Below are 57,671 nucleotides of genomic sequence, written 5' to 3'. Positions count from 1 at the left end.
ATTGTGGACGGATCCCGATTATGAGGAACGTCTGCTTGCCGAATCGTTGATTCCCGCCATTACCGGTTATGATGCGACGATGACACGCATCGAGTTGAAACGCTACATGCGCATGTTTCATAGACGCGAGCTGTTGCGTTTTCTCGACGATGAGCTGTCAAGCCCGCGCATGCTGGACGAATACCGTCCGAACAAGTCCGGCGGGTACACGCGCCTGTATGGACCTGATCTGACGTTCCACGTGTTCTCCAGCAACGTTCCCGGCATTCCTGTGTGGAGCATGACCATGAGTCTGCTGACGAAAAGCGCGATTATCGGCAAATCCTCGTTCGATGAGCCGCTGATGCCCGTACTTTTCGCGCACTCTTTGGCGCAAATCGATCCGGATCTTGCTGACGCTTTGGCCGTGGTGCCATGGCGTGGCGGCACTGTGGAACTTGAAGACATGACGATCGGCGAAGCGAATGCCGTAATCGCCTACGGCTCTTCGCACACCACTGAAGCCATCCGTCCACGCGTCGGTACCGGCAAACCGTTTCTCAGCTATGGTGCTCGCATCGGCTTCTCACTGATTGGCCGCGAAGCGTTGCGCGCGGACACGCATGTGCAGACCGTGCACCGCATGGCCGTGGACGTGGCCACCTACGACCAACAAAGCTGTTTGGCGCCGCAAACCATCTTCGTGGAACGGGGCGGCGCCATCTCCCCCGCGCAAACCGCCGAACTGCTTGCCCGCGAACTCGACTCGCAGCAGCGCAAATATCCACGATCAACCCCTTCCGACACGGAATCCCTCGCCATCCGCAGGGCACGCTCTCAAACCGAGATGCAAGCGCTGTTTATGACGTCCATGACTCCAGACAGCGCCGCACAGGCCGACCCACAGGCGCCGTTCGTCATCGAATCGCCGCAAGGCACCGACTGGACCGTGCTCTGCTACCCCAACACCAGTAGTCTTCCCTCGTTGGCGACACCGCTCAACCGCACCATCAACATCGTCGCCGTGGACCAACTCGAACACGCGCTGCCCACACTGAAACCCTACCGCGAGTGGCTGCAAACCTGCGCGATCGCCACAAGCTCATCCAGACTGTTCGCACTCGCGCAACAAGTGGGCGAATACGGCATCGACCGCATCTGCCCCGTCGGAGAAATGAACCGCGCGAAATCCGGATGGCACCACGACGGTGGATTCAACATCCTCGACCTCGTCAGAGCCGTCGACATCGAACGCAACACCGACCGTTACGCCGACACCTTCGACATCGACTACGAATAATCCCAAAGGACCTTACGTGAACCAGCAATCCGAACACCGGCCACTCACCGGCAAAACCGCCATCATCACCGGCGCAAGCCGAGGCATCGGCGCCGCAATCACACTCAGACTCGCACAACTCGGCGCCAACGTGACCATCGACTACCTAAGCAACGACGAACGCGCCCAACACACCAAGCAACACATCGAAAACGACGCGGACGCACAAGGACGCGTCATCACATGCAAAGCCGACGTGACCGACGAAACCCAAGTCAACGAACTCGCACAAACCACAGCCAACACCTTCGGCGGCATCGACATCCTCATCAACAACGCGCTCAGCCACTACTCGTTCGACCCACGCAACCGCAACACCTTCAGTAACACCGGCTGGAACGACTACGCAATCCAACTCGAAGGATGTCTCAAAGGCACCTACAACACCTGCACAGCCACATTGCCATACATGCGACGCCAATCATGGGGACGTATCGTCAACATCTCCAGCAATCTCGTCGACAGCCCCATCGTCCCCTACCACGACTACATAGCCGCCAAAGGCGCACTCATCGGACTCACACGCTCGCTGGCGCAGGAAGCCGGCGCGTGGGGTATCACGGTGAATGCCATCGCCGCAGGTCTGACCGTAGGCACGGATTCAAGCCGCGCCACTACTGAAGATATTCGCGAACATATCATCGAACAGACGCCTTTGGGACGGCTCGCCACCACCGGCGACATCGCAGGGGGCGTAGCGATGCTGGTGGGCGAGGATGCACGTTTCATCACCGGACAGACATTGCATGTCGATGGCGGACTCACGATGAGCTGATTACGAACATCCGGTGACAGCCTCGTTCTAGGCTCTATGCCATCGAGCCTAGAATGCAACAACCTGCATCCGAGGCCCGTTTCAATCTGCACACTGTATCCGCCCATACCAAGATGGGTCATCTAAAACCAATTCGTCAGAGGATTATCGGCATTACAACGAGCAGGCATCAAAGAAACGCTCGATGATGGTGTCGTTGAGCAAGCGTCCGGTTCGGGTTGGAATCACACGTCCGTCGCGGATCATGATAAGACCTTCGTCTTCCATGGGTTGAACGCGAGTCATATCAACCGTGTTTCCGAGAAGGCTCAAATCAAGGCCCTCACGTATGCGCAGACCAAGCATGATGATTTCTTCGAGGTTCTCCTCGTTGGAGATTCGTTCGCGTCCCGACCATGGCATATCGCCGGCGTTGATAGCCTGGCCCCACATGCGCGGATGTGCGATATCCCAGCTGCGTAAGCCTGAAGTTTTGACTGTTTCGGTTTTTTCCTCCGGCGTAGACTGTTCGACATCCAGCACATTGCCATAGTGGCTGTGCGCGCCCGGTCCGAGTCCGGCCCAGTCGATATTGCGCCAGTAGCCGAGATTATGCTGCGATTCATAACCAGGCCGTGCCCAATTGCTGATTTCATACCATTCAAGACCGGCCGCGCTCAACAGATCGTCGGCGATCTCATATTTGATTGCCTCATCGTCATCATCGGGCGTAGGCAATGTTCCTGCCGCGATCTGACGTCCCATTTTCGTGTTCGGTGCAACGGTCAACGCATATGCTGAAATATGGTTGACGCCTAAATCGATCGCCGTGCGTACGGAAGCACGCCAATCATCAAGACTCTCCCCCGGCGCACCGTAAATCAAATCCACGCTGGAACGCATGCCGACAGCATTTGCCACGGCGATTCCTGCCGCCACATTGGCCGGAGTGTGCGTACGATCCAATATTTTCAGCACGCTTGGCACGGCCGACTGCATGCCGAAAGAGATGCGGTTGAATCCGCCGTCCGCCAGTTCTTTCACATAATCGGCGTTCACCGTGTCCGGATTCGCTTCGGTGGTGATTTCCGCGTTCTCGGCAATGCCCCACGTATCGCGCACGGCATTCAGCATGGCCACCAGATCCGAGGCTTTCAGAATCGTGGGCGTGCCACCGCCGAAGAAGACGGTGGCCGCTTCCGGTTCGTCAATGCCGTGCGCGATCTGCCAATCGCGAACGATCGACATCTCGCGAATCACCATGTTGGCGTAGTTGCCGCGCGATGCGCCCGCCCCCATGTCGACGGCGGTATACGTGTTGAAATCACAATAACCGCAGCGGCGCATGCAGAATGGCACATGAACATAAATTTCATACGTCAAAGCACACGCACCTCCGCGCCGCTGCCGTCGCGGCAAGCCGCTCCCCTCGCCTACGGGAAGCCCACCGGGCTTCCCGCTTCACGGCTCGGCAACGCATGCAGAATGGCACATGAATGTAGACTTCGAACATCAGCCTTCGGTCTTCTGAGCCGCACGAATCTTGTCTTTGGTGTCACGGTCATTGCCGGTCTCTCCGGTCGACAATGCGGCGATGAACGCCTCCTGCGGCACCTCGACATGGCCGAGCATCTTCATGCGCTTCTTGCCGGCCTTCTGCTTTTCGAGCAGCTTGCGCTTACGGGAAATGTCGCCGCCATAACACTTGGCAAGCACGTCCTTGCGCAAGGCGCGAATGTTCTCGCGTGCGATGATGCGGGAACCGATGGCGGCCTGAATCGGGATTTCGAACTGCTGGCGAGGAATGAGCTCACGCAGCTTCTTCGTCATCATCACACCGTAGGAATACGCCTTATCCTTATGCACGATGGCGCTGAACGCATCGACCTTCTCACCCTGGATGAGAATGTCAACCTTCACCAGATCGGCGGACTGTTCGCCGTCCTCATGGTAGTCAAGCGACGCGTAACCCTTGGTGCGGCTCTTCAACTGGTCGAAGAAGTCGAACACGATTTCGGCCAACGGAATGCGATAATGCATTTCCACACGGTCGGCGGAAATGTACTCCATGGTGCCCATTTGGCCACGATGGTCCTGGCACAAGTCCATGACGGCGCCGATGAATTCCTTCGGAGTGATGATGTCGGCGGCAACCATCGGTTCGACGATCTGCTTGATCTTGCCGTCGGGGAATTCACTCGGATTAGTCACACGATACACGGAATTGTCTTCCGCAGTGACCTCGTACGGCACGTTCGGCGCGGTGGAGATCAGATCAAGATTGAATTCGCGGCTCAGTCGTTCGGTCACGATCTCCATATGCAGCAGGCCAAGGAAGCCGCAGCGGAAGCCAAAGCCTAGCGCCACAGACGTTTCCGGCTCATAAATCAGGGCCGCATCGTTGAGCTTGAGCTTATCGAGCGCCTCACGGAGTTCCGGATACTGCGCGTTGTCGATGGGGAACAGACCCGCGTAGACCATGGGCTGTGGGTCACGGTAGCCTTCGAGCGGATCGGCTGCGGGCTTGAGCGCAGACGTGATGGTGTCGCCCACTTTGGACTGGCTGACATCCTTCGCGCCGGTGATCACATAGCCGACTTCGCCCGCGCCAAGCGCCTTCGTAGGCATCATGTCTGGACTGATCACGCCGATTTCAATCGGATCATGGGTCATGCCGATACCCATCATGTGCAGTTTCTCACGGGAACGCAGCTCGCCATCGACCATACGAATGTAGGTGACGATACCGCGGTAAGAGTCGTAGACGGAATCGAAGATCAACGCACGTGCGGGCGCATCCGGATCTCCAGTCGGCGCCGGAACGTCGGCAACGATACGGTCAAGCAGTTCGGACACGCCTTCACCGGTTTTACCGGACACACGCAGCACTTCGGAAGGATCGCAGCCAATCAGGCCTGCGATTTCTTCGGCATGCTTGTCTGGTTCCGCGCTGGGAAGATCTATTTTGTTCAGTACAGGAATGATGGCCAGATCGTGGTCAATGGCCATGTACAGGTTCGACAGGGTCTGCGCTTCGATGCCCTGCGTCGCGTCAACAAGCAGCACGGCACCCTCACATGCGGCGAGTGCGCGGGAAACCTCGTAGGTGAAATCGACGTGACCTGGAGTGTCGATCATGCCGAGAGTGTATTCGGTGCCGTCGAACGTCCACGGCACGCGCACGGCCTGCGATTTGATGGTGATGCCACGCTCCTGCTCAATATCCATGCGGTCCAGAAAACGATCACGCATCTCACGTTCGGGCACGATGCCGCTGAGCTGCAGAATACGGTCTGCCACCGTAGACTTGCCGTGATCGATATGCGCGATGATGCAGAAATTGCGAATCAACGACTGATCGGTGAAACCGGGCTGGTTATGCTGCTGGCTCACGCCATCCTCCTCTTGAAATACTCGACGCAAACGATTCTAACTGCTAGTATCGGCATGGTGAGTCGCGACACTCCTGAGCCCGTTGGCGATTTATCCGCGCGCCATGTTATCATCATCGTTTGTATGTCCTTATAGAAAACGTCGTTTGGAGAAATAGTGGCAAACATCAAGTCGCAGAAGAAGCGCGTTCTCACCAACGAGAAGGCCCACAAGCGCAACGTGGCCGTGAAGTCCAGCCTGAAGACTGCCGTTCGCGCCACCCGCGAAGCTATCGCCGCCGGCGATAAGTCCGCAGCAGAAGCCGCCTACAAGGTCGCAGCTCAGAAGCTCGACAAGGCTGCTGGCGCTGGCGTAATCCACAAGAACCAGGCTGCTAACCGCAAGTCCGGTCTTGCCGTGGCCATTAACGCTCTCTGAGTTTTAGAAGCTCAAAGCTAACAAAAAACCCGCAGGTTCTTTCCTGCGGGTTTTTTGTTACGCAAATATCTTTTACGTTTAATTACTATCTCACTGCCGCTACTTGCGCTTATCACACTTGCGTTTTTCGGAATCCTTATCAGAATGAATGACCGGCCGTTTCAAATATATCGCTTCACTTGGCAGATATGTATTATGACGCACCAGCGCTCCCGGAAGCTGAATGTCGAAAATCACCGATACCAATCGCATGCCGACCATCAACGCGACAATCAGCAGATCAAGCACCACTTCGGCTGGAAAACTGACGATTCCAGCGTCCACGCCTTTGCAGACAAGCACCGTCAGTACGCATCCCACGGCGGATGGAACCGCATACCAATGTTTGTCACGAATCACCATCGGCACTTCGTTGATGAGCATGTCTCGAATCAGCCCACCGCCAAGCGCGGTGAACATGCCCAGAAAAACCGCGGTCATGCCTGAAGTGTGGTACATCATGGCTTTGCTGGTACCGTTGACTGCATACAATCCCAATGCCAGAGCATCCAATGAAAGCATGGACCATTTGAGCTTATTGATTTCGGGATGGCACACCGCTACAGCCACAGAAGCGAGCAACGCGACGATCACCAAACCCTTGTCTGACACGCCGACTGGTGGCGAAATACCCAACAGCAAGTCACGGATGATGCCTCCCCCCAGTGCGGTAAGCCATGTGGTGACAAGAATCGCGAAAATGTCGTAGCCTTTGCGCACGGCGGCAAGTCCGCCGCACATGCCGCAGCAGAACGTCGCCAAATATTCAATCCCCCAAAAGAAGGCATTACTCTCCAACGCCACCGGCATGCTTCCCTTCCCTCGCTTTCGGATTTCGCGACTTCCCATCGTACACAAACAAAGCGTGAGGACGGAACATGTGTTGCCCGACCGTAGGCTTGGCCGAACGGCCTTGAGTGTGTCGAGCAACATATGTTCCGCCCTCACGCAGGGTCAGAACCCATGAAAGTCAGTCGAGAAAAATCAGCAGACCTTCCACATCCAGTTGTGCGGATCTTCGATCTCGCCAAGCTGGATGCCCAGCAGCTGGTTGCGCAGGTTCACGGTGAATTCGCCGGAGTTGCCGTCGGCAACGGTCACATCGAACTTCTCGGACTTGAAACGACCGATTGGGGTGATGATGGCTGCGGTACCGCAAGCGAACACCTCGGTGACTTCGCCGGACTTGATGTCTTCGAGCAGCTGGTCCAGGGCGATCATGGTTTCGACCACGTCGTGGCCGTTGTCCTGAATGAGCTGAATCAGGGAGCGACGGGTCACGCCCGGCAGAATGTTGCCGGTCAGAGACGGGGTCTCCACGTGGCCGTCCTTGTGCACGACCATCATGTTCATGCCGCCAAGCTCCTCAAGGTAGGTCTTGGTGGCGGCGTCGACGAAGCAGACCTGCTCGCAGCCGTGGTCGATGCCGGTGTATTCGCCCAGCAGAGATGCAGCATAGTTGCCACCGCACTTGGCGAAGCCAGTACCGCCAGGACCGGTGCGGAACCACTTGTCTTCAACCCAGATGCTGACCGGCTTCACGCCGCCCGGGAAGTACGGGCCGGACGGGGATGCGATCACGCAGTAGTCCACTTCCTGCGGAGCACGCACGCCGAGGAACGGCTCGGAAGCGAACATGAACGGACGCATGTACAGGGTGTACTCGCGGCGGGTCGGAACCCAGTTCACGTCACGCTTGACAAGAGCGGCCACGGAACCAATGAAATCGTCGATCGGCAGTTCCGGCAGGTACAGACGCTTGGCGGAGTTCTGGAAACGCTCGGCGTTCGCATCCGGGCGGAACAGCCAAGTGGAGCCGTCGGCGTGACGGTAGGCCTTCAGGCCTTCGAAGCATTCCTGAGCGTAGTGCAGAACGGATGCGCCCGGGTCCATCTTCAGCGGCGCATACGGCTCGATGCGACGGTCTCCCCAGCCTTCGCCCTTGGTCCAAGTCATGTGGGCCATATTGTCGGAGAAGACCTGACCGAATGCCGGCTTGTCGATGAGTTCGGCACGCTTGGCGTCGGAGGCCGGGTTTTCGTTCGGGAGCACGGTGAACTTCTCGGTGAGCTTGTCGAGCTCTGCCGGATCGTGATGATTCTGTTCAGTCATTCTTTACTTCTTCTTGTTGCAGCCGCCCGAAAGCGGCCCGCGGTTGTTGGTATTCCAGCGCTTGTGGCACCGGTTCTGGTTAGTAACTCTCCCACATCATAATCTCTTTCGATTACAAGCGTTCGCGATATGAGATAGGAAGAAACATCCTGCGAAAAAGTTGCTGCCCTCACGACCGTCGGCACCCGCCACAGCTTCGTTCGGCTAAAAGAGCTCCCAGGGTTGGACACTGTCAGGAGGCCTAGGGAACTGCCGTTAACTGCCATGGTACATCAACTTCCTTTACTCCGGAAACAGCACAGTGGCACAACCTGCCATATATAAGTGAGATATCACATGACACGTCCCGAAATTTGCCATATATAAGCGAGATACAGCCCGCTCGCTCCTCTCCCAGCTATTCCAGCATAGACACCCTCAGATCCGTCCTCGAAGTATGAGAGAGATACGACGTAAAGTGCACCAGCCAGTTTAAGAAAAATCTGACGCTGGACAAGAAGCAGAATAAGAATCTCGAAAAACTATTTGAGGCAATCGAGATTCCGGCAAGCGGCGGCACGTTGCCTGTTTCAACGGCGTTCTCCCGGATTGCGGATCTGCATGGCCACGCCGTCTTCTATGCTTGAGAAGCCGTGCTTCTGGTAGAAGGTGGCGTTCTTGCTTTCTTCCGGCATAACTTCAATATAAAGGTAGTCGCAGTATTTCTCTTTGACCATGCCCACCAGATGGCCTGCGATGCCATGACCCTGATACTCCGGATCGACCAGCACGTAATGCATGTAAGCCACCATCTCAGTGTCATCAAGCACGCGCACCAAGCCCACCAAGCGGTCGCCATCCCATGCGCTGAACACGGTGGACGATTCCATCAGAGCCTTGTGCAAATGTTCCGGATATTTGCCTGACACCCATCCGACGGATCGGAACAGTTGCCGCGTCCGCTCTTTGGTGAACTTCTTTTTATCGGTATACGTGATTCCCATAGTCCCGAGCGTGGTTGCATGCTACGCGCAAACTTAAGCCGGTCTCTGCATTCAGACGTGATTTTGGAATCACGTTTACGTTGGCTCAGGCCAGCCAGTAACCGCACGCAACGGCCATGACGGGCACGACGATCGAAGCCAGAGTATAGCCGATGAAACAAGCGATTTTCCCATTGCGTAGGAGCGTAACCGTCTCGTTCATCATGGTTGAGAACGTTGAGAAACCGCCGAGAAATCCTGTTGCGAGCAGTAGGCGGCAGTCGGGGCTTATGGTGTTCGCCGCGAACAATCCCGCCACCAAGCCGGCAAGCAGACCGGCCACAACATTGATGGCAAACGTCGAAAGCGGGAACGTTTTGCGCCACATTGCCTTGATATACGAATCGCAGATATAGCGCGCGGCCGCGCCGACGCCACCGCATGCGCATACGCCGATCGCAAGCATTGCGCTCATCGGATCGCCTCCTTGTCAGCATATTCGTCTTTGTTTCGTTCCGCCAGCCACGAACCGCATAAGGCACCAGCGTAGGCGAGCGCAAAACCGACAATGAACGTTGCGCAACAATATGTGAGGACGCTGGGAATCGCGTGATCGTCAATCATCATGAATTCTTCCAATGCGAGCGTGGACATGGTGGAAAGGCCTCCGCACATGCCCATGCCGAATCCACGATTCACGTATTCTTTTGCACGGCCTTTCAACAGACTGGAAGATCCCAGCCATGCGGAAAGCGCCGCATATACGAAGCAGGCCACCATATTGGCCGCGAACGTACCGACATGGAAGCTGCCCACATCCGCAATGGACGAGCTCGCATACCGCAGTCCCGTGCCGATGCATCCGCCAAGGAATACCACCGCCACCACATCAAGCCGAATAATATGCTTATTCAAATGTTCCTCTCCTCCGCAGCGTCTCACTTCGTCTCTCGTGCATTGTTTCCATGCATCGTCAGTCATGCGAGTCATCACTCGATTGGATTGCTGATGCATGTCACGTATTTACTGGAATCCTGCGTCAGATCATTATCGAACGGGTTCATTGAACGCATGGGCGAGTATAGTCCGCATCCACCCGTCGTGCCAATATTGCGTAAGAAATGCAGGATTTGCCGTCAGTTTCGTATGTCTTCCAGCTCACAGAACGGGTGTTGCCGGGGTGCAAAAAGCCCATGTGCGTCTGAACACATGGGCTTTTCATCATCTCTTACGGTTTTTCAAAACCGTAAGATGGAAGTTTGCTTCCTTAAGCTAGCTGAACTCACTCAGCGTCGTCAGCCGGAGCGGCTTCGACCGGAGCAGCCTCACCGGCAGCATCTTCCGGCACCTCGACGGTGACGACGGACTCTTCCGGATCCTCGACGTCGAGCACAACGCCTTCCGGCAGCACGACATCCTTGGCGAAGATCTTGGAACCGTCGGTCAGACCGTCAACGTTAACCACGATCTTCTCCGGCAGGTTGGCGACATCGGCGCGAACCTTGAGCTCCTGGATGTCGACGAATGCGACGGCAGCGCCCTTCGGGGTACCCTCGACGAACACCGGCACCTCGACGTCGATCTTCTCGCCGGCCTTGACCTCGTAGAAGTCAACGTGCTCGACGATGCGCTTCACCGGGTTGCGCTGAACGTCCTTGACGACAGCCATCTTGGTCTCGTCACCGAACTTGATGGTGAACAGAGCGTTGGTGTGACGCAGGGACAGGGTGGTTTCCTTCATCGGCAGCTGCACGAAGACCGGCTCTTCGCCGCCTGCGTACACGGTGGCCGGAATAAGGTTGGCGACGCGCAGGCGGCGGGCAGCGCCCTTGCCGAACTCGGTACGGGCAGCGCCTTCGAGGGTAATGGTGGTAGCCATGAGCTATTTCTCCTTGTTTTATTCGTTCACTCTGTCTCGGCGCATCAACGAGCCGTGAATCAACCCACAAGGAGCCTACAATCACACGCCGAGTCGATTACGGAGGCCATACGCTTCCCTCGCCAAGACAACAGTTAATTAGTATATGATGAGGGCGGACATCATCGAAAAACGCCACACATCAAAAATGCAAAAATCTGTCAAAGCCCACGAAAACGCCGTACGCACGTACAATCGATAGTAGTTGTGAACAATTCGTCAATCGCAAGGAATCGAGACAGCAATGAAGCATGACAATGGCACAATCGTTCGCGACATTCGCATCGCCACGGGAGCCGTGACGGCTGCCTGTATCGCATCGTTGGCTGCGACCGCGAAATACCTGTTCCATTTCTGCATCGATACGCAATGGAAACGTTCCGTTTTCCATCAATCGCTGATTGCGCCGGAACGTACCGAGAAACTTCAGCAGGGTGAGGCAAAGGAAGCAGGAGAATGGTTCTCGCAAGCCAAACAGCCTGTGACGATTACCAGCGATGATGGACTTCGACTGCATGGATGGCTGTTCGACCCGGATTGCGCTGCGCCAAAACCACACCTGTACGCAATCTGTATGCATGGTTATACCGGCGTACCGGAGGAAACCGCGAAATGGGCGCATCGTTACGCCCGCATGGGCTTCACCGTGTTGGTTCCGTCGCAGCGTGCCCAAGACTTGAGCGAAGGACGGTACGTCGGCATGGGCTGGCTCGAACGCAATGATCTACTGAATTGGATTGACCTTATCGTGTCGAGCGACCCCGACGCCCGCATCCTGCTGTATGGCGGTTCGATGGGCGCGGCAACGGTGATGATGACGACGGGAGACCCGCGCCTGCCGCACAATGTGGTGTCCGCGATTGTCGATAGCGGCTACACGTCTGCACGTATGGTGTTCATCGACAACCTTCGGCATTCGTCGCATCTGCCGAAACCGCTTGCCGCGGTATGCGTGGATGCCACGGGATTGTTCTGCAAACATTATGCAGGGTACGATTTTTCGGAAGCCACCTGTCTGCAGTCGCTCAGACATACCGTCATTCCGATGCTGTTCATTCATGGCGAACAGGACGACATTGTGAACTCACGTTTCCTCAAGATCAATTACGAAGCGTGCTCAAGCATCGATCGAGAAAAGCTCATGATTCCCGACGCACGCCATATGGAAGCATCCGTCGTGGATCCTGAACTGTATTGGAACACCGTCAACGCCTTCATCAAACGCGCATTCGAATTGTGAACCATGAAAACTGTGTCAAGACTCACATGAGATTTTCCTCATGTTTATTCCCAAGGTGAACATACGCAATGTTCATTTGTTGGAAAATCCAATAAAATCAACGGCTTACCCACTCCTACCACCTCCCAACACGCTCAAGGCCACGGAATACTCCACCATTATCTTGTTGTTTGTTCGTCGCAGAGCGAACAAACAACAGAGAGGAACGAATATTACATGGCCAATCAACAACATGGGGGAAACCGTTGGGTGTGCGCTGTTATTCCGGCGTTGCTCATTCACATCTCAATCGGCACCGTATACTGCTGGAGCGTGTTCAAACAGCTAATCGCCGATCAGATGCATGTGGCGCCGAGCATTGTGGAATGGGGCTTCTCGCTTGCCATCTTCTTCCTTGGCATGTCGGCAGCCTTCCTTGGACCCTTCGTCGAAAAGGACATCAAGAAATCGGCTCTGATATCGACGGTCTGCTTCGTCTGTGGGTTCGCCGGCACCGGAGCCAGTATCGCGGCGGGATGGCTCCCCGGCGTGTTCATCTTCTATGGCGTGATCATGGGCATCGGGTTGGGCGTCGGCTATCTGACGCCGGTGAAGAACCTGATGCTGTGGTTCGCCGACAACAAGGGGCTCGCCACCGGCATCGCCGTCGCGGGATTCGGTCTGGCCAAGGCCATCGCAAGCCCGGTCATGCAGTGGCTGGTCTCCACGATTGGCCTGGCGCCCATGTTCTATGTTCTTGCCGTCGTATACGCGGTAATGATGCTGATCGGCTTCGCACTAATCAAGCGTCCAGCCGGATACGTGTATTCCGAACAGGCCCGCATCCGCCGTCGCGATATCATGAGGAAGCCGGTATTCTGGGCGATTTGGCTGGCTTTCTATCTCAATATCACCTGCGGTCTGGCATTGATCTCCCAAGAGAAGGACATCCTGCATGATGCGCTGTCCATCCTTCCAAAGTACGCGTCACTGAACGCGACACAGCTGGCCACAGCCATCGCAGGAAGCATCAGCGTCATCCTGGCCGTCGATGCCGTATTTAACGCTGCCGGACGTATCGGGTTCTCCGCACTGTCCGACCACTGCAAACGCCGTGAAACCGCATATCTGGTAATTTTCATCATGTCCATCGCGGTGTGCGCGTTGCAGATCTTCACGCATTCGATTGCCAACGGCACCCTATGGCTGATTGTGACGATGCTGTTCCTTATCAACGCCGGCTATGGCGGCGGCTTCTCTACGCTGCCGGTGCTGCTTGAGCAGCACTTCGGTATGAAGTCAGTGTCCACCGTGCACGGACTGGCTTTGAGCGCGTGGGCGTTCGCCGGATTGTCCGGCAACCAGCTGGCGTCCTTCGTCGTCTCCCATACGACGGACGCAGCCCACCGATACAGCGCGCTGATTCCGATCATCACCGTACTGTACGCCGTCGCTCTCGTGTCCATCATCGCCGTGACGCTCGCCACGAAAGGCAAGAGCGCCAACGCCTTATCAACACGCTGACACGGCGGACAAGCCTATCAACGCCTTACGCGGATGTTCTGGGCATTCGCCCGCAACCCGCTCCACGCCGAGGAACAGACTCCGGTCCTGTTCCTCGGCGAACTTCTTTCCATTGGTATATACGATGTACATGATTTCTTCCTTTCCCAATCCATTTCTCCGTATTCCACCGCATCACCTTCTGATTCACGCACACTGACGACAGCCATGAAAACAATGACATCCCCTCCGTTACGGTCGAATATATGGATCAAATACCACATGCCGCAATACCATGACGGATAAGGCTCCCCTGCCCACGTGTTTTCCCGTCACACAGGTACTGTAGCAGGTATGGAACAATCATCTAGAGCTTTCCCACCGTCCCACATCGAAGTGCGCGGTGCCTGCGTGCATAATCTCAAGAACGTCAATGTCGACATTCCATTGAACAAATTAGTCGGTATCGCCGGCATCTCCGGGTCCGGAAAGAGCTCTCTCGCTTTAGGTGTGCTATACGCTGAAGGATCCCGACGCTATCTGGAGGCTTTGTCGACGTATACTAGGCGACGTCTCACCCAAGCGAGTCGAGCGCAGGTAGTCGATATACGTCATGTGCCCGCAGCTCTCGCCCTCCATCAAAGACCTTCAGTGCCCGGCGTGCGATCCACGTTCGGCACGATGACGGAGTTGCTCAACAGTCTACGTCTGCTGTTCTCCCGTTGCGCCTCGCATGTCTGCGAGCATTGTGGCGTACGCAACCGTCCCACAATGAACGTGGCGGCCGAGTTGCCTATACGATGCGCATCCTGCAACCAACTCATGCACCCACCATCCGCCGAACAGCTGTCGTTCAATTCCGCCGGCGCATGCCCGACCTGCTCCGGAACAGGCATCGTGCGAATCGTCGACCGTGCTTCCCTAGTGCCAGACGAGACCAAAAGCATCGACGACGGCGCAGTATTACCATGGGGATCGTTGATGTGGGATCTGATGAAGCAGGTGTGCGGCGCGATGGGAGTGCGCACGAACATTCCGTTCAACCAGCTGACCGACGCCGAGCGGGACATCGTATTCAACGGCCCGGCCGTCAAGAAGCATATTCTATACAAACCGAAGAAAGGCAATGATTTCGCCGAACTTGACTTCACGTACTTCAACGCCGTATATACCGTGGAGAATGCGCTCGCCAAAGCCAAGGATGAGAAGGGTATCAAACGCGTGTCGAGATTCCTCAGCGAGAAACCCTGTCCGGATTGTTCCGGTACGAGGCTTTCACAGCAGGCTCGTCAACCGCAGATTCTCGGTATTGATCTGGCACAAGCCACGGCGATGACACTTGACGAAACGATACGTTGGGTGCGTTCAGTACCTAAGTCATTGCCGCAGGAGATGCGTGCGATGGCCACAGCCATCTGCGAATCGTTCGAGGATACGGCCGAGCGGCTCGTGGAACTCGGATTATGCTATTTGTCGCTTGACCGCGCAGGTGCGACACTGTCCACCGGCGAGCGCCAACGTGTGCAGTTGGCCCGTTCGGTGCGTAACCGCACTACAGGCGTGCTGTATGTGCTGGATGAACCGTCTATCGGATTGCATCCGGCGAATGTGGATGGACTGTTGGGCGTGATGCGCGATTTGGTGGCTGACGGCAATTCGGTGGTTGTGGTCGATCATGATACCCGTGTGCTTGCCGCGATGGATCATTTGGTGGAGATGGGTCCAACGGCCGGTGTCGAAGGTGGTCATGTGATCGCTCAGGGTGCGGTGGCGGATGTTATGACGGCACCTGGTTCTCAGATAGCGCCTTTTCTGCGTGATGGTGGCAAAATACATGAGCGGGCGCGGCCGCAGATTGACTTAGATGCGATGTTCGCCAAGGGTCGGATTCATTTGGAGACGAATACCGTGCATACGGTGCATCCGTTATTGGTGGACATTCCGCGAGGACGTCTCACTGTGGTGTCTGGCGTGTCGGGTTCCGGTAAGACGACGATGGTATTGGAGACACTGGTCCCTGCGTTGCGCTCGGCCGCTGATGGTACCGTTTCCCCGAGCTCGATTCGTCTGATTGACGCGGATGGCATTTCGAAAGTGGAACTGATCGATGCCACGCCCATTGGAGCAAACATCCGCTCGACCGTGGCGACGTATTGCGGTGTTCACGATGATCTGCGTCGTGCGTTTGCGAAGACTTCCGATGCCCATAAGAAGAATCTCAAACCTGGCGCATTCTCATACAACACGGGCAAGTTGCGCTGCTCCACTTGCGATGGAACCGGTACCATTTCGTTGGACGTGCAGTTCCTGCCCGATGTTGACGTCACGTGTCCCGATTGCCATGGGACACGGTATGCACAGACCGCCGATGACATTCGATTGGTTTGCGCGGACAGCGTCGCCCGTTCACTGCCGGAATTGATGTTGCTAAGCGTCGACGAGATGATGCCTCTATTGGATTTCCTACGCCCCGTTCGATCGAAACTGGCCACACTGCATGAGCTTGGCCTGGGGTATCTGACACTTGGCGAGCCGACTCCTGCGTTATCAGGCGGCGAAGCGCAACGGCTGAAGCTGGCCAGCGAAATGGGACGCGGACAGTCCGGTTCGGTATTCGTGTTCGACGAGCCGACGATCGGGCTACACCCGTTGGATGTGCTGGTATTACTACGCGTGTTCGACTCGTTGGTGGCTTCTGGGGCGACAGTTGTAGTAATCGAACATGATCTTGATGTAATCGCGAACGCGGATTATCTCATCGACATGGGTCCGGGCGGAGGCATGTCCGGCGGTCGCATCGTATGCGAGGGAACACCGGAAACGGTCCGTGCCTGTCCTGACAGCGTCACGGGCAGATATCTGTGTGGATGATCCGACGCGAACTCGCCCGTGACGGTTTCCCATAGCTGCTTTCCTCGGGGTTGTCTGGGATACAGTCAGAAATCCCAGTCATCGTCGTCGGTCTCGACTGATTTACCCATTACGTACGAGCTTCCCGAACCGGAGAAGAAGTCATGGTTCTCATCGGCGTTCGGACTTAACGCGGCAAGGATCGACGGGTTCACGTCGCAGATCTCTTGTGGAAAAAGCGCTGGATATCCGAGATTCATCAACGCCTTGTTGCCGTTGTATCGCAGGAACTTTTCGACATCTTGCGTCAATCCGACAGGCTCGTAGAGGCTGCGCGTGTACTCCACCTCGTTGTCATACAACTCGTTGAGCAGGTCGTAGGTGTAGTCGCGCAGTTCGCCGCGTTTGTCCTCGCTGACCCGCTCAAGCCCTTTTTGATATTTGTATCCGATGTAATAACCATGCACGGCTTCGTCGCGGATAATAAGGCGGATCACGTCGGCGGTGTTGGTGAGTTTGGCATGCGCGGAGAAATACATCGGTAGATAGAAGCCTGAGTAGAACAGGAACGATTCCAGCAGCGTGGAGGCCACTTTGCGCTTGAGTGGACTATCCCCCTCGTAATAGTCGAGCACGATGCGCGCTTTCCTCTGCAGATACTCGTTCTCCTCGCTCCAAGAGAACGCCTCGTCAATCTGTCGGGTGGAACACAAGGTGGAAAAAATCGAAGAATAGCTCTTGGCGTGCACTGATTCCATGAACGCGATGTTCGTATAGACGGCTTCCTCATGCGGGGTAAGCGCATCGGGTATGAGGCTGACCGCGCCAACGGTTCCCTGGATAGTGTCAAGCAAGGTGAGACCGGTGAACACGCGCATGGTCAACGTATGTTCGGCCTCGCTCATTGCGCGCCAAACGGGCAGATCATTGGAGACGGGTACTTTCTCCGGCAACCAAAAATTGCCGGTCAGCCTGTCCCATACCTCAAGGTCCTTGTCATCCTCAAGTTTGTTCCAGTTGATGGCACTCACACGGTCAATGAGCTTAATTCTCTGCCGAGGTACGGATATCGGCGCCATGATGGTCATCCTTTCTAATCGTCGTCTTATCGTTGCGGCCGTATAACCGCCTGTATTCGTCCGGAGCCGTCAGGCGAAGTATCGCGCGGTAAACCAAACGAGACATGTCTTTTCCTTTTCCCTTCAAACCACGGGTCTCACAACATGCAACTGACGCAGCCTTGCACTTCGGTGCCAGACAACGCCTGCTGACGAATGCGGATGTAATATAGCGTTTTGATGCCTTTGCGCCATGCATAAATTTGCGCCTTGTTCAAATCTCGGGTAGTCGCCGTATCGGGGAAGAACAAGGTCAGCGACAGGCCCTGATCGACATGCCGCGTCGCCTCGGCATACGTATCAACAATGGCCTTCCATCCGATTTCGTACGCATCCGCGAAATACTGGAGATTGTCGTTGGTCATATACGGAGCTGGATAGTAGATCCGTCCAATCTTGCCTTCCTTGCGAATCTCAATCTTCGAGGCGATAGGATGGATGGAGCTCGTGGAATGATTGATGTACGAAATTGACCCAGTGGGCGGCACAGCCTGCAGATATTGGTTGAAGATACCGTCACGTATGATGTCATCACGCAGACGACGCCAATCATCCTCGTCGGGGATATGGATGCCCCGCCGTGCGAACAGCGACGCGATTTTTCCGGTCTTCGGCGCCAGCGATCGCTCGCCGTTCGTGTATTTGTCGAAATAGTTGCCTGCGCCTGCAGGTTTCGCATAGGCGGACCGCTCGAAGCCTACAAACCGTGTTCCGCGTTCGACTGCGAGCTCATGCGAGGCACGGTAGGCATGGTATGCAACGGTCATGAAGTAAATGTCGGTGAAGTCGAGGGCTTCCGGTGAACCGTACATGATCGATTCTCTGGCAAGGAATCCATGGAGGTTCATCTGTCCCAGGCCGATGGCATGACCTTCGTCGTTGGCGCGTCGGATGGATGGCACACACGCGATGTCCGTATGTTCCGACACCGAGGTCAGTGCGCGAATCGCACGTTCCACAGTTCGTCCCAAATCACCGTCCATCGCTTTGGCGATGTTGAGCGATCCAAGATTGCAGGACACGTCACGTCCCACGTGATCGTAGGACAGATCCTCATGATAAGTGCTTGGCTCCTGCACTTGGAGGATCTCCGAGCACAGGTTGCTCATGGCGATTCGTCCGTCGATCGGATTGGCTCGGTTCACAGTATCTTCGAACACCATGTACGGGTATCCGGATTCGAATTGCAATTCGGCCAAAGTCATGAAGAACTCTCGCGCGTCGATGTAGGTTTTCCCGATGCGTTCATCGTTCACCATATTCCGGTAGTTTTCGCTGATGGAAACATCGGCAAAGGGCCTGCCCATGACGCGTTCGACGTCATATGGGCTGAACAGGGCCATAGGTTCGTGTCTCTTCGCCAGCTCGAATGTGATGTCGGGGATCACTACTCCAAGAGCCAAAGATTTGATACGGATCTTCTCATCCGCGTTCTCGCGTTTGGTATCGAGGAAATGCATGATGTCCGGATGATGAGCGTTGAGGTACACCGCACCGGCGCCCTGTCTAGCGCCCAACTGGTTGGCATAGCTGAAAGAGTCCTCCAGCAGTTTCATCACAGGCACAACGCCGCTGGACTGGTGTTTGATGCGCTTGATGGGCGCGCCGGCCTCGCGCAGATTGCTAAGCAACAGCGCGACGCCTCCACCTCGCTTGCTCAATTGCAATGCGGCGTTGATGCCACGCGATATGGACTCCATGTTGTCTTCGATACGTATGAGGAAACAGCTGACCGCCTCTCCGCGCTGCGCTTTACCGAGGTTGAGGAAAGTGGGCGTCGCCGGTTGGAAACGCCCTGATATAAGTTCTTCGAAATACGATTCAGCAGCCGCATGGTCGCCGGCGGCAAGCGCGAGCGCAACGGCGGCTGCGCGTTGTGGGAAGTTCTCCAGGTATTGTTTGCCGTCGAAAGTTTTCAATGCGTATGAGCGGTGGAATTTGAAGGCTCCGAGGAATGTATCAAATTCGAAGCCGCACTCATCCACATTGCGGTAGAACCTGTCAAGGAATTCGGTGTCATATTGGGCAAATACGGATTCGTCGTAGTAGCCGTCTGCGATGAGCCGACTGAGTCTGTCTTGCGTGGAGTCGAAGTGGACGGTGTTCGGCAGCACGTGCTTTTCGACGTACTCGCGTACGGCTTGAAGGTCTTTATCGAATTGGATGCGTCCCTGCTTGTCGTAGAGATTCAGCATCGCGTTGAGCGAGTGCCAGTCATGGGCGCGATCGTAGGAGGCTGTAACGTCGGTTGCTGCGTGTGGTGTCGTTGAATCTTCTGGCATGGTTATCGTTGTTCCTGTTGTGTGTATTCGTCGAAAAAACTGCGCAGTCCTTCGCGCACGATCGTGGTGTCTTCCGGAGTGCCCATCAGTTCGAACCGGTAGAGTAATGGTACGTGGCATTTAGCCGCGATGATGTCGCCTGCGATGCCGTAGGCTTCGCCGAAGTTGGTGTTACCCGATGCGATGACTCCGATGATGCCTCTGCGGTTGCGTTCATCATTGAGGAATCGTTTGACTTGTACGGGCACTGCTTTGCCGATTGTTCCTCCGCCGTATGTAGGTGTCAGCAAGACGTAGGGCTCATCCACATGCAGCTCCGGCTCGTTCGACCGCAGCGGGATGCGCATTGCATGGATGCCGAATTCATCCAATCGGCATCCTTCAACGAAGCGTGTCGTATTGCCCGATGCCGACGAGAAATACACCAGCGCGCTCACCGGCAGCGAGCCTCCAGCTCGTGGATTTTGTCGGGACGATACCCGGACCAGGATTCGTCGTCTGCGATGATGACTGGCATCTGCCGCCATCCTTCGTTCCGCAATCTGTCGGAAATACGTGCGTTGGCTGTAATGTCGACAGTCGTATACGGAAGACCTCGTTTGTCCAATTGGCGTTTTGTCGCCGTGCATTGCGGGCAGTTTGCTTTGGTGTATAACGTAATGTTCATGTTCCACGTCCTTTCACGACCGTACGTCGTTGGTACGTGGCACACATTATCCGAACAAAAATAAAAATCAAGACCACAACATACAGTGTCTCGTCACATTTTCAAACACTATATACGGCGTGTTTCCAGCATTGGCAACAGTTTTGAAGTTCCAGGGCAGGACGTGGGCCGGATTTGTGGGATTTTTCACATCGGATGCAATCGTTCTTCACTAAAAGCCCCATGCCGTAAAAGGCATATAGGAACCAGAGTCTTATTTCCCTTCGGGAACCCAGCCGTCACTCACTCAAGTTGACCTTGGACGACCAATCATGCACTAACCGCAGAAAAGACAGACGTCCCGCACCCCGGCAACACAGATTCAGGTTTCTTTGCAGAAATCTACAGAGATTCTTTCGGTACACTTTTCGACCGAGCTGGGAGGCATCCGACATACCATACCGACCAACGGTATGTATAATATTGGTGTATTCGACTCCACCATTGAAGGAGAGGCATATGGCGCGTAATGCACACCCTGAGGTGACGCGACAGCGAATCCTTGACGCCGCGAAAAAGCTGTTCGCGCAAAAGGGGTATGAGCGCACCACGATTCAAGATATTCTCGACGAGCTCGAAGACCTCAGCAAAGGCGCTATCTATCATCATTTCAAAAACAAAGAAGCGATGCTGTATGCGCTGGTAGATTCCGACAACGAACGACTTCTTCCCCAAGCAAATCAAGAGGATGACTCACGAAACGGATTGCAAAAACTACGCAATTCGCTCATGATGCAGATTACCGACGCCGAACATATGACCCTCATGCGCGATGCATTTCCCCTGCTGAACGACCCGAAAATCCTCGCCGAAAATCTTCGCATCTGGCGAACCGACAGCACCAAAATCGCATACGACTTCATCCAGGAGGGGTTAAAGGACGGTTCAATTACAACCGAATACCCTCAAGAAGCCGCGGAACTTTTTTCACTGCTATTCAATTACTGGCTAGCTCCAAACTTCTACCCCATCACTACCCTTAGTGAATTCAAGCATCGCATCCACTGTCTTGGATTGATTATGGACTCGCTCGGAGTTCCGCTTATCGATCACGACAGTGATATGGAAGATCGGCTTGCGGAAGGCTTCTTCCTACTCGCCAGCAATCCGCAATAAAAGCTCGGCAATGTCAATCTATCTTTATTTGCACTTTTTTACATACCGTCAGTCGGTATCGAAAGGAATGGTCATGAAAAACTCGTCAGAAACGATGCCCCAATCCAGCTTGCGCTCCGCAAACTTCATCTTGCTTGTACTCGGTCAAGGCATTTCCTTGTTCGGCAATACCATGCTCCGATTTGCCATGTCCATGTGGGTACTGGACGAAACCGCATCATCTACGACCTTCGCCACCGTGCTGGCCATATCCGTCATTCCGACCATACTTATCAGCCCATTCGGAGGTGTTATGGCCGACCGAGTAAGCAAACGTGCCATGATGGTGGCGCTCGATATCATCTCAGGAATCGTCACGTTGCTCGCGACTGCGTTTTTCGCACTATCCGGATTCAACATTCTCGCCATCGCCATCATGCAGGTAGTATTGGCAGTACTCGATGCCATGGAAACTCCCGTCGTACAATCCGCACTGCCACAAATCATCGGAAGAGAGTCCTCCACTGACCTTCGCCGAGGCACGGCCATCATCAATCAAGTGCAGCAGCTCAGCCAATTACTCCCGAGTTTCCTAGGCGGCGTGATGTACGGGCTGGTTGGCATTCGACCGATGATGCTCATTACCGCAGCATGTCTTATGTCGGCAGCCATGGTTGAATGCTTCATCAGACTCGCGAAGCCCCTATCGAATCAAGATGATGCCGGCATCTGCCTGCTCGGCGTCATTATTGGCGATATGCATTCGGCGACCGCTTTCCTGCTTCGCAAGGAGCCGACCGTAGCACGATTAGCCGGTGTTTGCACATGGATTAATCTGATACTGACTGGATTCAGTTCAGTAAGCTTTCCTTACATTATTCGAACTACGTTAGGCTACGATGCGGCGACATATGGTCTATGCGATGGCATTATCGGCATTGCCGGCATAGCGGGAACATTCATTGCTGGATGTTTCGCCAACCGTTTGAAATCACAAAACGCCCCTTCGTTGTTGTTCGTGGAAAGTCTTATGCTGCTTCCGCCGGCCATCGCTTTCCTGCTTCCATGTTCAACGCAAACCAAGCTCATCATGCTGGTGCTCTGCACTGCGGTAGTCATCATCGCCGTTGATTTCTTGAACCTCATTCTCGTGCCATCTATTCAGATGAGGACGCCAACCGCGTTTACCGGCAAGGTCATGGCCATTATTTCATCGTTGACGATATGCACTCAGCCACTCGGGCAAATGCTTTACGGATGGCTGCACGCACATTGCACGGTTTGGCTTATTCTGCTGATTTCAGCACTGGCATCACTACCCTTGGCATGGCTGGCTCGCCCACTGTTTGCGCACCTTGACGATACGATTTCCAAGTAAGGCAGGGTGACGAACGAGCAGCGGTCATTTGGCTGCTTGGTTCAGCGGTCCGCGGCGTTTCATCCATGTATCGAAGCCGAGGCAAATCAGCACTAAATTGTGCCAAGAGCCACATCTGCCGGACCAAGCTGAAAATACCCCATGAACAGATAGACGAATGCGATATTGAAACACTGATTCCCAAGCTGGCCGGAGCCACTTGGCTGAATCACTATCTTGAGAGCCTGCCGAATCTGGAAGCTTATAAACAGATGTGCAGACAAGTTATCAGCATGCGACGTTCAACAGCTGGCATCTGTTATACAGGAATGTTCGATCGGGGTTCTTTGGTACGACATAGCATGCACCGAGATTGAAGAGACAGAGCTCATCAGAACGTTCCTCCATTCAATCTCGGCGCAACCATGATACATACGCTTTGGCGTTCGCGATCTAAGAGGCCGATCAGTCGCCGACTGCAACCGGCCTCTCCTCGTTTCCTCCCGTCTCATCCACGCTTCCCATGTATGGATCCATCAGATCGATATATTCCTTCGCGTCATGAGCGAGAAGCGCACGCGTGGCACGTAGGGATTCGGTATCTCTCGGAAAGCGGTACAGCGCAACCATTGTCGACAGATCCCTAAGCCCGTTACAGGTGTCCATTAATTGTTTCTTCTCCTTCCGTGGTGCGAAAAGCGCACCATCCCTGTTTTCCGGTTCCGGGAAGCAGATATACCCTCCCAATGTCATCACCAACCCCATCCCTTTAACGGATTCAGTCGTTCGTCTCAGACTTTCCACTCCCTGCTGGAACATCTTGTCATCACGGGTCCGGAACCCTTCAGTAAGGGGCCGCGAGCCCACTGTCCCCAACAGCGACAGGGCAAGATCATGCAGGTACAGCGGATCCTCCCAAATGTTCGCCACCTGATATGCGCCCTTCTGGTAAACGCGTTCCAGGATTTGCGAAGCTGATTCAGTCTGCTTGTTCCACAAAGCACGATACGCTTCCACGATTTTCCCCGCATCGTACAGATATCGCGCATCCATACACGCGGGATATTCAAGCAACATGGATTCGGCAAGGTCGGCATTGCAAGCATAGTCCAGATCAGCTTGAATTCTAAGATCGCGCAGATGGTCGCACAGATTGCGATAGGAGAAGTCTTCATCGCATCCGGAATCCACCACTTTCGGATCGTCCCTCAGCATGCACATGCCGATACCGCCATATCCAAGCACCATCAACGCAACATCGGCCGCACGCGGCTCTTCCTCACCCCAACGCAACAGACTGTACGCGGCCAGCCAGTATACTTCCTGCAAATATTCAGCCATGCAGGCCAGTCTCTTCTTTTTGCTAGTAACGTATTTTCCACCTTTTTTCTTGTTTCTCCGAAACACATCTTTGGTGCAGGTCAATCCAATCTGGAATGGCATTCTGCTGCTGGGCCTTTGCAAAGCCACCGCCATCGAAGCGTCATTGATCATTTCATAGAGCCAAACGCTCATACCGTACTTACGCACGATGTTACGGCATCCATCAAGAAAATTCGCATTATGCTCAACCAGATCATAATCGAACGAAATCATGGCCCACGCCAGATTCGCCACCCATGATGTGCTGCAGAATAATTCCTTCCCCAGCTCACAGACTTTTTCGTCAAAAAGCGAAAGAGGCCCGATCTCACCGTATTCATCGTGGATTTTCCCCAATTCCGCAAGATATTTGCCAGAACTGTATCCATCGAAACGCTTGATAAGTTCTTCGATCGTTGCCAAAAATCCCTGTTCATCCATATGGAACGGGCCAGTGATTATTTCCGCCATGTGCAACTCCTTTGTTGTAGGGTGCACCTACTGTCTCATATTCAAATCATCTTGTGCCACCGAACCTTGAAAATCTGTGGATATGTGGAAAACTCCACCCATATCCACAGGCGAATAACGACTGTGGATAACTCACAATTCGCATGCAACAGATCTGATCTTACGAAAACCGCCATATGCAAAAAGGTCCCTTCCATCACTGGAAGAGACCTTTCAGGAAAGCATCAATGCAACGTTTCAACTGTTAGTTGATGAGCTCCTTGACTGCCGCGATAACGGCCTGCAGGCTGGACTTGGCGTCGCCGAAGAGCATCTGCGTGTTGTCTTCGAAGTACAGTTCGTTCTGAATGCCGGCGTAACCGGTACCGCGACCGCGCTTCATGACCACCACGTTCTGGGACTTGTCGACGTCGAGGATCGGCATGCCGGAGACCGGGGTGCCCGGCTTGCGTGCAGCCGGATTGGTCACGTCGTTGGCGCCGACCACAAGAGCCACGTTGGCCTGCGGGAATTGCGGGTTGATGTCGTCCAGGTCGACGAGCTCCTCGTACGGCACGTTGGCTTCGGCAAGCAGCACGTTCATGTGGCCAGGCATACGACCTGCCACCGGGTGGATAGCATAGGAGACTTCGACGCCATGGTCCTTAAGAAGCACACCAAGATCGGCGAGCTCGCGCTGAGCCTGGGCCTGAGCCAAGCCGAAGCCCGGTACAAAGATGACCTTCTCGGCATACACGAGCTGCACGGCCAAATCGTCTGCGGAAGTTTCTTTCATGGTGCCTTCCGGACCTTCACCGGCGCCAGCGGCGGCATTGGCACCACCGAAGCCGCCTGCGAGCACGGACAGCAGCGGACGGTTCATAGCCTTGGACATGGCGATGGACAGGGTCACACCAGCGGCGCCGACCAGTGCGCCGGCCACGATCAGAGCGATGTTGTTGATGGCCAAGCCAGACATGGCCACTGCAGTGCCAGTGCAGGCGTTGAGTACGGAAATGACCACAGGCATATCGGCGCCGCCGATCGGGATGACGAACACGAGGCCGTAGCACAGGGCGAACACGGTGGTGAGCACGGACCACAGCAGACGCTGGCCCGGCTGCACGCACAGCATGATAAAGGATGCGACGGTCAGCACGGCGAACAGAATGTTCCAGAAGCCCTTGCCCGGCAGGCTCAGCTTCTTGACCCACTTGATGCCCTGCAGCTTGCCGGCTGCGATCAGAGAGCCTGAGAATGTGACGGAACCGATCATGATACCCAAACCGGCGGTGATCAGCACCACGATGGACGGAGTGCCTTCGGAGGTCAGAATATCGTTCAAAGCCACAAGCGCTGCGGCGCCACCGCCCACGGTGTTGAACACGGAAACCAACTGCGGCATGTCGGTCATCTTGACCTTCTTGGCGGAAACCACGCCGGCGACGGCACCTATAATGATGCCGGCGATCAGCAGCACAACAGCCACGCCATGCTGGAAACCATTGGAGATCTCACCGGCGAACAGCACGATGAACGCCATGACCACGGCGAGAATCATGCCGATGGCGGAGACCATATTGCCCTTGCGTGCGGTCTTCGGAGAGTTCATCAGATGCAGGCCGATAACGAACATCACGGCGGCCAGCAGATAGACAAACCATTCGACGACACCGAGCGGAGTGCTCAGCATTTCAGCCATGGTACCCATTTACTTGGCCTCCTCTTCCTTTTTCTTGCCCTTGTCGGACTTGAACATTTCCAGCATGCGGTCGGTGACGACGTAACCACCGACCACGTTCATCGTGCCCAGCACTGCGGCCAGGAAGATGAACACCCAAGCGAGCGGGCTGGTGGCATGCGCGGCGACGATGACGACGCCTGCGATGACGATGCCGTGGATCGAGTTCGCGCCCGACATCAACGGAGTGTGCAAGGTGGCCGGCACCTTGCCGATAACCTCAACGCCGATGAGCAGCGCGAGGACGAACAGAGTGATCGCAACAACGATATCCATTGCTCACTCCCCTTCCTTCTTGGCTTCCTCGCCGCGGCCGGCCACGACCATGGCGCTGTCAAGCTCTTCGTTCAGATCGATGGCCAGCTTGCCGTCACGCACGAAATGCGCGAGCACGTCAGCCACATTGCGGCTCAGCAAGTTGGATGCGGTGGTGGAAACGCCGCTTGCCAGGTACGGAGCGCCAATGATGGTCACACCGTTCTCGGTGACCTGAGTGCCGACAGTGGAACCTTCGACGTTGCCGCCGAGGTCGCTTGCCGCGCAGTCGACGATCACGGCACCGCGGTGCAGACCTGCCACGCCGGCCTTGGTCAGCAGAACCGGCGGTTTGCGGCCAGGAACCTTGGCGGTGGTGATGACGATGTCGAAACCGGCGGCCTTCTGGTCGACGGCAGCCTGTTGCTGGGCCTGTTCTTCGGCACTCAGCGCGCGGGCATAACCGCCCTCACCCTGACCTTTGGAGAAATCAAGACCCAAATCCAGGAACTTGGCGCCCAAGGATTCGACTTCACCCTTGGAAGCCGGGCGCACGTCGTATGCGGTGACAACCGCACCGAGACGCTTGGCGGTACCGATGGCCTGCAGGCCGGCGATGCCGGCGCCAAGAATGAGTACCTTGGCCGGGCGGATCGTGCCGGCGGCAGTGGTCATCATCGGCAGGAACGAACCATAAGCGTCGGCTGCCACAATGGCGGCCTTGTAGCCCATCACGGAGTTCTGGGAGGTCATCTCATCCATGGACTGAGCGGAACTCAACTGACGTGGCAGCTTTTCCATGGCAACACCGACCAAGCCGGCCTTCTCAATCGTAGCGACATAATCGGCATCGGTGAACGAGCCAAGCATACCGATAATCCAAGTGCCCTGCTTGACACGAGCGAGCAGCGCATCGCTCGGACGATCGACAAAACCAAGCGCGTCAGCACGCGCAATCACTTCATCAGCGGAGACGACCTGCGCCCCGGCCTTAATATAATCCTCATCAACATAATGCGACGCGACTCCCGCACCGGATTCAATCAGGCAGTTAACACCCGATTTACGCAACCTCGTTACGATGTCCGGTGTCAGAGCAACGCGAGACTCGTGTTCGGAAGTCTCATTGAGAACCCCGAAGACCACGGTGGCTTCAGCTTTGTCAGCCATAGGTGCCCTTTCTTCCTCGTTAAAGAAATCAAAATGAACAGATACAGCGCACCAGTGTAACGTAGGTCACACCTTTGCATGAAGAAAAGTTCACCTATTGAATGACATTCCATGACGATTTCTTCATGCAGCGCTTTATTAGCGCATACGCTTTTCCTACGCTACCGTAAGGTGACGTGTCGCGTTCAAGGGTCTATCATTCCTACAGATATTGGATTTAGATGTGTAGGAGAGTCACGTGTCCGTCATCACCTCTTTGAACAAGCGAGCTGCAAACCTTGCGCAGAAGGCACTGCGTCTGGGCGGTGACTTCGTTCACCCCGTCAGCGACGATTCCGGTAACACTCCGGACTACAACAATCCGAACAACATCATCTCCCCCGACGGCCATATCGATCTTCCGCACACCGTCGAGTGGGGCGAGGGATTCCCATCCACCACGTTCCTTGACCCGGAAACCGGTTTGCTGACCACCAAAACCGAGGGCCAGCCGCCGCTGGACGAGGGTACCACCATTTACGACATCTACGCCAATCGTGCAGAACGTATGGGTGACGAGCCGCTCTATACCTATAAATCAGATAGCGAATGGGTAACCAAAACCGGCAATGAGGTGCTTGCTGACATTCGCCAGATTGCCAAGGGCCTGATGCATTACGGTCTGAAGAGGGGCGATGCCGTGGCGTTCATGTGCCGCACCTCTTACGAGTGGGATGTGTTCGACGCTGCCGTTATGGCGTGCGGCGGCGTGCTCGCCACGATCTATGACACAGATTCCGCGGAGCAGATTCGCAACATCGTCAATAATTCCGATTCACGTCTGCTGGTGGTCGAAACCACCGATATGCGCGCCAAGGCCGACGGCGCTGAAAAGGAATGCCCGACGCTGGAGCATATCATCTGCTTCGAAAACGGCGGTCTTGACGAGATCATGGCCTATGGTTCCGGCGTAAGCGACGAGGAGCTCGATGCGCGCATTGATTCCATCAAGAAAACCGACCTATGCTCCATCGTATACACTTCTGGTTCCACCGCCGCACCGAAGGGCGTAGAGATGACTCATGAGCATTACTGCACCACCGCGTTGAATCTTCCGGTATACATGCCGCAGCTGCTGCACGAGAAGAAGAACAGCGTGCTGTTGTTCCTTCCTCAGGCACACTCCTTCGCACGTGCCATCAACTACATCTGCGTGGCCAGCGAGATGCATATTTACATCGCGCAGGGTATCAAGACGCTAATCGCCGATCTGCAGGTCGCCAAACCGTCCGTTATGATCGTTGTTCCGCGTGTACTCGAGAAGGTATACAACGCAGCTTCGCAAAAGGCCGGACATGGCGCCAAGGGAGTGGCTTTCGCTGCGGCGGTTGTTGCAGCTCAGAATTATATGAAAGAAGTCAGCGCGAAGGGCAAGGCCAGCGCTTTGGCCAAGGCTCGCCGCATGGCGTTCGATCCGATGGTCTACGCTTCGCTGCGTGAGGTACTCGGCGGACGTGCCCAGTGGATTGTGGCGGGCGGCGCTCCTCTTGATCCGGAACTGATGGCGTTCTTCCGCGGCGCCGGTGTGCCCGTATATGAGGGCTATGGTTTGACCGAAACCACCGCTCCATGCGCATTCAACCCGCTTGGTGTGCCATATCATCAGGGTTCCGTTGGTGTCGCCTTCCCTGGTTTCGAGCTTCGTATTGCCGAGGATGAGGAGATTCAGGTCAAGGGTACGGCGGTGTTCCCGAAGTATCACAAGAACGAAGAGGCTTCTGAGGATTCATTCACCGAGGATGGTTGGTATCGTACCGGCGATTTGGGACGTATCGATGATGATGGCTTCCTGTACATTATCGGACGTAAGAAGGATCTCATCATCACTGCAGGCGGCAAGAACGTTTCCCCTGGTCCGATTGAAGAAGCCATCAAGCGTTGCGAGTTCATTTCCCAGGCGCTGGTTCTCGGCGACAAGCGTCCGTTCATTTCCGCTTTAGTCACGCTCGACGAGGAATCCCTGCGTCCATGGCTGGAAAGCAAGGGTCTGGACCGTAACATGTCGATGGAAGACGCCGCCAATAACGCGGCCGTCCGCGCCGAAGTGCAGAAGTGGGTCGATCAGGCCAACGAAGGTGTTTCTCGTGCGGAATCCGTGCGCAAGTTCATTATTCTGCCGGAGGAATTCACTCAGGAGAATGGTTTGATGACCGCTTCCATGAAGGTGATTCGTCCGAAGGTCATCCAGCGTTACGCCACTTTGCTGAACACGCAGATGTATACCAAGAGGAAGTGACTCTTCGAAAATAGAGAATGAGGTCCGGTTCCCGCAGGAACCGGACCTCATTCTATTTAACCCGTTGCGAAACGAATCCTAAACAAATCAAAAACCTAGCTTTTCAAGCTGCTTGACTGCGAACGACCTTAAATGGCTTAGAAGCCTAACTTCTCAAGCTGTTTCGGATCCGACTGCCATCCTTTGGCGACCTTGACATGCAAGTCGAGTTTTGCTTTCTGACCGACGATGCGGTTGACCGGCGTGCGCAGCTTCTTTTTGACGCGCACGAGATGTTCCGCCCCCCTGCCGATGATAATCGGCTTCTGGGAATCACGCTCCACATAAATCGACACAATGACGTGGGCTTTGCCATCGTAAGCCGCTCCGCTATCGTTGTCTTCCGGATATTCAATGGAGTCCACGACCACGGCCAACGAGTGCGGCAGCTCGTCATCCAATTCTTCCAGGAATGCGCCACGAACCAGTTCCGCTATGGTCTCTTCCGGACGTTCTTCGGTGATCTGTTCAGCCGGATACATTTGCGGACCTTCCGGCATGTTTTCGATAAGCACGTTCTTGACTTCGGCAAGATTGTCATGCTTGAGTGCGCTGACCGGCACGATGTCGGTGAAATCGGCGAACTCGTTGATTTCGATAAGCTTGTTGATCAGTCCTTCGCGGCTTAATTCGTCGATCTTGGTGACGATGGCAATCAGCGGCACTTTCCATTTGAACGTGCCATCATCGCGCTTCGCTGCGAAATCAGAGCGCAGACGACTCAAAATGCGCCTGTCGCCAGGACCGATCTCCTGGTCACCGGGCAGCAAGAAGGCGATGGCGTCCACGTCGGCAAGAGACTCATCCACAACATCATTCAGACGCTGCCCCAGCAATGTGCGCGGACGATGGATACCAGGCGTATCGACCAAAACGATCTGCGCATCATCTGTGGTCAGAATGCCGCGAATGGCCTTACGCGTGGTTTCCGGGCGAGATGATGCGATGGCGATCTGCGTGCCGATCAACGCGTTGATCAACGTCGACTTGCCTACGTTCGGGCGTCCTACCACGGCAACGAAACCGGAACGATATGGAACGGGCGTAGTGGAATCGGAATGGTCGGAAGTCGTCTCAGTCGTTGCTGCGTCAGTCATGCTTGTCTTTGGAATCCTTATCATTGTCGGATGCCTCTTCGGCATCATCCGCATGTTCTTCGTTATGTGTTTCAGTTTCGTCCACGCCCTCGACGTGGGCCGGTTCCACCACAATGGTCGACACTTTCTTGCGTCGTCCCGCGGAATCGACTGCGGTCATACGCAATCCTCGGGTGACTGCGGAAGAGCCGACGATCGGCACGCGTCCCAACAATTTGGTCAACAATCCGTAAACAGTGTCGACGTCATCCTCGTCAATATCGATTTCGAAAATCTCTTCCAGATCGGCGATCGGCGTGCGGGCTGGCATGCTCCATTTTTTGTCGCCGATCTGTTCCGGATCGGCATGTTGCGTGCGATCATGTTCGTCTTCCAACTCGCCCACGATTTGTTCTATGGCGTCTTCAATGGTGACCATGCCTGCGATGCCGCCGTATTCGTCCACGACGATGGCGACATGCTGGCGTGTGCGTTGCATTTGATGGAACAGGTCGTCAACTGGTTTGGATTCGGGCACCAGCATCGGATCGCGGACTATCGATTCGACTTCGCGCGTCATCGCCGCATGGTTGAAAGCCGTCGCGCGTACGGCGTCCTTCAGATAGGCCACGCCGACCAGATCGTCCACATCGTCACCAATGACCGGCACACGCGAGAATCCGGAACGGGAGCAAAGCTTCAACATGTTTTCCAATGTCTCGCCTCGCTCGATGCAGATCATGTCGGTGCGCGGCACCATGACCTCACGGGTCAGTGTTTCGGAAAGCGTGAGCACGTTGCGCAGCATTTCAGAAACTTCAGGGTCGAAATCGTTGGCTTCGACCAAACGGTCGATGGTCGCGCGCCCCTGCTCGATCTGGATTTTTTCGAGTTCCTCGTCGTCGGAAAGATCGTTGCCACGGCGCTTCGCGCCCTTTTGTCCGCCGATTTTTGCGAATGGGGTCAACAACACCGCAACGGAGACAGTATCCGCATGCTGCAGCATGATGTCGACGGGCTTGGACGCTCCGGCACTACGCGGACGCACCAGCAGCGAAATCACCGCAACGACGATGGCAAAAACAAATCCGGCAAGCAATTCGGCCCATAGTGGGGCGTCCAGCATGCCTGCGATCACAGTTACAAGCACACCGTCAAGCACATTGCAACAAATACGGAAGAACGCACATGATCCTGCGGTGGCATACCGGTCGGCCACCAACCGCTGGACCTTATGGATGCGCTTGATCTTCCTGTCGCGAATGAACTGCGAAAGCTCCGCATCCGTCTGAATCTCAAGAATCAGGTTGTTCAGGCTCGCCCGGGTCACACGTCCCACAGCGCCTTCGGTGGCAGCCATCGAAAGAGACAGCCAGACCAGCAGCAACGCTACCACGGCAAGTACCGCGACCACCGCAATCATTGTCCCCTGCATCATAATTCAGCCCCCATCATGCCGGACGATATGCTACCGGCAACGTCATCACTATTTGGCGACCTGACGCCCGGTACCATGCTCCCGATCCCATTCGGCAAGCGCATCCGGCGCTCCTGACGGAAGAATTGCCTGCGCTCCCGATCCTTGGCGGAGAGCAAAGAAGGTGAGCAGCAGTTGACGCTGCAGGCCGAACATCTGGCGCTCCTGTTCCGGTGTCGCGTGATCGTATCCAAGCAGGTGGAGAATGCCGTGGATCGTCAGAAGCATCATTTCCTCCATGGTACTGTGTCCAGCCGCAAGTGCCTGCTGGGCGGCCACCCATGGGCAGATCACGATATCCCCAAGCACGCCTTCCATCACGGTTCTGCCGTCTCCTGGGCGCAGTTCGTCCATGGGGAAGCTCATTACGTCAGTCGGTCCTTCAAGGTTCATCCAGCGCATGTGCAATTGGGCGATCGGATCGGGATCGACAAACATGATGGTCAGGTCGGATTGCGTGCTGACGCGCATCTGGTCCATCACCCATATGCCGAGATCGGAGAACACCTTGCCGTCGATCTGCCAGACGGTTTCGTTGGTTACTTCGACGCTCATTCAGCGTTCCTTTCGATTTGTTCGTCCGTTTGCTTGGATGTGGTTTTGCTTACAACGCGCCGGCTATGGTCGCCGGCGATGGCCGCGTGTCGATCATAGGCTGCGACGATTTTGCCGACCAGCGCATGTCGTACCACGTCTGCCGGCTTGAGATGGGCGAACGCTATATCGTCGATACCGTCAAGTATGCGTTCGATGGTGGCAAGGCCGGATTTCGGTACTGTCAGATCAACCTGCGTCACGTCACCCGTGATGATCATTTTCGTATTGAAACCCAGTCGTGTCAAGAACATCTTCATCTGCTGTTCGGTGGTATTCTGCGCTTCGTCGAGGATCACGAACGCATCGTTGAGCGTGCGTCCACGCATGTACGCAAGCGGCGCGACTTCAATGGTACCGTCGTCCATGTAACGTTTGAGCTGGTCCGCTCCAAGCATGTCGGAAAGCGCGTCGTACAACGGACGAAGATATGGATCGACTTTTTCGTTCAGTGTGCCCGGCAGGAAACCGAGGTTCTCTCCGGCTTCCACCGCAGGCCTGGTCAGGATGATGCGCCGCACCTGCCGATCCTGAAAGGCGCGAACCGCCTTGGCTACTGCAAGATACGTCTTACCTGTACCGGCAGGACCGATGGCGAACGTGATGGTGTGCGACTCAATGGCATTGATATAGGCGACCTGGCCAGCGGTTTTCGCGCGAACCGGCTTACCAAGCGCAAAGGTGATCACTCCTGGCACGTGCGGCTTGCGGCGGTCTGCGGCATGCTCACGTTGTGAGGCACGTCCCTGCTGCCTATCAGCCAAACGTAGTTCCTCCACTACACGCCCATGCCCCGGGCGCGTGGCGCGAACGGGGGTTTTCAACACATTTTGGTCGAGCATACGCCGCACCGTGTCGGCGTCCATCGGAGCCGTATATGCGGCTTGAATGATGTTTTCAATCACATGTTCGGCCTGCGCAGCTTGGGATTCAGATTTGTTGGAACGTGACATGATCGCAATACGGTCGCCTCTGACGATGATGGTCAGGTCGGGGAACGCTCGTTCCACTTCCCGGAGAACCTCGTCGACCGGTCCAAGCACGGTTACCGGATCAAGCTGTTGGGGAATAGCAATGGTACGTGTAGTGGTGGCCACAAAACCTCTTCTAACGTTGATATATGGGGAAAAGAAAGCTACTCGTCGAGCTTTTCACCGGTCAGCACGTGGGCATGCACATGGAATACGGTCTGCCCCGCATCAAGTCCAGTGTTGAAGATCAGCCGGAAAGCGCCATGGAATTCCTTATCTGCGATGTTCTGCGCGACTTGAGCCATGTGGGCAAGCTGCTGCGGATCGGCCGCCGCAAGCTCGGCTACGTTCGCATAATGCTCACGAGGCACCACAAGCACATGGACTTTGGCCTTCGGATTGATGTCCTTGAACGCGTAGGTAGTATCGTCCTCATACACCTTTTCGCTTGGAATCTCTCCTGCGATGATCTTGCAGAACAGGCAATCCTTGTCGCTCATAATGCTCCTTTAATGCTGGGAAACCGTCATGACCATGCTATTGCGCAACCGGGATAATTCACGGCAAATCGCCGGCATATGGCATCAAACGAAACGTCCCAACGCCCGTGCGAGCAACGACAATGCGACCGGACCGGCCGTAGACGCCCGCAGAATGTTACTTCCGAGCACGCATGCTTCGGCTCCGGCGTTGGCGAAAGACTCGATTTCCGCGTCGCCGATACCTCCTTCCGGCCCGACCACCACGTACACGGTACGCTGGCGACCGTCTTGCAGACATTTGTCGGAAAGCGCCGCGATCGATTCCTCCAACTGGTCCCAGGTTTTGGTGGCATCCTGGTGCAGCACGATTACCATATCGCCGCGCACGCAGGCACGTTTGCATATGGCGACCAGCTGCTTGCTGGTCACGCACTCCCCCAATTCAGGCGTCCAGGAACGTCGCGATTGTTCGGTGGCTGCCTCAAGCACTTGCCTCCACTTCTTGTCGGTACGCCCCACCTTCCATTTGGCGATGGAACGATCGGCCTGCCATGGAATTACCTCGTCCACGCCGATCTGCGTTGCCGTGTCGATGGCCTGTTCATCATGCCCTGTTTTGGCCAGCGCCTGAATCAAAGCGAGTTTGGTGATGGGTTGCTGCTCCTTGCTGAAGCTCGACACTTGCGCGATTCCCCGCTGCGCGTCGCACAGCACCGCATGAATGCGCAATCCCTTACCATCGGAAAGCTGCAACTCATCACCGTCTTTCAGACGCATGGCCTGAATGGCGTGGCGACGCACCGATTGAGGCAACGTCAATTTCCATCCGGCGTTCAGCTCATCGCTGTTCACAGGCACATCATCATGTTCCGTATCAAGCAGAAAAAGGGCATCAGTCATAGCTCCAGAGACTACCAGCACCTCGGATACTAATGGCGAAATTCCGTGCGACACGCCGAGACTTGCATCACGCCGAGCATCTGCTATAGTTTTCATTCGTTGCCGGTGAGCAACGCACCTGTCCGGGTGGCGGAATGGTAGACGCGCTAGCTTGAGGTGCTAGTGCCTATTTATACAGGCGTGCGGGTTCAAGTCCCGCTCCGGACACCAGCAAAACCCCTTGGAAACAAGGGGTTTTCTTGTATCTGAAAGGCTATTCGGCGAAAGATCGGTCACATGCAGTTCATCCATCTTGATTCCATTGACGACGAGCGCGTGGCGGCATACACAAATCTTACGGAAATCCAGCTTCGCAACAAACTTGAACCCAGCAAAGGCCTGTTCATCGCGGAATCGCCAAAAGTCATTGACAGGGCGCTTGCCGCCAACCGAGAGCCGATATCGCTGCTGGTCGAAGAACCGTGGATTGAAGGCATGGCTGAAACCTTCACGCTCATCGACAACCGATGGGGCACCGACATTCCCGTGTACGTGGCCTCCCCCGAGCAGCTCAAGCAGCTGACCGGCTATCGGCTGCACCGAGGCGCGTTGGCTGCGATGAAACGTTGGTCTTTGCCCAGTGTCGAGGAAGTCTGCCGAGGGGCGCGCCGCATCGCGGTCATGGAAAATATCGTTGACCACACCAATGTCGGCGCTCTTATGCGCTCCGCGGCCGCGTTGGATGTCGATGCCGTGCTGGTGACGCCTTCTTGCGGCGATCCACTGTATCGGCGCGCCGCCCGCGTGTCGATGGGTACGGTGTTTCAGATTCCGTGGACTCGCATCGGCGGAGATGATAAGCATTACTGGCCGTTCACCGGCATGCGGGAATTGCACGATCTTGGATTCACGACCGTTGCGATGGCTCTTGAAGACGACTCCATTTCGTTGGAAGAGCTCGTTCGTCGCTTGAACAATGCCAACGACGAAAAGGACCATATCGACAAGTTGGCGCTGATCTTCGGCACTGAAGGCGACGGCCTGTCGCATCACACCATCTCCCGTGCCGATCTGACGGTGAAGATTCCCATGAGCCACGGAGTGGACAGTCTTAACGTCGCCGCTTCGAGCGCCGTAGCCTTCTATTCAACAGCTGTTCACTGAAACAATCAGCAAATTTTCAAGACTCGCGGTGCAAACTCCTTGCATGTTGCAAAAAATATGCAATTATTGAGTGCGTAAGCGGTTTGCGATGATGCAGACCGACCAATGTGTGCGGTGTCGTAACGACGCTCTAGGAGAGGAGTTCTCATGGCGAAGAATCCGAAAATTCTTTCCATCGTTCTTGCAGGTGGTGAAGGCACGCGTCTGATGCCTTTGACCAGGGACCGAGCGAAACCGGCCGTTCCATTCGGCGGCGTGTTCCGACTGATTGACTTCCCGTTGAGCAATCTGGTCAATTCCGGCTACATGCAGACCGTGGTGCTCACCCAGTACAAATCCCATTCGCTCGACCGTCATATTTCCACAGTGTGGCGTTTCTCGCCGCTGCTCGGCAACTATGTCTCCCCTGTTCCTGCCCAGCAGCGTCTCGGCAAGCACTGGTATCTCGGCTCGGCCGACGCCGTCTATCAGACCATCAACATCATCGAAGACGTGCAGCCGGATATTGTGGTGATCGTCGGTGCCGACCACGTCTACCGTATGGACTTCCAGCAAATGGTGCAGCAGCACATCGAATCCGGTGCGGAGTTCACGGTTGCGGGTATTCGCCAGCCGATCAGCCAGTCCAACCAGTTTGGCGTGATCGAGGTTGATCCGGAACACCCGAGCATGATCAAAAGCTTCCAGGAGAAGCCGCAGACCACGACTGGTCTGCCGGATGATCCGAACTCCATCCTCGCTTCCATGGGTAATTACGTTGCCAACACGGACGCCCTGTTCGAGGCTTTGGCGCTCGACGAAAAGGCCGAAGACACCAAGCATGATATGGGTGGCGACATCGCCCCATACTTCGCGGCTCGCAATGAGGCCGGCGTCTACGACTTCAATTCCAACGAGATTCCGGGAGCGACGCCGACCGATCATGCCTACTGGCGCGATGTGGGTACTCTGAAGCAGTTCTACGATGCACATATGGATTTGATTTCCTATGTGCCGGAGTTCAATCTGTACAACACCGAATGGCCGATCTACACGCTGTCCGGCAATCTGCCGCCTGCAAAGTTCGTGCATGCCGGGCGTGACCGTCTTGGACACGCCACCGATTCGATCGTCTCCCCCGGCGTCATCGTGTCGGGCGGCGAAGTGCACCATTCCGTGCTTTCACCGAATGTGCGTATCCACTCGTGGTCGCAGGTCGTCGATTCGATTCTGTTCGACGGCGTGACCATCAATCGTCGAGCACGCGTTTACAAGGCGATTCTCGACAAGAATGTTGTGCTTACCGAGAATTCGACCGTCGGTATCGATACTGAACATGATCTGGCTCGTGGCTTCACCGTCACGCCGGAAGGCATCACTGTGGTGCCGAAGGGTACCGTGGTCGACGACTGACGTTCTGCCGCACACAGAACAAAAGCGTGCTTCCCAGCGTCGGGAGCACGCTTTTTTATGTTGTTTTTATGCCGCTATAGTATCAGTATTTCGGAAGATTATCGAAGTTGAAGCCAAGCGCAGCCAACTGTTCGCGTCCTTCCGGAGTGATCTTTTCCATGCTCCAACGCGGCTGCCACGTCCAATCGATACGGAATTCCTCAACGAGACCGGCAAGGGTGCTTGCACACTCGTCTTCAATCAAATCGGTCAGCGGGCACGCCGGAGTGGTCAGCGTCATCGTGATGATGGCACGGCCAAGCTCATCGATTTCAATGCCATATACCAAGCCCAAATCAATCACGTCAATGCCAAGTTCCGGATCAATGACCTGATGCAGCGCTTCCTTCACATCGGCGGCGGTCGCACGTCCGATATCATCGACAGCCTTCAATGCGATGCCGTCATCCTGCTCATCGGAACAGCCGCATACTCCAGCCTGATTGCCGCAGCCACAAGCATCCTGCTTGATATTCTCGTGTTCGATTTCCACTGGTTTGCCGTCCTTGAATCCTTTAGCGAGATTAGGGTTAAGCATGACGCGACGTGCAGCGGCCTCGTCATTGCCCAATGCCTTGGCAACGGAATCGAAAATCGAGGCTTGCGGTTCTGGTACCAAGGTATCGCTCATTGTTGCTCCATATTTGATTCGAGTATATTTCGTTGAGTAGCCTATCGTGTTGGCTGGAGTTTGCCGCCGGTGTTTCGTTCACTGTAGACACAACGCACGAAAACACCGGCCCACTTGCGGAAAGATGCTTGTCACGCTTTCGCAGACAACGCCTTAGCCACGGAATCCTTCATTCCTTCCCAACCAAGCAATGCGCATTTGATGCGCATCGGATACTTGGACACTCCTTGGAAGACGATGCCGTCCTCAAGGGATTCTTCCGCGGATTCATCATCCAGTCCCTTGCCACGTGATTCCATGAGCTTATGGAAGGTATTAGCCAAGTTCATGGCCTCATCCACGGTTTTGCCTTCCACAAGGTCGACCATCACCGAAAGGCTGGCCTGTGAAATGGAACAACCATGACCATCCCACACCAGTCGTTCGATAACATGCGGCTCCTGGTCGGAAACCTCCACGTGCACGGTGGCCTCGTCTCCACAGGTTGGATTGAACTGATGGGACTCGCCAGGAGTGCAATACTCGTGAACCGCCTGAACCATGGCATCTCCCGTTTGGAAGGCATTTTCAGAAGCCAGATCTGGAGCGAAATGCTCCTTGCCATGCGGATTCTTTGAGGCTTCGAGAATGACCTCTTGGTACATCTGCTCGAGATCGTCGCCAGACATTGCAAAATCACTCATATGTGTTACTTAACTCCAAAGAACGGACGGACCTTCTTCAACGCCTCAACCAACGCCTGTGCGTCTTCGACGCAGTTGTAGATGCCACTGGATGCACGGTTGGATGCATATACACCGAAATGGCGGTGCACCGGCTGCGCGCAATGGTGACCGACACGGATGGCGATGCCTTGCGCATCGATGAACTGGCCGACGTCATGCGGGTGAACGCCTTCGATTTCGAAAGCAACCGTGCCGATACGTTGCTCGTTAGCATGCGGTCCAAGAATGCGTACACCCTCGATCTGTCCCATCTTGAGCAGTTCGCCTGCGATAACGCGTTCGTGGGCTTCGAGATTTTCCATGCCAATGTTCATTAGCCACTCGGCTGCAACGCCTGCTGCCACGACTTGGGCAACCGGCTGCGTGCCCACCTCGAAACGTGCCGGAGGTGCCATATATTGCGCTTCCTGATCCATCCAGGCAAGTTCCACCATGGATCCGCCGAAATTCGCCGGAGGCAACGCTTCGAGCATCTCACGCTTGCCATATAGGAAGCCGACGCCCGTTGGACCGTACATCTTATGCGCACTCCATGCAGCGAAATCCACGTCTAATGCGTGAAAATCGATCTTCAGGTGCGGCACGGACTGACATGCGTCAAGCACAACCACTGCGCCCACCTCGTGCGCACGCTTCACAATCGGCTCAATATCGGTGATGGCACCAGTGGTATTGCCCACATGAGTGACGGCTACGATCTTCGTGCGCTCGGTAATTACCTCATCTGCGGTGTTGGCAAGGATTCGTCCTTCATCGTCCAGATCAAACCATTTCAATGTCGCTCCAGTACGTGCGGCAAGTTCCTGGAATGGCAGCAACACAGAATGATGCTCAGCCTTGGATACGACGATCTCGTCGCCCGGCTTCACAGCGAAACGTCGTGCCGCTTCTCCCCCACGCCCTTGGGATGCGTTGCCGAAGGCTGTCGCCAACAGATTCAATCCTGCCGTGGCGCCGGAAGTGACGACGATTTCTTCCTCGCCTTCAACTGCATTGGCTCCGACAAGACGCGCCACCTTGGCACGCGCCTCCTCGAACGCCATGGTGCTGCGTGCGGCAAGTTCATGCGCTCCACGATGCACACCGGCGTTGATGGTGCGATAGAAATCGCTTTCGGCGTCAATCACGCATTGCGGCTTCTGAGAAGTCGCCGCGGAATCCAAATAAACGAGCTGATGCCCGTGAATCTTCTGATTGAGAATCGGGAATTCCTTACGGATCGCTGCGAAATCGGTCATGCCAGCGCGCTTTCGGAGTCGGCACCTTCCGGCAGGTATGCGTCATAGCCAAATTCCTCAAGCTCGTCGGCCAGTTCAGGGCCACCGGTCTTGACGAAGTGGCCGGCCGCAAACACATGCACAATATCCGGCTTGATGTACTTGAGGATTCGCGTGTAATGCGTGACCATGAGGATGCCGAACTGGTTGGCTTCCTTGGCGCGGTTCACGCCCTCGGAGACGATACGCAACGCATCGACATCCAAACCGGAGTCGGTTTCGTCAAGGATGGCGAACTTCGGCTTGAGAAGCTCGAGCTGCAGCACTTCGGCACGCTTCTTCTCACCACCGGAGAAACCCTCGTTCACGGAACGGGTGGCGAACTTCGGATCCATCTTCAGGCGCTTCATCGCTTCAGACAGTTCCTTGGTCCAGGTACGGATAGCTGGAGCCTTGCCGTCGACTTCGGTTTTTGCGGTGCGCAGGAAGTTGGTCATCGACACACCTGGCACTTCGACCGGATACTGCATGGCCAGGAAGACGCCTGCCTTGGCTCGCTCGTCCGGAGTCATCTTGAGGATATCTTCGCCGTCTAGCAGTACCTGTCCGGAATCGACCACGTACTTGGGGTGGCCCGCCAGCGTGTATGCCAGCGTGGATTTGCCGGAGCCGTTCGGTCCCATGATGGCATGGGTTTCACCGGAGTTGACGGTCAGGTTCACGCCTTTGAGGATCGGCTTGATGCCGTCCTTGGTTTCGACGTGAGCGTACAGATCTTTGATTTCAAGAGTTGACATGGTTTTCGCTCCTACGTTCTACTTCTCTTCCAGCACCTGGGCGATTGCGTCGCTCTCACCGCGCGCCAGGCGCCTGTCGATAACATTCATGAGATGTTCGCTGATTGCGGGAATGCCGATTTCCTCGACGAGTTCGCCGAAGAAGCCTCGCACCACAAGTTTGCGGGCTTCGGTTTCCGGAATGCCACGGGACTGCAGATAGAACAGCTCCTCATCGTCGAAGCGCCCGACGGAAGAGGCATGTCCGGCTCCGATGATGTTGCCGTTTTCGATTTCCAGATTCGGTTCGGAATCGGCGATCGCGCCCGGAGTAAGTACCAGATTGCGGTTGAGCTCATACGAGTCGGTACCCGGCGCAGTCGGGGCGATCAGCGCGTTACCGACCCATGTGGAGTGTGCGCCCTTGCCGTCAAGAGCGCCTTTATATACCACACGACTCTTGCACTCGGGATGGTTGTGCACAATCATGGTGCGATGTTCGATATGCTCGCCCGGATCCACAAAGTAGATGCCAAGCATATTGAGATCGCCTTGATCGCCGCCGAAATCCTGATCCATACGGATTCGAACAACATCGCCGCCAAGCGTGACCACGGAATGGCGCAGGGACGCGCCCTCCCCCAAATGGATACGCTGGTTGCCCACATGCTTGGAGCCCTTGTTCCACTCTTGAATGAATGTGGTGGACACATGGGAGTCCTTACCTGTGAGAATCTCCACACCTTCGGCGATACGTGCATCGCCGTCATGCTCTACAACAACATCAGCGTGGGCGCGGTCAGCTGCGATGATCACCAGATGGAAAGCATCCAAGTCGGTTCCGGCACCATGCACCTTGACAAGCACTGGTTGCTCGATTTCACCCTCAATGCGCAGAATTCCAGCGCGGGATGTGGAATTCCATTGCACCGCGGATACGCGATCGCAAGGCTTGGAAACAATCCCTGTATCGGCGTCCCCCGGCTTGCTCTCGCTATAGGTCAAGCCTTCAGTGAGAGCCGTGCCGTCGATCATTGTGACGGCAATCTGGGTTTCGTTCGACGGCGTAAACGGTTCAAAGAACTCTTCGACGCGTTCCACAGGGGTATAGCGCCAATCATCCTGCTTGCGGTCGGGCACTTCGAATGCGTCCACATCAAATGAACGCGGCGAGCGATCCGCCGAAGAGGGCATGGCTGCCGGATTCGCATACGGATCGTTCGGATCCGCAACGGGAATGTTGATTTCCTGAGTTTGTGCCATGGTGATCAGCCCACCGATCCTTCCATCTGCAGTTCAACCAGTCGGTTCAGTTCAAGCGCGTATTCCATCGGCAGCTCACGACTGATAGGCTCCACAAAGCCTCGCACGATCATGCCCATGGCCTCGTCTTCGGAAAGACCTCGGCTCATCAGGTAGAACAGCTGGTCTTCGGAAACCTTGGAAACCGTAGCCTCATGTGCCATGGACACGTCGTCTTCGCGCACGTCCACATGCGGGTAGGTGTCGGAGCGGCTGAACTCATCTACAAGCAGTGCATCGCATACCGTCGAGTTGGACGATCCTTCGGCACCCTTGACGATTTTGACGAGACCACGGTATGCGGAACGTCCACCGCCGCGGGAAATCGACTTTGCCACGATGGTGGAACTGGTGTGCGGTGCAAGATGAATCATCTTTGCACCGGTATCCTGATACTGGCCCTTGCCTGCGAAACCAAGCGACATGGTGCTGGCCTTCGCATACGGCTCGGCGAGAATGCAGGCCGGATACTTCATGGTTGCCTTGGACCCAATGTTGCCATCGACCCATTCCATGGTGCCGCCTTCACGCACGTAGGCACGCTGCGTCACCAGATTGTAAACGTTGTTCGACCAGTTCTGCACGGTGGTGTAACGCACGCGGGCATGCGGCTCGACGAAAATCTCCACCACACCGGAATGCAACGAATCGGTCGAGTAGATCGGTGCGGTGCAGCCTTCCACATAATGCACGTACGATCCCTCATCGGCAATAATCAACGTGCGCTCGAACTGACCCATATTCGGCGTATTGATACGGAAGTATGCCTGCAACGGAATATCGACATGCACACCCTTCGGCACGTAGACGAACGATCCGCCCGACCATGCGGCGGTATTCAATGCCGAGAATTTGTTGTCGTTGCTCGGAATGCACTTGCCGAAATACTTCTTGACGATTTCCGGATACTTCTGCACCGCGGTGTCGGTGTCGACGAAAATCACGCCTTGGTCTTCAAGATCCTTCTGGATTGAGTTATAGATGACCTCGGATTCGTACTGTGCCGCGATACCGGAGACAAGACGGCTTTTTTCTGCTTCGGGAATACCGAGCTTGTCATACGTCGCACGGATCTCGTCAGGCAATTCCTCCCAAGTCGTAGCCTGCTTGTCGATCGGCTTGACGTAATACTTGAAATCGTCTGCGTCGAAATCCTTCAGATCGACACCCCATTGAGGCATCGGACGATTGATGAAATCGCGATAGCCTTCCAATCGCTTTTCTAGCATCCATTCCGGCTCATTCTTATCTGCGGAAATGGCACGCACAACATTCTCGTCAATGCCTTTTTTTGCCGCTTCTCCGGCGAAATCCGTGTCATGCCATCCATACGTATAGTCGCCGAACTGCTGGATGATCTCGTCATCTTGCTTGATTTTGTCTTCGTTCACTCGCGTGCGATCAGCCACATACTGGCTCATCTCCACGTCAGCCGCGGCGTTGGGCGCTTGGTTTTCTGCCACCGTACGCTGCCTCCAATCACTCGTTTGTACTTATGACAACCTAACAGAACGTGGGACGAAATACTAGCGCCCCTTTCGTTATTCGGCAATGATTTGTCGTGATTTATCTTACATAGCGCAAAGGCGGAAGCCGAACATTCAGCCTTCCGCCTTCTCGTCTTTCTGTCGATAGCCCGCACATCAGGCCTGAACGTGAACCGTCGTTCCCATCAGGCACCAATTGTAGAACCATTCAGCCTGATCCCAGCCGACACCGACGCAACCATGGGACGTGTTCTTCCCCATAGCCTGAATACTGCTGTCGTTAAAAGCGCTTTGCGTAGCGATGCGGTGAATCGCGCAACCTGTTTTCGAGAAATAGTTGACGAATCCAACATCCTTGACATCCCACTTCTCGGTGTTTCCGTCCGATAGGGTAAGCGTGCCGCTCATATCTTGGGACTGGTACTTGAGCCACACTTTGAAGTCACCGTCAGGCGTGCAGTTGTCATAGGAGTTCGGATCACAGTAGGTTGGCGTGCACAAGTCGCCGCTCGGCTGACACTGGCCCGTCTGGTAATCATTGCCCTGACCAGCAGACATATGCATGACACGGACGGTCTGCCCATTTTCAATGGCTGTAACGGTATGTGAAGACAAGCTGACCACCACGGTACGCGTAGTTTTTTTCTCGTTTTGCGCGTCACAAGTGCCTTGAATACTTACTGAATCAGAGCCTTTGGCAAACGCCTCAGCGGCATCACGACCAACATTGGTGTCGCCACCATCAGAAACGGTTATACCATCATGCCCGTCTATATTGGTTTGCAGCACATCACCGACACTATTAACGATGACATCACCATCAACTCGATCCGCATGGAAGTTCGATTTGATGGAATCATTATAGTATTGCTGCAATTTGTCACCGTCGACGATCAAAGAGCCATTTCGGATTTGATTATCGCCGAGCTTCTCACTATCCGGTCCAAGCGTAATGGCCGATGCTATGGCTTGCGCACCGAATTCCGCCACCTTATGGTCGCCGATTTTGATAGCCACCGGCTTTGCTATCCACGCGTCAGCAGAAGCCTTGGCCTCCTTGGCTTGGTCATCCGTGATGACGGGATCAGTAACCTTATTTTTAAGAGTCACCATTTGAGCAGTCTGCTTGCCAAAGGACTCAAGTACGTTCTTGGCTTCTTTGACGATATCCGTCACATCGATACCAGTCCCCTGTTGACCTGGCGTCACATCGAAGGCGGTACCATCCGCGTTGAGCTGTAGCGACGGATTGGTGGCGGACGCGGACTGCACTCCCAACATGTCACCTACCGTCTGGGCACTGGCTTGGGAATCGTCAAAAGACTCGACGTCGACGTCCTCACGAGCCCAGAATGCATACTTCTGGAAAAAGGAATCGTCACGTTTCGCGTTCATCACATTTTCGGCGATGGATTCCGCGTCAATGGCGACGCCGAGATCCTTCAACGTGACTTTCTTGCTCGTTCCCTCATAGGAAACGGGAACCGTCAATGACTCCGCCGTATCGGAAATCTCTTGGATGATATGATCTCGGGATTGCCCTGTCATGGACCTGCCCCAGAGCGTGACACCTGGCAACACATGTGACTGGAAGAACCAATATCCGCCGCCAGCCACGGCACCGAGAAGAAGCATCCCCGCAAGAACAATCCACAGCCACAACAGGTGGCGCTTCTTGCTGGCATTCACAGTCAACGCTGCACCATCATCAATGGAATCGGCCGTTTCGGCAAACGAATCCAAGCTCACCTGCGAAATGACTTTTGGGTCATCGCCCATGTTTGGGAAGGCGAACTTACGGTTGTCGCTTTCCGGAGAATCCATATCGTTCAAACTCATGCCCCCTCGTAAAGGTTGTTCATTACGAATACGTCTTGTTGGCAATTCGAGACCAAGTCCCCATTATGCAACATGGCCATGAACTCCTTTGGATCCATGGCCATGTTGCGTATCGGGTTATCCGACGTTAATCACAATTCGTCGATCTAGCGCTCCTGCTGGTGGTCCAGAGCGGCCTTGACCAGACCTGCGAACAGCGGGTGCGGCTTGGTCGGACGGGACTTGAACTCAGGATGAGCCTGAGTGGCCACATAGAACGGGTGCACTTCGCGAGGAAGCTCGACGAACTCGGTGAGTTCGCCGTCCGGGCTCTGGCCGGAAATACGCAGACCCGCTTCACGCAGACGGTCCTTGTATGCCACGTTCACTTCGTAACGGTGACGATGACGCTCAGTAACATGCGTGGTGCCGTACAGTTCCGAGACGATGGAACCCTCTTCAAGCTCGGCCGGATAGGAGCCGAGACGCATGGTGTGTCCCATGTCACCATTGCCGGCGACGATGTCTTTCTGCTCCTCCATGGTTGCGATGACCGGGGTCGCGCAATCGGGCTCGAACTCGGTGGAGTTCGCGTCCTCCAGGCCAAGGACATGGCGGGCGTATTCGATGACCATGGACTGCAGGCCGAGGCACAGGCCGAGGGCCGGCAGCTTGTTCTCACGGGCGAACTTCAGGGCACCGATCTTGCCGTCGATGCCACGGATGCCGAAGCCTCCGGGAACGACGATGCCGTCGACCTGGTCGAGCGCGGCGGCCGCGCCCTCCTCGGTCTCGCACTTATCGGCGGCGACCCACTTGACGTTCACCTTGGCATAGTTGGCGAAACCACCAGCCTTGATGGCTTCGGTGACGGACAGGTAGGCATCCGGCAGATCGATGTACTTGCCGACGATGGCGATGTTCACCTCATGCTTCGGGTGGTGCACGCGCTCCAGCAGATCCTCCCACTCGTCCCAATCGACATCGTGGAACGGCAGGCCGAGTTCGCGCACGACATAGGCGTCGAGGCCTTCGTCGAACAGGGTCTTCGGCACGTCGTAGATGCTCGGGGCGTCCACACAGTTGACCACGCCTTCGGAATCCACGTCGCACATCAGGGAGATCTTGTCCTTGATGGACTGGTTCAGCGGGCGGTCGGAACGCAACACCAAGGCATCCGGGGAGATGCCGAGCTGACGCAGCATCATGACGGAGTGCTGGGTCGGCTTGGTCTTGAGCTCATGGGCGGCGGCAATGTACGGTACCAAGGAGACGTGCACGAACATGCAGTTCTCGGCGCCCAGATCGCGGCGGACCTCACGCGCGGCCTCCAGGAACGGCTGGGATTCGATGTCGCCGACGGTGCCACCGATTTCGGTGATGATCACGTCGACGTCATCGGACGCCTGCGCACGCATGCGGGACTTGATTTCGTTGGTGATGTGCGGAATGACCTGCACGCACTGTCCAAGGTATTCGCCGGCGCGTTCCTTGCGCAGCACCTCCTGGTAGATCTGGCCGGTGGTGACGTTCGCCTTTTGGCTCAGATACACGTCAAGGAAACGCTCATAGTGGCCGATGTCGAGATCGGTTTCGGCGCCGTCCTCGGTGACATAGACTTCACCATGCTGGAACGGATTCATAGTGCCCGGATCAACGTTGATATACGGATCGAGCTTCTGTTGCAAAACCTTGATGCCGCGACTACGAAGCAGGCGACCGAGAGAGGAGGCGGTCAGGCCCTTGCCGAGAGAGGAGACAACGCCACCGGTGACGAAAATATGCTTGGTAACGTGCTCTTGAGAATTGCCATGTTGTCTTCTAACCATGGAACTTCAGTTTATCAGCGGTATAAGACGCGGCGTGTTTCTTCAAACATTACTTAGCTTCCAACAGATGTGCCACGGCTTCCAACGCCAACTTATAGCCGTAGAAGCCCATGCCGGTGATGGTGCCGGTCGCGACCGGGGAAATCACGGAACGCTTGCGGAATTCGTCGCGCGCGGACGGATTGGAGATATGGACCTCCATCAGAGGCAACCCCTCATCAATCACCATGTGCACGGCATCTGCCAGACCATAGGAATAATGGGTGAATGCCGCAGGATTCATCACAATCGGAGTCTTCTCGTCGGCGGCCTGATGCATCCAGCCGATCATTTCAGCTTCATCGTCGCTTTGACGGACTTCCACGTCAAGACCAAGCTCCTCACCCCACTGCGTGCACAGGCTACGCAAGGTTTCAAGATCCTGCTTGCCATACACGTCGGGCTGACGCACGCCAAGGCGACCAAGGTTCGGTCCATTGACGACTACTACTTTAGTCATATTCAAACTCCCCTGTTATTACTGCTGAATGCGACGGAACGCTTCTTCAACGGCGTCCGCGGGTGGATCCTCAAGATGAATGGGCTTCCCCACACCTTCGAGCACCACGAAACGAAGCTTGTTGCCGCGGGCCTTCTTGTCTCGATGCATCAAAGCGAGCACATCGTCCCACGTACCGTTGTTCCAAGATGTGGGCAAGCCCAGTGATTCCAGCAGCGAACGATGGTAGTCCACAAGATCCTGATCGATGTATCCCAGAAGATGCGACAGTTCGGCCGCATACACGCAGCCGACCGCAACCGCGTTGCCATGACGCCAACGGAAATGCTCAAGCTTTTCGATGGCATGACCGAGCGTATGCCCATAGTTCAGGAATTCTCGCAGTCCCGCCTCTTTGAGATCGGCGGACACATGGTAGGCCTTCACGCCCACGGTATGTTCGATCAGCTCCGCGACCACATTCTTCAGATCGGAATCCAGAAACGCCGACCCATCGAAGACACGCAGTTCATCAGCATGATCCTCAAGAATCTGCAGGATCTCCGGATCCATGATGAAACCGGACTTGGCAACCTCGCCCAAGCCCTCGATGAAAATGTCGTTCGGCAACGATGTGAGCGACTTCAAGTCGGCGAGCACTCCGGCCGGAGTGTAGAACGAGCCGACCAGATTCTTTCCCTGCGGCGTATTGATGCCGGTTTTGCCGCCGGTCGAAGCATCAACCATGGCAAGCAGCGACGTCGGGCAGTTCACATAGCGAATGCCACGCATCCATGTGGCTGCCACAAAACCAGCCAAATCGGTTGCCGCTCCACCACCGAGGCCTACGATTGCGTCGGAACGGGTGAAACCCTCATCGCCCAAGCGCTGCCAAATACCGTTGGCCACCTCGATGGTCTTGCCGGCCTCCGCATCGGGAATGATAATGTCGTACGCATCATAGCCCGCCTGACGAAGCAGCGTGCGCGCACGATCTGAATGACGCTGCACCGGCTGGGTGTGGATAAGCGCCACCTTGACGGGCTTGCTGCCCAAAATCTGTGCAAGCTGTCCCATCACCCCCTCGCCGATACGAACATCGTACGGTTCGATGGCGGAACCGGTGACATGTACTATACGTTGATCAATCATTTCCATCAGCTTTCTCGCAGCCACCTGCGGGGACTGGCCGCGTGTGCCCACATGCACGTTCGCCACGCGTCTGAACACCGGGTCACGTTCCTTATAGAGTTTCTTCCAACGCATATTGGCATCACCGTTGAGCATCGGACGACCTCCACCACGATTCGCGCGCTCCATGGCCTCTTCCGGATCAGCCATCAAATACACGACCTTGCCACCAGACTCAACGTATCTCGCCAATCCCTCCTGGATGGAAGGTGTCATCGGCGCGCCCCCGCCCAAGGAAAAGATGCCATCGAAATCCTCAAGCATGTCAAGTACAACGTCGCTTTCCAGTTTACGGAATTCCGACTCGCCGTACTTTTCGAAATACTCGGGGATCCGCATTCCCGCATCATATTCGATCTCATTATCGGCATCGGCAAACGGCAGATTCATCATCTGCGCCACTTCCTTGCCGACACGTGTTTTGCCCGCGCCCATCATGCCGATGATCACGGCGACAGGCCTACGCATACCAGCCATGAAACGAATCACCTCATATGCTCAGGCCAGGAGGCAATGTACTGATCGGCATTGCGCTTGGTCTCGGCAACACAGTCGCCGCCGAACTTCTCAAGCACATACTGCGCGATGGTCAGACGCACCATCGCCTCGGCCACAACCGCGGCCGCCGGAACCGCGGTGTTGTCGGAACGCTGGTTGATGGCCTGCGCCGGTTCGCCTGTGGTCACATCAACGGTTCGCAGCGCCTTCGGAATGGACGGAATCGGCTTCATGGCCGCACGCACCACGATCGGCTGGCCATTCGACATACCGCCTTCGATGCCACCGGCACGGTTGCTCAAACGGGCGATACGACCATCCTCGCCCACCACCATCTCATCATGGGCCTGGGAACCAGGACGCATGGCTTCAAGGAAACCGTCACCGATTTCCACGCCCTTGATAGCCTGAATGCCCATCACAGCGCTTGCCAAAGCCGCATCAAGACGGCGATCCGATTCGACATAGGTACCGACGCCCGCAGGAACGCCGTACACCACGACCTCAATCACACCGCCCAACGTGTCGGCGTTCTCTTTCGCCTCATCGATGCGGGCGATCATCTGCTTTTCCGCTTCCTTGTCAAGCGTACGCACCGGAGAGGCATCCAATGTTTCAAGATCCTCCGGATTAGGAAGCGTGGCCTGCTGCGGATCGGTAATGCCCGCACCGCCGATGGAGAGCACATGAGAAACAGTACGGATGCCGAATGTCTGCTCCAGGAACTGCTTGGCAACCTCTCCCAGCGCCACACGCGAAGCCGTCTCACGTGCGGAAGAACGTTCCAGCACCGGACGAGCGTCATCAAAACCGTATTTGCGCATACCGGTCAGGTCAGCATGCCCTGGGCGCGGGCGGGACAGCGGGGCATTGCGCCCCTCACGAGCGATCTCATGATCAAGCGGGTCGGCGCTCATCACTTCAGTCCACTTCGGCCACTCGGTGTTGGCGATTTCAATGGCCACCGGAGAGCCGATGGTCTCACCGAAACGCACACCGGTAAGCATGCGGACCTTGTCCTGCTCGAACTTCATACGTGCGCCACGGCCATATCCAAGACGACGACGCGCCAACGCGCCAACAATATCCTCCGTAGTAACGTGGACGCCCGCAGGCAGCCCTTCGATCATGGCGACAAGCGCCTCGCCGTGCGACTCACCTGCTGTCTGCCAGCGCAACATGCCAACTCCTTTTCTTCCGAATGCAACTAGTGGACTATCTTAACGGTATGTGGTACATGATTTGCCTGCCGAGTCTGCTCTGTGGACTAGCCGTCAGCGTTGAAGACATCCGTTCACGTCGCGTCCCACGCACATGGGTCTCAGCAGGATGCGTGGTGCAGATTATCGTGAACCTCATATACGCGCTCTACGCCAACACACTTTTTTTGGCGCTGCAGGCACTGCTCTTCGCCGCGCTATCAGCGGCGCTGCAATGCGCTCTTGCTTTGGTGAAACCCGGTTCATTGGGATTTGGTGACGTCACGACCACGTTGCTTATGGGTTTGGCCGTCGGCATGTTCGGCCTGTTCGCCGTAGTGTCTTGGTGGCTTGCTATCGGCGTAGTCGGCTTGTGCTGGATTGCCCTATGGACACGTTTTGACCCGCAAAAGCATACTTCTTACGCCGGCCGAACGCCATTCGCCCCGGCGATTGTGGCGACCGGGGCGATAGGCATTGCGATTGGCGTTATGTTCTGATTAGTTCGCGTTTTCGTTGTTGTTCTTATACTCGTCGCGAATCTTCCAAAACTCGTCTTCCGTTTCGACGAATTTCGTTTCGCCGGTTTGCAGATTGGTGGTGACGAAATACATCCACTTGCCTTCCGGAGGGTTGATGGATGCCTTGATGGCGTCGTCTCCCGGATTGCTGATTGGCGTCGGTGTCAGCCCCTTGCGAATGCGGGTATTGTACGGATTGCTGTCATCGTTCAGCTGGTCGTCAGTAAGCTGGCTCGCGGAAATGCCTAGACCGTAGGCGACAGTCGTGTCCATGCCGAGCGCCATGTCGCTGTCGATACGGTTGAGGATAACCCTTGCGACCTGCCCGTAGTATCTGTCACTGCCCACTTCAGATTCAGCAATGGACGCAATGATCAAAATACGTTCGCGTTCGCTGCCGGTCGGCACACCCAGATCATCCAACTTGGCGATGCGCGCATCGACCATGCTTTTGATAATATCCTCAGCGGATTTGTTCTGCGCATTGTAGGCGCCAGGCTCAAGCCAACCTTCGAATTTGCCACCGGCTTCTTCAGGAAGGATTCCCGATCCCCCACCATCTATGATGGCTTGGAATTCCGAAACGTTTATGCCCGATACCTGCGCCGCATTTGCGATGACATCAGACACACGTTCACCGGCCCTGACTTCGACGAAGCCTCCGGCCTGGCTTTGGTCAGACAAAATCTTAACCACGTCGGACGCCTTCATATGCGTCTTCAAAGCGTACGATCCCGGATACAACGTGGCCGAAGCCCCGCTTACCGCGGAAGTAAACGCAGCAGCGGACTTGACAATCTTCGCTTTGACAAGGTTCTCAGCGATTTCGGCGGCACCCTGACCGGATTCTACGGTAAAAGTCACTTTCTTATCGCCCGGTCCCGTGTAATCCTCGATTTGGCTCTGCGAATTCGCTTCGTTCGCGGCCTTCCAATGTTTCAACGCACGTACTCCGAAGAATCCGCCGACACCGATCAAAACGACTACCACAAGTGCGGCAATAATCGTGATGTACAAACGACGACGCTTTTGTTCTCTACGACGACGCATGTCTCTACGCGATTTCGGCGGCTGCGGCGGCATTGCCGAATTGAAGGATGTGTCATCCGACGGACCCACCCATTGCACGTTATCGGAGAAAAAATCATCGAGATTGTCGGTCACAGGTCCCTCTCCTCTTGTCTCTCTCTTCTGTCGATTGCTGTCTGCAGTATCACCACCGCCGACTGTTGATCGACCATCGGACGATGCTCACGTCCACCGATTTGCGCATCAAACAGCTGATGATGCGCAGTCACCGTGGTCAGTCGTTCGTCAACCAATTCGATGGTTGGGACTTGCGTCAACGAGTATTCGTCATCCTCCACCGCAGCACGCAGTCTTCTCTCAAGATTCACGGTCCACCGCCGTGCCTTCTTCGCGCTTTTGCCTTCTTCTCCGCTTAACAGCAACGGCAACCCGACTATCACATGGTCGACCGATTCGTCTTCGATGACGTCGACAACCTCATCCAATGCGCGAAATGAATCCCCGTAGACTTGGATGTTGCCTGCGGGGTGTGCAAGGGTGATGCCGGGGTCAGACAATGCGAGTCCGACTCTGGCATCACCCAAATCAATGCCAAGCCAAACCATGTTTGGTGGTTCAGCCCTTCATGGCCTGATGGACCAGCGCCTCGAGAGCCTCGTCAATCTTGGTGGCGTCCGAACCGCCACCCTGAGCGAAGTCCGGCTTGCCGCCGCCACCGCCGCCGAGAATCTTAGACGCGCCTCGAACGAGATCTCCCGCCTTAATACCCTGCTTGCGTGCGGCTTCATTAGTGGCTACGGCAACCATGGGCTTGCCTTCCTCATTCACGCCAGAGAGGGCCACCACGACCGGGTTTTCCTCACCGAGCTGGCCACGGACGTCAAGTACGGTCTTGCGTAGCGCGTCGAAGGAACCGAAATGCTCGACGTTCTTCGCAGCCACCTTGACCGGAGCTTGAGAAGCCTTGGTCTCAGCAACCAGAACCGGAACGGAAGCTGAAAGCTGGGATTCATACATAGCCGCAAGACGGCGATCGGATTCCTTGAGCTTGGCAAGCAACGCATTCACGCGGTCGGCCAGCTCATCCGGACGGGCGTTGACCATGTCGGAAAGCTGGGACACCAACGCATGCTCGCGAGCGTTGAACTCGTAAGCGCTTTCGCCCACGACCGCATCAACACGGCGCACTCCGGAACCGATGGAAGCTTCGGACATGATGTTGATCGCGCCGATCTTACCTACATGATCGATGTGGGTACCGCCGCAAAGCTCACGGCTCCAGCCGTCTTCACCAATGGAAACCACACGCACGACGTCGCCGTATTTCTCTCCGAACAGGTGCATGGCACCCAGGGCGATGGCATCATCGAACTTCATTTCCTGAGTGGTGACGGCGAGGTTTTCGCGCAGCTTCTCATTGACACGGGCTTCCACGGAGTTCATCGCATCCTTGCTCGGAGCGCTGGACCACTGGAAGTCGAAACGCAGACGGTTCGGCGCATCTTCGGAACCGCGCTGGGTGGCCTGAGGACCAAGCTCCTCACGCAACGCCTTGTGCACCATGTGGGTAGCGGTGTGCGCGCGGGCGATGGCACCACGGCGATCAAGATCGATGTTGGCGTTGACCTCGGCACCGACAACCAGCGTACCTTCAGTCAGACGGCACTGGTGCACGATGAGATCCTTGATCGGCTTCTGCACATCGTCGACCTCGAGCACAGCGCCATCGTCGGAGAGGATCTCACCCTGATCGGCGAGCTGGCCACCGGCCTGCGCGTAGAACGGGGTACGATCGAGAATGACTTCGATATTGGCCGGACCGGTAACTGCGGGAACGGAGCCCTTGCCTTCCTGCATGATGCCCAGCACCTTGGCACGCGCGGACATGTCAGTGTAACCAAGGAAGTCGATGGGCTGAACCAGCGTCTTCTTGAAATCGTCGTAAACGGAAAGATCCACATTGTGGCGCTTCTTAAGAGCATCGGCACGTGCGCGGCTCTTCTGTTCGGCCATAAGCTCACGGAACTTGGCCTCATCGACCTTGACGCCCTGATCTGCAGCCATTTCGAGGGTGATCTCAATCGGGAAGCCATAGGTGTCGTGCAGCTTGAACGCATCTTCGCCGGAAACGGCGTCGGATCCGGATTCCTTGGCCTTTGCCACAGCGAGATCAAAGATTTCGGTACCGGATTCCAACGTGCGGCGGAACGCATCTTCCTCGCCGTAAGCCGCCTCGGACACATCATGGAAAGTGTTATCGAGTTCCGGATAGCTCGGCTCCATAGCCGCCTTGGAAGTCGGCAGCAGAGTCGGCATGACCGGACCGGTCACACCGAGTTCGCGCATGGCCTTGACGGTACGACGCAGCAGTCGGCGCAGCACATAGCCCCGACCGTTGTTGGATGGGCGCACGCCGTCAGACATGATCATCAAGGCAGAGCGCACGTGGTCGGCCACGATGCGGAAGCGCACGTCCATGGATTCGTCATCGCCATACGTACGGCCAGACAGCTTCTGAGCTGCTTCGATGACCGGGAAAACCTCGTCGGTCTCATAAATGTTCTGCTTGCCTTGCATCAGATAGGCAAGACGTTCCAGACCAGCGCCGGTGTCAATGTTCTTGTTCTCAAGTTCGCCCACGATGTGCAGGTCGGTCTTAGACTTGACATTATCGACCTCGTAGTTTTCGAACACGAGATCCCAAATTTCAATGTAGCGGTTCTCGTCGGCGATCGGGCCGCCTTCCACGCCATATTCCGGTCCACGGTCCACGTAGATTTCGGAGCACGGGCCGCCAGGGCCAGGACCACCGGTCGTCCAGAAGTTGTCTTCCATGCCCATGATCTGGATGTGTTCTGGGTCAACACCCTCGTTCTTCCACATCGAGCGGGCTTCCTCATCGTCGGTGAAAGTGGTCATCCACAGTTTCTCCGGATCGAAGCCGTAGCCGCCCTTGTCTTGCGGGGTGGTCAGCAGCTCATACGCATAATGGATGGCTTCTTCTTTGAAGTAATCGCCAAAGGAGAAATTGCCCAGCATCTGGAAAAAAGTACCGTGACGGGTGGTTTTGCCGACCTCGTCGATATCCAAAGTACGCACGCACTTCTGATTGGATGCCATGCGGCTCTTCGGCGGAGTCTGCTCGCCCATGAGGTAAGGAATGAACGGGACCATGCCTGCGATGGTGAACAGGGTGGTCGGGTTCGGAGAGATCAGCGATGCCGAAGGCACGATAAGATGGCCGTGCTTTTCGAAATAATCAAGATAGCGCTTCGCGATTTCAGAAGTGCGCATTTGAGATTGAGCTCCTTTTTTGTTGGAAGGCCTAATGCCTTCCAAAGAATTCGTAATTGTTGTCTGAACTTGTGTCACGCTGAAGAATCAGCTGATTTTGCTCGCATATTTGGTATTAAGTTCAGCCTCGCGGGCTCGGCGTGCTTTGTCGAACTCATTGAACAAGCCTTCAAGGGTACGTACGGCCACATGATCTTGGTCTGGTCCAAGCAGGAACTGCCTGGCCGCGTCAGGAGTGTTGGCCTTGACGTATGCCTGTGCCTTGGTCACGGCCACAGCACCGATGCCCACACCGATGGAAATCCAGAAGAGACGCTTGAACATCACTCCCCCTTGTTGCTTGCTGCGCTGTTGACGTTCTTCTTGTTCATGAAGGACTGCGCAGTGGTTTTCAGGGCATATGCCGCGGAAGCGACCTTAATGACCGGCTTACCGAGGAACGATCCATACAGATCGGTCAGCGCACCGACATTATTGGCCGTCGTGGAAGCCGCTGCGGAGATCTTGTTGACGTCTTCCAACGATTTGTTGACCTGCTGGACGGTGACCACACTTTCGTCAAGCGCGGGAATCGCATGATCCCCCGTATCTTTGACGGTCTCGGCGATCTGGTCGAACAGCTTACCGAGACGAATCAACGGGTAGATCATGAAACCAGCAAGAATCGCAAAAGCGATTGCCGCAATCAGACCGGCTATTTCTCCAACACCCATCTTGAACCTCTTTTCAGTCCCACGGTTGCCCGCGAACACAATACCCGCATAACAGTAGTAAAAAGCCCCGACCTAAGGCAAGCTATGTTCACTGGTTGTATGAAATGACGCTTACCGCTTCTTCGATGGGTTTCGTCGTATCGAAGTCAAGAGCGGTCACCGATCCATTGGCCGGGCGTTCACTCAAATCGTATCCTTCCGGAGCAAAACGGTGCATAAGGCTCAGCAGCGTGTTGCCGTGGGAAATCTGCAGCACATCATCGCCATCTTTCAACATGGGATTGGATGCGATCAAAGCAAAACCGGCTTCGACCCTCGCCCAATACTCGGCATCGGATTCGGCGTCATGGAACGGATCAGCCTCTTTGAGGAAGTCGCGCGTCGCACCAAGGCCGTACTTTTCAACGATGTCATTGTAGTTCTTCGCACCGTGGGGGCCTCCAGCGGCGGTCCATGCCACACCCATATCCTGGCCTTCGAAATAGCCGTAGAACTGTTCACGGAAATGCATGTCGCTCATCAATTGAGGGCGAACATGCCCGGACGCCTCGTTC

53 protein-coding genes and 1 tRNA gene (2 of these 54 running past the window's edge) are annotated in these 57,671 nt (G+C 55.6%); 13 read left to right on the top strand and 41 right to left on the bottom strand.

Translation table 11 applies throughout. The features are described 5' to 3' along the window. Nucleotides 1–1,279 carry the 3' portion of an acyl-CoA reductase gene (locus tag BBKW_RS04440; RefSeq protein ID WP_033501181.1) on the top strand. Its footprint begins 221 nt before the window's first position, so 1,279 of the gene's 1,500 nt are visible here — the last part of the coding sequence; its start codon lies beyond the left edge, outside the window; the stop codon is at nt 1,277–1,279. Nucleotides 1,280–1,295: 16 nt separating this feature from the next. Next, nucleotides 1,296–2,093 carry an SDR family oxidoreductase gene (locus tag BBKW_RS04435; RefSeq protein ID WP_033501182.1) on the top strand — a complete coding sequence of 266 codons (798 nt, stop codon included), beginning with the start codon at nt 1,296–1,298 and terminating at the stop codon, nt 2,091–2,093. Nucleotides 2,094–2,246: 153 nt separating this feature from the next. On the opposite strand, the gene hemW is transcribed toward BBKW_RS04435, so the two are convergent. Beyond that, nucleotides 2,247–3,419 carry a radical SAM family heme chaperone HemW gene (gene hemW, locus BBKW_RS04430; RefSeq protein WP_033501183.1) on the bottom strand — a complete coding sequence of 391 codons (1,173 nt, stop codon included), beginning with the start codon at nt 3,417–3,419 and terminating at the stop codon, nt 2,247–2,249. A 165-nt stretch (nt 3,420–3,584) separates the two neighbouring features. Further along, nucleotides 3,585–5,465, bottom strand: a complete 1,881-nt coding sequence (gene lepA, locus BBKW_RS04425) for a translation elongation factor 4 (protein WP_033501184.1) — start codon at nt 5,463–5,465, stop codon at nt 3,585–3,587. 156 nt (nt 5,466–5,621) lie between these two features. On the opposite strand from lepA, the gene rpsT reads away from it, so the two are divergent. Further along, on the top strand, nt 5,622–5,882 hold the full coding sequence (gene rpsT, locus BBKW_RS04420; RefSeq protein WP_003835031.1) for a 30S ribosomal protein S20: 261 nt from the start codon (nt 5,622–5,624) through the stop codon (nt 5,880–5,882). A 99-nt stretch (nt 5,883–5,981) separates the two neighbouring features. Here rpsT and BBKW_RS04415 read toward each other — a convergent pair whose 3' ends face one another. The 6 genes from BBKW_RS04415 to BBKW_RS04390 all read right to left on the bottom strand — a co-directional run bounded on the left by BBKW_RS04415 (nt 5,982) and on the right by BBKW_RS04390 (nt 10,874). Then, on the bottom strand, nt 5,982–6,731 hold the full coding sequence (locus BBKW_RS04415) for a trimeric intracellular cation channel family protein (protein ID WP_033501185.1): 750 nt from the start codon (nt 6,729–6,731) through the stop codon (nt 5,982–5,984). A 174-nt stretch (nt 6,732–6,905) separates the two neighbouring features. Next, nucleotides 6,906–8,033 (bottom strand): branched-chain amino acid aminotransferase, encoded by a 1,128-nt coding sequence (locus tag BBKW_RS04410; RefSeq protein ID WP_003835037.1) that lies wholly within the window; start codon nt 8,031–8,033, stop codon nt 6,906–6,908. A 569-nt stretch (nt 8,034–8,602) separates the two neighbouring features. Continuing rightward, nucleotides 8,603–9,016, bottom strand: coding sequence for a GNAT family N-acetyltransferase (locus tag BBKW_RS04405; protein WP_033501186.1), 414 nt, complete (start codon nt 9,014–9,016; stop codon nt 8,603–8,605). A gap of 85 nt (nt 9,017–9,101) precedes the next feature. Beyond that, on the bottom strand, nt 9,102–9,470 hold the full coding sequence (crcB, locus tag BBKW_RS04400; protein WP_033501187.1) for a fluoride efflux transporter CrcB: 369 nt from the start codon (nt 9,468–9,470) through the stop codon (nt 9,102–9,104). Continuing rightward, nucleotides 9,467–9,985 carry a fluoride efflux transporter FluC gene (locus BBKW_RS04395; protein WP_193786589.1) on the bottom strand — a complete coding sequence of 173 codons (519 nt, stop codon included), beginning with the start codon at nt 9,983–9,985 and terminating at the stop codon, nt 9,467–9,469. The genes crcB and BBKW_RS04395 overlap by 4 nt, the downstream gene beginning before the upstream one ends. 292 nt (nt 9,986–10,277) lie before the next feature. After that, nucleotides 10,278–10,874 carry a 50S ribosomal protein L25/general stress protein Ctc gene (locus BBKW_RS04390; protein ID WP_033501189.1) on the bottom strand — a complete coding sequence of 199 codons (597 nt, stop codon included), beginning with the start codon at nt 10,872–10,874 and terminating at the stop codon, nt 10,278–10,280. A gap of 283 nt (nt 10,875–11,157) precedes the next feature. Here BBKW_RS04390 and BBKW_RS04385 point away from each other — a divergent pair, with 283 nt between their 5' ends. Next, entirely contained in the window at nt 11,158–12,153 is a 996-nt protein-coding gene (locus BBKW_RS04385) for an alpha/beta hydrolase (RefSeq protein ID WP_033501190.1), read from the top strand. 216 nt (nt 12,154–12,369) lie between these two features. Next, nucleotides 12,370–13,656 (top strand): OFA family MFS transporter, encoded by a 1,287-nt coding sequence (locus BBKW_RS04380; RefSeq protein ID WP_033501191.1) that lies wholly within the window; start codon nt 12,370–12,372, stop codon nt 13,654–13,656. On the opposite strand, the gene BBKW_RS10470 is transcribed toward BBKW_RS04380, so the two are convergent. Further along, a complete protein-coding gene (locus tag BBKW_RS10470) occupies nt 13,645–13,788 on the bottom strand; it encodes a hypothetical protein (RefSeq protein ID WP_157872362.1) in 144 nt (47 codons plus the stop codon). The two genes, BBKW_RS04380 and BBKW_RS10470, sit on opposite strands and share 12 nt — an antisense overlap. A gap of 485 nt (nt 13,789–14,273) precedes the next feature. Further along, nucleotides 14,274–14,459: a hypothetical protein gene (locus BBKW_RS11310; RefSeq protein ID WP_228429081.1), complete on the bottom strand. Its 186-nt coding sequence runs from the start codon at nt 14,457–14,459 to the stop codon at nt 14,274–14,276. Between BBKW_RS11310 and BBKW_RS04375 the strand changes: the two genes are divergently transcribed. Then, the gene (locus BBKW_RS04375; RefSeq protein WP_231858519.1) at nt 14,458–16,506 is read left to right on the top strand and encodes an excinuclease ABC subunit UvrA; all 2,049 of its coding nucleotides are present in this window, start codon (nt 14,458–14,460) and stop codon (nt 16,504–16,506) included. The genes BBKW_RS11310 and BBKW_RS04375 overlap by 2 nt on opposite strands. A 65-nt stretch (nt 16,507–16,571) precedes the next feature. Here the strand turns inward: BBKW_RS04375 and nrdF are convergent, their stop codons facing one another. The 4 genes from nrdF to nrdH all read right to left on the bottom strand — a co-directional run bounded on the left by nrdF (nt 16,572) and on the right by nrdH (nt 20,552). Next, nucleotides 16,572–17,564, bottom strand: a complete 993-nt coding sequence (gene nrdF, locus BBKW_RS04370) for a class 1b ribonucleoside-diphosphate reductase subunit beta (RefSeq protein WP_003835055.1) — start codon at nt 17,562–17,564, stop codon at nt 16,572–16,574. A 137-nt stretch (nt 17,565–17,701) separates the two neighbouring features. Then, nucleotides 17,702–19,885 (bottom strand): class 1b ribonucleoside-diphosphate reductase subunit alpha, encoded by a 2,184-nt coding sequence (gene nrdE / locus BBKW_RS04365; protein WP_033501193.1) that lies wholly within the window; start codon nt 19,883–19,885, stop codon nt 17,702–17,704. A gap of 2 nt (nt 19,886–19,887) precedes the next feature. Beyond that, on the bottom strand, nt 19,888–20,322 hold the full coding sequence (nrdI, locus tag BBKW_RS04360; RefSeq protein ID WP_033501194.1) for a class Ib ribonucleoside-diphosphate reductase assembly flavoprotein NrdI: 435 nt from the start codon (nt 20,320–20,322) through the stop codon (nt 19,888–19,890). Beyond that, complete coding sequence (gene nrdH, locus BBKW_RS04355) at nt 20,319–20,552, bottom strand: glutaredoxin-like protein NrdH (RefSeq protein ID WP_003835061.1); 234 nt, start codon at nt 20,550–20,552, stop codon at nt 20,319–20,321. Before nrdH ends, nrdI begins: the two co-directional genes overlap by 4 nt. Nucleotides 20,553–21,050: 498 nt before the next feature. On the opposite strand from nrdH, the gene BBKW_RS04350 reads away from it, so the two are divergent. Both BBKW_RS04350 and BBKW_RS04345 read left to right on the top strand, forming a co-directional pair. Continuing rightward, entirely contained in the window at nt 21,051–21,707 is a 657-nt protein-coding gene (locus tag BBKW_RS04350; RefSeq protein ID WP_022245406.1) for a TetR/AcrR family transcriptional regulator, read from the top strand. A gap of 73 nt (nt 21,708–21,780) precedes the next feature. After that, a complete protein-coding gene (locus BBKW_RS04345; protein WP_033501195.1) occupies nt 21,781–23,064 on the top strand; it encodes an MFS transporter in 1,284 nt (427 codons plus the stop codon). A gap of 444 nt (nt 23,065–23,508) precedes the next feature. On the opposite strand, the gene BBKW_RS04340 is transcribed toward BBKW_RS04345, so the two are convergent. The 4 genes from BBKW_RS04340 to BBKW_RS04325 form a co-directional block, all read right to left on the bottom strand. Further along, nucleotides 23,509–24,876 carry a hypothetical protein gene (locus BBKW_RS04340; protein ID WP_033501196.1) on the bottom strand — a complete coding sequence of 456 codons (1,368 nt, stop codon included), beginning with the start codon at nt 24,874–24,876 and terminating at the stop codon, nt 23,509–23,511. A 244-nt stretch (nt 24,877–25,120) separates the two neighbouring features. Next, nucleotides 25,121–26,566 (bottom strand): NAD(P)(+) transhydrogenase (Re/Si-specific) subunit beta, encoded by a 1,446-nt coding sequence (locus BBKW_RS04335; protein WP_033501197.1) that lies wholly within the window; start codon nt 26,564–26,566, stop codon nt 25,121–25,123. Then, a complete protein-coding gene (locus BBKW_RS04330; protein ID WP_003809446.1) occupies nt 26,567–26,872 on the bottom strand; it encodes an NAD(P) transhydrogenase subunit alpha part 2 in 306 nt (101 codons plus the stop codon). Between the two features lie 3 nt (nt 26,873–26,875). Continuing rightward, entirely contained in the window at nt 26,876–28,021 is a 1,146-nt protein-coding gene (locus BBKW_RS04325; RefSeq protein ID WP_033501198.1) for an NAD(P) transhydrogenase subunit alpha, read from the bottom strand. Between the two features lie 238 nt (nt 28,022–28,259). Here BBKW_RS04325 and BBKW_RS04320 point away from each other — a divergent pair, with 238 nt between their 5' ends. After that, the gene (locus tag BBKW_RS04320) at nt 28,260–30,296 is read left to right on the top strand and encodes an AMP-dependent synthetase/ligase (protein ID WP_033501199.1); all 2,037 of its coding nucleotides are present in this window, start codon (nt 28,260–28,262) and stop codon (nt 30,294–30,296) included. 137 nt (nt 30,297–30,433) lie between these two features. Here BBKW_RS04320 and era read toward each other — a convergent pair whose 3' ends face one another. From era to BBKW_RS04290, 6 genes are all read right to left on the bottom strand, one after another. Then, nucleotides 30,434–31,432, bottom strand: a complete 999-nt coding sequence (era, locus tag BBKW_RS04315; RefSeq protein ID WP_033501200.1) for a GTPase Era — start codon at nt 31,430–31,432, stop codon at nt 30,434–30,436. After that, on the bottom strand, nt 31,425–32,846 hold the full coding sequence (locus tag BBKW_RS04310) for a hemolysin family protein (RefSeq protein WP_033501251.1): 1,422 nt from the start codon (nt 32,844–32,846) through the stop codon (nt 31,425–31,427). The genes era and BBKW_RS04310 overlap by 8 nt, the downstream gene beginning before the upstream one ends. Before the next feature lie 51 nt (nt 32,847–32,897). Beyond that, nucleotides 32,898–33,443 carry an rRNA maturation RNase YbeY gene (gene ybeY / locus BBKW_RS04305; RefSeq protein WP_033501201.1) on the bottom strand — a complete coding sequence of 182 codons (546 nt, stop codon included), beginning with the start codon at nt 33,441–33,443 and terminating at the stop codon, nt 32,898–32,900. Beyond that, nucleotides 33,440–34,579 (bottom strand): PhoH family protein, encoded by a 1,140-nt coding sequence (locus tag BBKW_RS04300; protein ID WP_033501202.1) that lies wholly within the window; start codon nt 34,577–34,579, stop codon nt 33,440–33,442. The genes ybeY and BBKW_RS04300 overlap by 4 nt, the downstream gene beginning before the upstream one ends. 38 nt (nt 34,580–34,617) lie before the next feature. Further along, a complete protein-coding gene (locus BBKW_RS04295; protein ID WP_003835089.1) occupies nt 34,618–34,953 on the bottom strand; it encodes a histidine triad nucleotide-binding protein in 336 nt (111 codons plus the stop codon). 84 nt (nt 34,954–35,037) lie between these two features. Further along, entirely contained in the window at nt 35,038–35,835 is a 798-nt protein-coding gene (locus BBKW_RS04290; protein WP_033501203.1) for a 16S rRNA (uracil(1498)-N(3))-methyltransferase, read from the bottom strand. A 120-nt stretch (nt 35,836–35,955) separates the two neighbouring features. Here BBKW_RS04290 and BBKW_RS04285 point away from each other — a divergent pair. The 3 genes from BBKW_RS04285 to glgC all read left to right on the top strand — a co-directional run bounded on the left by BBKW_RS04285 (nt 35,956) and on the right by glgC (nt 38,370). Beyond that, nucleotides 35,956–36,045, top strand: a tRNA-Leu gene (locus BBKW_RS04285). Nucleotides 36,046–36,111: 66 nt separating this feature from the next. Beyond that, the gene (locus BBKW_RS04280; RefSeq protein WP_033501204.1) at nt 36,112–36,978 is read left to right on the top strand and encodes a TrmH family RNA methyltransferase; all 867 of its coding nucleotides are present in this window, start codon (nt 36,112–36,114) and stop codon (nt 36,976–36,978) included. A 147-nt stretch (nt 36,979–37,125) separates the two neighbouring features. After that, nucleotides 37,126–38,370, top strand: a complete 1,245-nt coding sequence (glgC, locus tag BBKW_RS04275; RefSeq protein WP_033501205.1) for a glucose-1-phosphate adenylyltransferase — start codon at nt 37,126–37,128, stop codon at nt 38,368–38,370. Between the two features lie 82 nt (nt 38,371–38,452). Here glgC and BBKW_RS04270 read toward each other — a convergent pair whose 3' ends face one another. The 11 genes from BBKW_RS04270 to aroC form a co-directional block, all read right to left on the bottom strand. Next, complete coding sequence (locus tag BBKW_RS04270) at nt 38,453–39,040, bottom strand: metal-sulfur cluster assembly factor (RefSeq protein WP_033501206.1); 588 nt, start codon at nt 39,038–39,040, stop codon at nt 38,453–38,455. Nucleotides 39,041–39,171: 131 nt separating this feature from the next. Continuing rightward, nucleotides 39,172–39,723, bottom strand: coding sequence for a Fe-S cluster assembly sulfur transfer protein SufU (sufU, locus tag BBKW_RS04265; protein WP_033501207.1), 552 nt, complete (start codon nt 39,721–39,723; stop codon nt 39,172–39,174). Nucleotides 39,724–39,728: 5 nt separating this feature from the next. After that, nucleotides 39,729–41,003: a SufS family cysteine desulfurase gene (locus tag BBKW_RS04260; RefSeq protein WP_033501208.1), complete on the bottom strand. Its 1,275-nt coding sequence runs from the start codon at nt 41,001–41,003 to the stop codon at nt 39,729–39,731. Continuing rightward, nucleotides 41,000–41,779, bottom strand: a complete 780-nt coding sequence (gene sufC, locus BBKW_RS04255; protein WP_003835102.1) for a Fe-S cluster assembly ATPase SufC — start codon at nt 41,777–41,779, stop codon at nt 41,000–41,002. The genes BBKW_RS04260 and sufC overlap by 4 nt, the downstream gene beginning before the upstream one ends. 18 nt (nt 41,780–41,797) lie before the next feature. Continuing rightward, entirely contained in the window at nt 41,798–43,021 is a 1,224-nt protein-coding gene (gene sufD, locus BBKW_RS04250; protein WP_033501209.1) for a Fe-S cluster assembly protein SufD, read from the bottom strand. A gap of 5 nt (nt 43,022–43,026) precedes the next feature. Continuing rightward, nucleotides 43,027–44,481, bottom strand: a complete 1,455-nt coding sequence (gene sufB / locus BBKW_RS04245) for a Fe-S cluster assembly protein SufB (RefSeq protein ID WP_095279446.1) — start codon at nt 44,479–44,481, stop codon at nt 43,027–43,029. 222 nt (nt 44,482–44,703) lie between these two features. Next, nucleotides 44,704–46,386: a L,D-transpeptidase family protein gene (locus BBKW_RS04240; RefSeq protein ID WP_033501210.1), complete on the bottom strand. Its 1,683-nt coding sequence runs from the start codon at nt 46,384–46,386 to the stop codon at nt 44,704–44,706. Nucleotides 46,387–46,532: 146 nt separating this feature from the next. Further along, a complete protein-coding gene (locus BBKW_RS04235) occupies nt 46,533–48,194 on the bottom strand; it encodes a CTP synthase (protein WP_033501211.1) in 1,662 nt (553 codons plus the stop codon). A 49-nt stretch (nt 48,195–48,243) separates the two neighbouring features. Then, entirely contained in the window at nt 48,244–48,693 is a 450-nt protein-coding gene (gene aroQ, locus BBKW_RS04230; protein ID WP_003835112.1) for a type II 3-dehydroquinate dehydratase, read from the bottom strand. Nucleotides 48,694–48,711: 18 nt separating this feature from the next. Further along, nucleotides 48,712–50,331, bottom strand: coding sequence for a bifunctional shikimate kinase/3-dehydroquinate synthase (locus BBKW_RS04225; protein WP_033501252.1), 1,620 nt, complete (start codon nt 50,329–50,331; stop codon nt 48,712–48,714). A 17-nt stretch (nt 50,332–50,348) separates the two neighbouring features. Continuing rightward, the gene (gene aroC / locus BBKW_RS04220; RefSeq protein WP_033501212.1) at nt 50,349–51,542 is read right to left on the bottom strand and encodes a chorismate synthase; all 1,194 of its coding nucleotides are present in this window, start codon (nt 51,540–51,542) and stop codon (nt 50,349–50,351) included. Between the two features lie 47 nt (nt 51,543–51,589). Between aroC and BBKW_RS04215 the strand changes: the two genes are divergently transcribed. Next, entirely contained in the window at nt 51,590–52,060 is a 471-nt protein-coding gene (locus BBKW_RS04215; protein WP_033501213.1) for a prepilin peptidase, read from the top strand. Here BBKW_RS04215 and mltG read toward each other — a convergent pair whose 3' ends face one another. The 6 genes from mltG to BBKW_RS04185 all read right to left on the bottom strand — a co-directional run. After that, the gene (mltG, locus tag BBKW_RS04210) at nt 52,061–53,245 is read right to left on the bottom strand and encodes an endolytic transglycosylase MltG (RefSeq protein WP_033501214.1); all 1,185 of its coding nucleotides are present in this window, start codon (nt 53,243–53,245) and stop codon (nt 52,061–52,063) included. It abuts the gene before it with no gap. Then, entirely contained in the window at nt 53,242–53,715 is a 474-nt protein-coding gene (ruvX, locus tag BBKW_RS04205; protein WP_033501215.1) for a Holliday junction resolvase RuvX, read from the bottom strand. Before ruvX ends, mltG begins: the two co-directional genes overlap by 4 nt. A gap of 10 nt (nt 53,716–53,725) precedes the next feature. Next, on the bottom strand, nt 53,726–56,404 hold the full coding sequence (alaS, locus tag BBKW_RS04200) for an alanine--tRNA ligase (protein ID WP_033501216.1): 2,679 nt from the start codon (nt 56,402–56,404) through the stop codon (nt 53,726–53,728). Nucleotides 56,405–56,491: 87 nt separating this feature from the next. Then, on the bottom strand, nt 56,492–56,728 hold the full coding sequence (locus tag BBKW_RS04195; RefSeq protein ID WP_003835127.1) for a hypothetical protein: 237 nt from the start codon (nt 56,726–56,728) through the stop codon (nt 56,492–56,494). Beyond that, a complete protein-coding gene (locus tag BBKW_RS04190) occupies nt 56,728–57,117 on the bottom strand; it encodes a DUF948 domain-containing protein (RefSeq protein ID WP_033501217.1) in 390 nt (129 codons plus the stop codon). The genes BBKW_RS04195 and BBKW_RS04190 overlap by 1 nt, the downstream gene beginning before the upstream one ends. Before the next feature lie 88 nt (nt 57,118–57,205). Beyond that, nucleotides 57,206–57,671: the 3' portion of a histidine phosphatase family protein gene (locus tag BBKW_RS04185; RefSeq protein WP_033501218.1), read on the bottom strand. 209 nt of this gene lie beyond the right edge of the window; 466 of the gene's 675 nt are visible here — the last part of the coding sequence; its start codon lies beyond the right edge, outside the window — the gene reads right to left on this strand; it ends in the stop codon at nt 57,206–57,208.

The organism is Bifidobacterium catenulatum subsp. kashiwanohense JCM 15439 = DSM 21854 (assembly GCF_001042615.1).
Taxonomy (GTDB): domain Bacteria; phylum Actinomycetota; class Actinomycetes; order Actinomycetales; family Bifidobacteriaceae; genus Bifidobacterium; species Bifidobacterium catenulatum.
The sequence above is the reverse complement of the archived record's forward strand: the minus strand, read 5'-3'. Positions and strand labels throughout refer to the sequence as shown.

What these genes read in the sequence shown, in the direction of transcription:
- sufC (WP_003835102.1), bottom strand. Translation starts at nt 41,779, where the DNA reads ATGTCAACTCTTGAAATCAAAGATCTGTACGCTCACGTCGAAACCAAG.
- BBKW_RS04340 (WP_033501196.1), bottom strand. Translation starts at nt 24,876, where the DNA reads ATGGCGGAAATAATCACTGGCCCGTTCCATATGGATGAACAGGGATTT.
- BBKW_RS04280 (WP_033501204.1), top strand. Translation starts at nt 36,112, where the DNA reads ATGCAGTTCATCCATCTTGATTCCATTGACGACGAGCGCGTGGCGGCA.
- BBKW_RS04390 (WP_033501189.1), bottom strand. Translation starts at nt 10,874, where the DNA reads ATGGCTACCACCATTACCCTCGAAGGCGCTGCCCGTACCGAGTTCGGC.
- BBKW_RS04375 (WP_231858519.1), top strand. Translation starts at nt 14,458, where the DNA reads ATGCACCCACCATCCGCCGAACAGCTGTCGTTCAATTCCGCCGGCGCA.
- BBKW_RS04395 (WP_193786589.1), bottom strand. Translation starts at nt 9,985, where the DNA reads ATGACTCGCATGACTGACGATGCATGGAAACAATGCACGAGAGACGAA.
- BBKW_RS11310 (WP_228429081.1), bottom strand. Translation starts at nt 14,459, where the DNA reads ATGAGTTGGTTGCAGGATGCGCATCGTATAGGCAACTCGGCCGCCACG.
- nrdE (WP_033501193.1), bottom strand. Translation starts at nt 19,885, where the DNA reads ATGCCAGAAGATTCAACGACACCACACGCAGCAACCGACGTTACAGCC.
- BBKW_RS04415 (WP_033501185.1), bottom strand. Translation starts at nt 6,731, where the DNA reads ATGCCGGTGGCGTTGGAGAGTAATGCCTTCTTTTGGGGGATTGAATAT.
- nrdH (WP_003835061.1), bottom strand. Translation starts at nt 20,552, where the DNA reads ATGAACATTACGTTATACACCAAAGCAAACTGCCCGCAATGCACGGCG.
- ruvX (WP_033501215.1), bottom strand. Translation starts at nt 53,715, where the DNA reads ATGGTTTGGCTTGGCATTGATTTGGGTGATGCCAGAGTCGGACTCGCA.
- BBKW_RS04240 (WP_033501210.1), bottom strand. Translation starts at nt 46,386, where the DNA reads ATGAGTTTGAACGATATGGATTCTCCGGAAAGCGACAACCGTAAGTTC.
- BBKW_RS04405 (WP_033501186.1), bottom strand. Translation starts at nt 9,016, where the DNA reads ATGGGAATCACGTATACCGATAAAAAGAAGTTCACCAAAGAGCGGACG.
- sufD (WP_033501209.1), bottom strand. Translation starts at nt 43,021, where the DNA reads ATGGCACAAACTCAGGAAATCAACATTCCCGTTGCGGATCCGAACGAT.
- nrdF (WP_003835055.1), bottom strand. Translation starts at nt 17,564, where the DNA reads ATGGCGCCGATATCCGTACCTCGGCAGAGAATTAAGCTCATTGACCGT.
- BBKW_RS10470 (WP_157872362.1), bottom strand. Translation starts at nt 13,788, where the DNA reads ATGTACATCGTATATACCAATGGAAAGAAGTTCGCCGAGGAACAGGAC.
- ybeY (WP_033501201.1), bottom strand. Translation starts at nt 33,443, where the DNA reads ATGAGCGTCGAAGTAACCAACGAAACCGTCTGGCAGATCGACGGCAAG.
- glgC (WP_033501205.1), top strand. Translation starts at nt 37,126, where the DNA reads ATGGCGAAGAATCCGAAAATTCTTTCCATCGTTCTTGCAGGTGGTGAA.
- BBKW_RS04380 (WP_033501191.1), top strand. Translation starts at nt 12,370, where the DNA reads ATGGCCAATCAACAACATGGGGGAAACCGTTGGGTGTGCGCTGTTATT.
- sufB (WP_095279446.1), bottom strand. Translation starts at nt 44,481, where the DNA reads ATGAGCCAGTATGTGGCTGATCGCACGCGAGTGAACGAAGACAAAATC.
- BBKW_RS04345 (WP_033501195.1), top strand. Translation starts at nt 21,781, where the DNA reads ATGAAAAACTCGTCAGAAACGATGCCCCAATCCAGCTTGCGCTCCGCA.
- BBKW_RS04260 (WP_033501208.1), bottom strand. Translation starts at nt 41,003, where the DNA reads ATGACCGATTTCGCAGCGATCCGTAAGGAATTCCCGATTCTCAATCAG.
- BBKW_RS04330 (WP_003809446.1), bottom strand. Translation starts at nt 26,872, where the DNA reads ATGGATATCGTTGTTGCGATCACTCTGTTCGTCCTCGCGCTGCTCATC.
- BBKW_RS04195 (WP_003835127.1), bottom strand. Translation starts at nt 56,728, where the DNA reads ATGTTCAAGCGTCTCTTCTGGATTTCCATCGGTGTGGGCATCGGTGCT.
- BBKW_RS04215 (WP_033501213.1), top strand. Translation starts at nt 51,590, where the DNA reads ATGTGGTACATGATTTGCCTGCCGAGTCTGCTCTGTGGACTAGCCGTC.
- BBKW_RS04335 (WP_033501197.1), bottom strand. Translation starts at nt 26,566, where the DNA reads ATGGGTACCATGGCTGAAATGCTGAGCACTCCGCTCGGTGTCGTCGAA.
- aroQ (WP_003835112.1), bottom strand. Translation starts at nt 48,693, where the DNA reads ATGACTAAAGTAGTAGTCGTCAATGGACCGAACCTTGGTCGCCTTGGC.
- BBKW_RS04325 (WP_033501198.1), bottom strand. Translation starts at nt 28,021, where the DNA reads ATGGCTGACAAAGCTGAAGCCACCGTGGTCTTCGGGGTTCTCAATGAG.
- BBKW_RS04310 (WP_033501251.1), bottom strand. Translation starts at nt 32,846, where the DNA reads ATGCAGGGGACAATGATTGCGGTGGTCGCGGTACTTGCCGTGGTAGCG.
- BBKW_RS04190 (WP_033501217.1), bottom strand. Translation starts at nt 57,117, where the DNA reads ATGGGTGTTGGAGAAATAGCCGGTCTGATTGCGGCAATCGCTTTTGCG.
- BBKW_RS04270 (WP_033501206.1), bottom strand. Translation starts at nt 39,040, where the DNA reads ATGAGCGATACCTTGGTACCAGAACCGCAAGCCTCGATTTTCGATTCC.
- hemW (WP_033501183.1), bottom strand. Translation starts at nt 3,419, where the DNA reads ATGCGCCGCTGCGGTTATTGTGATTTCAACACGTATACCGCCGTCGAC.
- BBKW_RS04225 (WP_033501252.1), bottom strand. Translation starts at nt 50,331, where the DNA reads ATGCGTAGGCCTGTCGCCGTGATCATCGGCATGATGGGCGCGGGCAAA.
- BBKW_RS04290 (WP_033501203.1), bottom strand. Translation starts at nt 35,835, where the DNA reads ATGACTGATGCCCTTTTTCTGCTTGATACGGAACATGATGATGTGCCT.
- BBKW_RS04385 (WP_033501190.1), top strand. Translation starts at nt 11,158, where the DNA reads ATGAAGCATGACAATGGCACAATCGTTCGCGACATTCGCATCGCCACG.
- sufU (WP_033501207.1), bottom strand. Translation starts at nt 39,723, where the DNA reads ATGAGTGATTTTGCAATGTCTGGCGACGATCTCGAGCAGATGTACCAA.
- crcB (WP_033501187.1), bottom strand. Translation starts at nt 9,470, where the DNA reads ATGAGCGCAATGCTTGCGATCGGCGTATGCGCATGCGGTGGCGTCGGC.
- BBKW_RS04235 (WP_033501211.1), bottom strand. Translation starts at nt 48,194, where the DNA reads ATGGTTAGAAGACAACATGGCAATTCTCAAGAGCACGTTACCAAGCAT.
- aroC (WP_033501212.1), bottom strand. Translation starts at nt 51,542, where the DNA reads ATGTTGCGCTGGCAGACAGCAGGTGAGTCGCACGGCGAGGCGCTTGTC.
- BBKW_RS04410 (WP_003835037.1), bottom strand. Translation starts at nt 8,033, where the DNA reads ATGACTGAACAGAATCATCACGATCCGGCAGAGCTCGACAAGCTCACC.
- era (WP_033501200.1), bottom strand. Translation starts at nt 31,432, where the DNA reads ATGACTGACGCAGCAACGACTGAGACGACTTCCGACCATTCCGATTCC.
- BBKW_RS04295 (WP_003835089.1), bottom strand. Translation starts at nt 34,953, where the DNA reads ATGAGCGACAAGGATTGCCTGTTCTGCAAGATCATCGCAGGAGAGATT.
- alaS (WP_033501216.1), bottom strand. Translation starts at nt 56,404, where the DNA reads ATGCGCACTTCTGAAATCGCGAAGCGCTATCTTGATTATTTCGAAAAG.
- BBKW_RS04350 (WP_022245406.1), top strand. Translation starts at nt 21,051, where the DNA reads ATGGCGCGTAATGCACACCCTGAGGTGACGCGACAGCGAATCCTTGAC.